The 57,671-nt window shown below is 54.6% G+C and carries 43 protein-coding genes (1 of these 43 running past the window's edge); 26 read left to right on the forward strand and 17 right to left on the reverse strand.

Annotation, left to right across the window (positions count from 1 at the left end; translation table 11 throughout):
- The 5 genes from ACN0VM_RS10620 to glgC form a co-directional block, all read right to left on the reverse strand.
- On the reverse strand, window positions 1–909 hold a 909-nt coding region (locus tag ACN0VM_RS10620), incomplete at its 3' end, for an alpha-D-glucose phosphate-specific phosphoglucomutase (protein ID WP_417450857.1).
- A 22-nt stretch (window positions 910–931) separates the two neighbouring features.
- Window positions 932–3,052, reverse strand: coding sequence for a 4-alpha-glucanotransferase (gene malQ / locus ACN0VM_RS10625; RefSeq protein WP_417450858.1), 2,121 nt, complete (start codon window positions 3,050–3,052; stop codon window positions 932–934).
- Window positions 3,042–5,135, reverse strand: coding sequence for a glycogen debranching protein GlgX (gene glgX, locus ACN0VM_RS10630; RefSeq protein ID WP_417450859.1), 2,094 nt, complete (start codon window positions 5,133–5,135; stop codon window positions 3,042–3,044). Before glgX ends, malQ begins: the two co-directional genes overlap by 11 nt.
- A gap of 10 nt (window positions 5,136–5,145) precedes the next feature.
- On the reverse strand, window positions 5,146–6,612 hold the full coding sequence (gene glgA, locus ACN0VM_RS10635) for a glycogen synthase GlgA (RefSeq protein WP_417450860.1): 1,467 nt from the start codon (window positions 6,610–6,612) through the stop codon (window positions 5,146–5,148).
- Window positions 6,612–7,877 carry a glucose-1-phosphate adenylyltransferase gene (gene glgC / locus ACN0VM_RS10640; protein ID WP_417450861.1) on the reverse strand — a complete coding sequence of 422 codons (1,266 nt, stop codon included), beginning with the start codon at window positions 7,875–7,877 and terminating at the stop codon, window positions 6,612–6,614. The genes glgA and glgC overlap by 1 nt, the downstream gene beginning before the upstream one ends.
- 233 nt (window positions 7,878–8,110) lie before the next feature.
- Between glgC and ACN0VM_RS10645 the strand changes: the two genes are divergently transcribed.
- Window positions 8,111–10,555 (forward strand): glycogen/starch/alpha-glucan phosphorylase, encoded by a 2,445-nt coding sequence (locus ACN0VM_RS10645; protein ID WP_417450862.1) that lies wholly within the window; start codon window positions 8,111–8,113, stop codon window positions 10,553–10,555.
- Entirely contained in the window at window positions 10,545–12,773 is a 2,229-nt protein-coding gene (gene glgB / locus ACN0VM_RS10650) for a 1,4-alpha-glucan branching protein GlgB (RefSeq protein WP_417450863.1), read from the forward strand. Before ACN0VM_RS10645 ends, glgB begins: the two co-directional genes overlap by 11 nt.
- Window positions 12,774–12,780: 7 nt before the next feature.
- Here the strand turns inward: glgB and ACN0VM_RS10655 are convergent, their stop codons facing one another.
- Together ACN0VM_RS10655 and ACN0VM_RS10660 are read right to left on the reverse strand one after the other, a co-directional pair.
- Window positions 12,781–15,153, reverse strand: a complete 2,373-nt coding sequence (locus tag ACN0VM_RS10655) for an ATP-binding protein (RefSeq protein ID WP_417450864.1) — start codon at window positions 15,151–15,153, stop codon at window positions 12,781–12,783.
- An 81-nt stretch (window positions 15,154–15,234) separates the two neighbouring features.
- Complete coding sequence (locus tag ACN0VM_RS10660; protein WP_417450865.1) at window positions 15,235–16,398, reverse strand: type III PLP-dependent enzyme; 1,164 nt, start codon at window positions 16,396–16,398, stop codon at window positions 15,235–15,237.
- Window positions 16,399–16,647: 249 nt separating this feature from the next.
- Between ACN0VM_RS10660 and ACN0VM_RS10665 the strand changes: the two genes are divergently transcribed.
- From ACN0VM_RS10665 to ACN0VM_RS10675, 3 genes are all read left to right on the forward strand, one after another.
- On the forward strand, window positions 16,648–17,274 hold the full coding sequence (locus ACN0VM_RS10665; RefSeq protein WP_417450866.1) for a glutathione S-transferase family protein: 627 nt from the start codon (window positions 16,648–16,650) through the stop codon (window positions 17,272–17,274).
- 87 nt (window positions 17,275–17,361) lie between these two features.
- The gene (locus tag ACN0VM_RS10670; protein ID WP_417450867.1) at window positions 17,362–17,733 is read left to right on the forward strand and encodes a hypothetical protein; all 372 of its coding nucleotides are present in this window, start codon (window positions 17,362–17,364) and stop codon (window positions 17,731–17,733) included.
- Between the two features lie 147 nt (window positions 17,734–17,880).
- Window positions 17,881–18,642 (forward strand): substrate-binding periplasmic protein, encoded by a 762-nt coding sequence (locus tag ACN0VM_RS10675; protein WP_417450868.1) that lies wholly within the window; start codon window positions 17,881–17,883, stop codon window positions 18,640–18,642.
- 6 nt (window positions 18,643–18,648) lie between these two features.
- On the opposite strand, the gene rimO is transcribed toward ACN0VM_RS10675, so the two are convergent.
- Together rimO and ACN0VM_RS10685 are read right to left on the reverse strand one after the other, a co-directional pair.
- Window positions 18,649–20,007, reverse strand: a complete 1,359-nt coding sequence (gene rimO, locus ACN0VM_RS10680) for a 30S ribosomal protein S12 methylthiotransferase RimO (protein ID WP_417450869.1) — start codon at window positions 20,005–20,007, stop codon at window positions 18,649–18,651.
- 132 nt (window positions 20,008–20,139) lie between these two features.
- Entirely contained in the window at window positions 20,140–21,225 is a 1,086-nt protein-coding gene (locus tag ACN0VM_RS10685; protein WP_417450870.1) for a DUF6607 family protein, read from the reverse strand.
- A 148-nt stretch (window positions 21,226–21,373) separates the two neighbouring features.
- Here ACN0VM_RS10685 and ACN0VM_RS10690 point away from each other — a divergent pair, with 148 nt between their 5' ends.
- Complete coding sequence (locus tag ACN0VM_RS10690; protein ID WP_417450871.1) at window positions 21,374–23,470, forward strand: TonB-dependent hemoglobin/transferrin/lactoferrin family receptor; 2,097 nt, start codon at window positions 21,374–21,376, stop codon at window positions 23,468–23,470.
- Between the two features lie 29 nt (window positions 23,471–23,499).
- Window positions 23,500–24,030 carry a cytochrome b gene (locus ACN0VM_RS10695; RefSeq protein WP_417450872.1) on the forward strand — a complete coding sequence of 177 codons (531 nt, stop codon included), beginning with the start codon at window positions 23,500–23,502 and terminating at the stop codon, window positions 24,028–24,030.
- A 134-nt stretch (window positions 24,031–24,164) separates the two neighbouring features.
- Here ACN0VM_RS10695 and ACN0VM_RS10700 read toward each other — a convergent pair whose 3' ends face one another.
- From ACN0VM_RS10700 to dapF, 4 genes are all read right to left on the reverse strand, one after another.
- Window positions 24,165–25,799: an adenylosuccinate synthetase gene (locus ACN0VM_RS10700; RefSeq protein ID WP_417450873.1), complete on the reverse strand. Its 1,635-nt coding sequence runs from the start codon at window positions 25,797–25,799 to the stop codon at window positions 24,165–24,167.
- 859 nt (window positions 25,800–26,658) lie between these two features.
- A complete protein-coding gene (gene ftsY / locus ACN0VM_RS10705; protein WP_417450874.1) occupies window positions 26,659–27,762 on the reverse strand; it encodes a signal recognition particle-docking protein FtsY in 1,104 nt (367 codons plus the stop codon).
- A gap of 17 nt (window positions 27,763–27,779) precedes the next feature.
- Window positions 27,780–29,072: a tRNA (N(6)-L-threonylcarbamoyladenosine(37)-C(2))-methylthiotransferase MtaB gene (gene mtaB, locus ACN0VM_RS10710; protein ID WP_417450875.1), complete on the reverse strand. Its 1,293-nt coding sequence runs from the start codon at window positions 29,070–29,072 to the stop codon at window positions 27,780–27,782.
- On the reverse strand, window positions 29,069–29,890 hold the full coding sequence (gene dapF / locus ACN0VM_RS10715) for a diaminopimelate epimerase (protein ID WP_417450876.1): 822 nt from the start codon (window positions 29,888–29,890) through the stop codon (window positions 29,069–29,071). Before dapF ends, mtaB begins: the two co-directional genes overlap by 4 nt.
- 134 nt (window positions 29,891–30,024) lie before the next feature.
- Between dapF and ACN0VM_RS10720 the strand changes: the two genes are divergently transcribed.
- Both ACN0VM_RS10720 and ACN0VM_RS10725 read left to right on the forward strand, forming a co-directional pair.
- Entirely contained in the window at window positions 30,025–30,987 is a 963-nt protein-coding gene (locus ACN0VM_RS10720; protein WP_417450877.1) for a hypothetical protein, read from the forward strand.
- A gap of 78 nt (window positions 30,988–31,065) precedes the next feature.
- On the forward strand, window positions 31,066–31,887 hold the full coding sequence (locus tag ACN0VM_RS10725) for an isocitrate lyase/PEP mutase family protein (protein ID WP_417450878.1): 822 nt from the start codon (window positions 31,066–31,068) through the stop codon (window positions 31,885–31,887).
- Window positions 31,888–31,944: 57 nt separating this feature from the next.
- Here ACN0VM_RS10725 and ACN0VM_RS10730 read toward each other — a convergent pair whose 3' ends face one another.
- Entirely contained in the window at window positions 31,945–33,426 is a 1,482-nt protein-coding gene (locus tag ACN0VM_RS10730; protein WP_417450879.1) for an SLC13 family permease, read from the reverse strand.
- A gap of 196 nt (window positions 33,427–33,622) precedes the next feature.
- Here ACN0VM_RS10730 and ACN0VM_RS10735 point away from each other — a divergent pair, with 196 nt between their 5' ends.
- The 11 genes from ACN0VM_RS10735 to ACN0VM_RS10785 all read left to right on the forward strand — a co-directional run bounded on the left by ACN0VM_RS10735 (window position 33,623) and on the right by ACN0VM_RS10785 (window position 45,793).
- Window positions 33,623–35,434 carry a DUF885 domain-containing protein gene (locus ACN0VM_RS10735; protein WP_417450880.1) on the forward strand — a complete coding sequence of 604 codons (1,812 nt, stop codon included), beginning with the start codon at window positions 33,623–33,625 and terminating at the stop codon, window positions 35,432–35,434.
- A gap of 224 nt (window positions 35,435–35,658) precedes the next feature.
- Complete coding sequence (locus ACN0VM_RS10740) at window positions 35,659–37,440, forward strand: ATP-binding protein (protein WP_417450881.1); 1,782 nt, start codon at window positions 35,659–35,661, stop codon at window positions 37,438–37,440.
- 211 nt (window positions 37,441–37,651) lie between these two features.
- A complete protein-coding gene (gene ffh / locus ACN0VM_RS10745) occupies window positions 37,652–39,034 on the forward strand; it encodes a signal recognition particle protein (RefSeq protein ID WP_417450882.1) in 1,383 nt (460 codons plus the stop codon).
- A gap of 94 nt (window positions 39,035–39,128) precedes the next feature.
- Window positions 39,129–39,563, forward strand: coding sequence for a 30S ribosomal protein S16 (rpsP, locus tag ACN0VM_RS10750; protein WP_417450883.1), 435 nt, complete (start codon window positions 39,129–39,131; stop codon window positions 39,561–39,563).
- Between the two features lie 57 nt (window positions 39,564–39,620).
- Window positions 39,621–40,235, forward strand: coding sequence for a ribosome maturation factor RimM (gene rimM / locus ACN0VM_RS10755; protein ID WP_417450884.1), 615 nt, complete (start codon window positions 39,621–39,623; stop codon window positions 40,233–40,235).
- Window positions 40,232–40,951, forward strand: a complete 720-nt coding sequence (trmD, locus tag ACN0VM_RS10760; protein WP_417450885.1) for a tRNA (guanosine(37)-N1)-methyltransferase TrmD — start codon at window positions 40,232–40,234, stop codon at window positions 40,949–40,951. Before rimM ends, trmD begins: the two co-directional genes overlap by 4 nt.
- Window positions 40,952–40,955: 4 nt before the next feature.
- Window positions 40,956–41,336 carry a 50S ribosomal protein L19 gene (rplS, locus tag ACN0VM_RS10765; protein WP_417450886.1) on the forward strand — a complete coding sequence of 127 codons (381 nt, stop codon included), beginning with the start codon at window positions 40,956–40,958 and terminating at the stop codon, window positions 41,334–41,336.
- A 191-nt stretch (window positions 41,337–41,527) separates the two neighbouring features.
- The gene (gene leuC / locus ACN0VM_RS10770; protein WP_417450914.1) at window positions 41,528–42,934 is read left to right on the forward strand and encodes a 3-isopropylmalate dehydratase large subunit; all 1,407 of its coding nucleotides are present in this window, start codon (window positions 41,528–41,530) and stop codon (window positions 42,932–42,934) included.
- Between the two features lie 15 nt (window positions 42,935–42,949).
- On the forward strand, window positions 42,950–43,555 hold the full coding sequence (gene leuD, locus ACN0VM_RS10775; RefSeq protein ID WP_417450887.1) for a 3-isopropylmalate dehydratase small subunit: 606 nt from the start codon (window positions 42,950–42,952) through the stop codon (window positions 43,553–43,555).
- A 34-nt stretch (window positions 43,556–43,589) separates the two neighbouring features.
- Window positions 43,590–44,681, forward strand: coding sequence for a 3-isopropylmalate dehydrogenase (leuB, locus tag ACN0VM_RS10780; protein ID WP_417450888.1), 1,092 nt, complete (start codon window positions 43,590–43,592; stop codon window positions 44,679–44,681).
- Window positions 44,682–44,773: 92 nt separating this feature from the next.
- Window positions 44,774–45,793 carry an aspartate-semialdehyde dehydrogenase gene (locus ACN0VM_RS10785; protein ID WP_417450889.1) on the forward strand — a complete coding sequence of 340 codons (1,020 nt, stop codon included), beginning with the start codon at window positions 44,774–44,776 and terminating at the stop codon, window positions 45,791–45,793.
- Between the two features lie 37 nt (window positions 45,794–45,830).
- Here the strand turns inward: ACN0VM_RS10785 and ACN0VM_RS10790 are convergent, their stop codons facing one another.
- Entirely contained in the window at window positions 45,831–47,081 is a 1,251-nt protein-coding gene (locus ACN0VM_RS10790) for a sensor histidine kinase (RefSeq protein ID WP_417450890.1), read from the reverse strand.
- 234 nt (window positions 47,082–47,315) lie between these two features.
- Between ACN0VM_RS10790 and ACN0VM_RS10795 the strand changes: the two genes are divergently transcribed.
- Window positions 47,316–49,142: a M2 family metallopeptidase gene (locus ACN0VM_RS10795; protein WP_417450891.1), complete on the forward strand. Its 1,827-nt coding sequence runs from the start codon at window positions 47,316–47,318 to the stop codon at window positions 49,140–49,142.
- Between the two features lie 58 nt (window positions 49,143–49,200).
- Window positions 49,201–50,076 (forward strand): HpcH/HpaI aldolase/citrate lyase family protein, encoded by an 876-nt coding sequence (locus ACN0VM_RS10800; protein ID WP_417450892.1) that lies wholly within the window; start codon window positions 49,201–49,203, stop codon window positions 50,074–50,076.
- Between the two features lies 1 nt (window position 50,077).
- Here the strand turns inward: ACN0VM_RS10800 and ACN0VM_RS10805 are convergent, their stop codons facing one another.
- Both ACN0VM_RS10805 and ACN0VM_RS10810 read right to left on the reverse strand, forming a co-directional pair.
- Window positions 50,078–52,051: an alpha/beta hydrolase family protein gene (locus ACN0VM_RS10805; RefSeq protein WP_417450893.1), complete on the reverse strand. Its 1,974-nt coding sequence runs from the start codon at window positions 52,049–52,051 to the stop codon at window positions 50,078–50,080.
- A gap of 81 nt (window positions 52,052–52,132) precedes the next feature.
- On the reverse strand, window positions 52,133–54,076 hold the full coding sequence (locus ACN0VM_RS10810) for an alpha/beta hydrolase family protein (RefSeq protein ID WP_417450894.1): 1,944 nt from the start codon (window positions 54,074–54,076) through the stop codon (window positions 52,133–52,135).
- 437 nt (window positions 54,077–54,513) lie between these two features.
- Here ACN0VM_RS10810 and sdhC point away from each other — a divergent pair, with 437 nt between their 5' ends.
- The 4 genes in view from sdhC to ACN0VM_RS10830 are tightly spaced (at most 15 nt apart) and all read left to right on the forward strand, a layout consistent with a single transcriptional unit that may run on beyond the window.
- On the forward strand, window positions 54,514–54,909 hold the full coding sequence (sdhC, locus tag ACN0VM_RS10815) for a succinate dehydrogenase, cytochrome b556 subunit (RefSeq protein ID WP_417450895.1): 396 nt from the start codon (window positions 54,514–54,516) through the stop codon (window positions 54,907–54,909).
- A gap of 3 nt (window positions 54,910–54,912) precedes the next feature.
- Window positions 54,913–55,296 carry a succinate dehydrogenase, hydrophobic membrane anchor protein gene (sdhD, locus tag ACN0VM_RS10820; RefSeq protein ID WP_417450896.1) on the forward strand — a complete coding sequence of 128 codons (384 nt, stop codon included), beginning with the start codon at window positions 54,913–54,915 and terminating at the stop codon, window positions 55,294–55,296.
- 3 nt (window positions 55,297–55,299) lie between these two features.
- Window positions 55,300–57,087 carry a succinate dehydrogenase flavoprotein subunit gene (sdhA, locus tag ACN0VM_RS10825; protein WP_417450897.1) on the forward strand — a complete coding sequence of 596 codons (1,788 nt, stop codon included), beginning with the start codon at window positions 55,300–55,302 and terminating at the stop codon, window positions 57,085–57,087.
- A 15-nt stretch (window positions 57,088–57,102) separates the two neighbouring features.
- On the forward strand, window positions 57,103–57,671 hold the 5' portion of the coding sequence (locus tag ACN0VM_RS10830; RefSeq protein WP_417450898.1) for a succinate dehydrogenase iron-sulfur subunit. Its footprint extends 208 nt past the window's final position; only the first 569 of its 777 coding nucleotides appear in the window; it begins with the start codon at window positions 57,103–57,105; the stop codon falls past the right edge of the window.

The following is a 57,671-nucleotide window of genomic DNA, read 5'->3' on the forward strand; positions in this document are numbered from 1 at the left end:
GGCTGCCAACACCGCCAGGCTGTCACTTGGGGCAACGTAAATGCCGCGACCAAGGATGATGTTACGGTCACCGTCTCCGTCTGAGGCTGCACCCATATCAGGGGCGTCGTCACCGAACATAACGTCAAACAAGGCACGGGCATGTACGGGGTTTGGATCGGGGTGGTGGCCACCAAAATCTTCCAGTGGTTCGGCGTTTATAACTGTGCCTTTCGGCGCGCCCAGCTTCCGCTCAAGGATATCTCTTGCATAGGGGCCGGTGATGGCATGCATGGCGTCGAAGCGCAGCCGAAACCCGCTTTTGAACAGTTTTTTGATTTTCTTGAAATTGAACAGTCGTTTCATCAGGCGGCGATATTCTTTCACCGGGTCAACAATCTGGACTGTCATGCCGCCCAACTGGCATTCACCCAGTTCGTCAAGCGCCACGTCGTCAGCTTCTACGATGCTGTAGCTCTCGATCGTTTCGCTGCTGGCGAAGATGGCATCCGTCATGCTTTCAGGCGCGGGGCCACCGTTGCTGCTGTTATATTTGATGCCAAAGTCTTCGTCCGGTCCGCCCGGGTTATGACTGGCGGACAGGATGATGCCACCTTTGGCCTCAAGTTTTCGAATAAGGCAGGAAGCCGCCGGTGTGCTGAGGAGCCCGCTCTGGCCGACGACAACACGTGCTACACCATTTGCAGCCGCCATTTTCAAAATGATCTGTATGGCTTGTTTGTTGTAGAAGCGACCATCACCACCAAGCACCAGTGTCGCGGCTTTCATGCCGCCGACACCGTCGAAGATGCACTGCACAAAATTTTCCAGATAACGGCGTTGCTGGAATTGCTTAACTTTCTTGCGCAGGCCCGAGGTGCCGGGCTTCTGTCCGGGAAACGGCGTCGTGGCTATTGTTCTTGTCGTCATGATGTTCCCTCTGTCTAAGCCTTTATATCTGCGGTCTTTCCGATCGGATAGCCGTCAGGATACGGGAGGCAAGCTCGCCTTTGAATATGCTCTCTACAGGTGAAGGAAGTTTACGGCGCCAATTGGGCTCTTCTGTGGTGGTGCCGGGGACGTTTGCTTGGTCGCGCAGGCCCAATAAGTCCTCTACCTGAACAGTGATGACAGCGGCTTCTGTGCGGGCCAAATAGGCGTGGACCGCAACCGAAAGGTCGTCAGAGAGCTGGGCTGGTGCCGCGTTCGGGGATACCCCGTTGGGCAACAGGTTCTCCGCCTCAAGCCGCTTTAACATCAGCCACCGGTCGTGCAGGCGGGCGTCTTTATCACGCTTGATCCTGTCGCCATCGGTGCCAATACCCAGGGCTTCCCGCCAGCGAAAGTCTTCCTCTTCCCAATAACCCTTGAGGGTTGGGAAGTCATGATTGTTAATCGATGCTAGTTTAGCCTTTTCGAAATGAGCGGGTGCTTTGAAGGCTTCACCTTCACGTTCGAAATAGAGAACGGCGCAGCCGAGCAAGCCCCATTCTGCAAGGCGTTCGCGAAATCCTTCGGGGACTGTGCCGAGGTCTTCGCCGACCACGACGCAGTTGTTTCTGATGCTTTCCAGCGCAATGACGCCCAACATATCTTCGCGAGGGTAAACGACATAATTGCCATTTGTCTCACTTTCAAGCGGGCACCAGAAGGCCCGGTTTAAGCCCAATATGTGGTCAATGCGGACAAGGCCGGCAGGGCGCATGATCTCACGCAGTGTTCTGCGAAATATGCGGAACCCTGACCGGCTCAGGTTGGTCGGGTCAAGCGGCGCAAGATGCCATTTTTGGCCGTCGGGGTTGGCTGGGTCTCCCGGCGCGCCGAGGCTTATACCGTGAACGACCGCATCTGGTTCGCCCCAAGCCTCTGCACCGCCGGGCACCATGCCAACCGCGAGATCGAGATATAAGCCAACCGCCATGCCGGCCGCGCGTGACCGTTGTTGCGCGGCATTCAGTTGCTCATGTGCGACCCACTGCAGATAACAATAATAATTGATGCGCCCGCTATATTTTTTGCGTGCAGCGACGCTTGCCACACTGTCCGGCGATTGCAGTTCAGCCGGCCAGCCTGACCAGCCCTCCATGTCCGGTGTTGCGTTTTGCTGTACCTCTGCCAGAACATCGAAAAGCGCATGCCGCTGCAGGGCATTTCCTTTTTCAGTGACGAACGCCTGAAATGCAGTGTGACGCTCGGGCGGCGCACTTTCGTTAAATAGCGTGTAAGCAAGCTCGAACGCTGTGGTTTTGAGCGCGTAAATAGCTGGATAATCGACCAGTTCCGCCGCTCGTACATTCTGAAAAATCTCGCCGTTCATCAAAGTGGCGAGTTGTTCCCGACCCTCGCGTGAAGTGTGGAATTCCGGAATCCGGTCAGGTGCAATATGCATGATATTGAGAAATTCGCGGCTGGAAGGCGAGTATGGGCTGTATATTTCGGGCACGGTGGGGAAAAGCGCGTGTACCGGGTTGATGCCGACGAAATCTGCACCTTGTGCCGCCGCGCCTTCCGCGAAAACAGCAAGATCTTCGAAGTCCCCAATGCCCCAATTTCGCGCGGATGTCAGGCCATAAAGTGGCGCCGTAACCCCCCAGATCTTGTCTTGTGCGGTCGTGTTGGACAGGCCCAGTGCGCGTTGGGGTGTCACGATCAGGTGGCTGGTTTCATTTTTTTCCTGTGTTTGCAATTCAAGCACATGATAGCCGAGCGGAATATCGGGCCCTAGTTCAAGGGTGGTTTCTTCTCCGTCGATTCGACCGTTCCGGTGTGTGCCGTCCTCAAGGGTGAGCTTCCATTCAAGGTGTGCTGGAACACCTGACTGCAAATGAAGCTGAAGCGAGGGCTGACGCTTAACCACAATAGACCGGGGGAGTAGCCTGTGCCGTTCATTTTCGATTTCCTGCAGTGCCGAGTGTAGGTCTTCATTGCTGCTGGCAGGGATGTGCATTGCTTCCAATTGGGCGCGTTTGGTTTCGTCGCTTGCTTTTATATAGGTGCCGCTGAGGTCATGGTAACCATCAAGTATGCCGCGAGCTGTACATAGTTTGTCTAGCAGTATGGTATCAATCGCCATGGCTGGTTACGCTCCGCACGGTTGTGAAAAGCGTTACGCTATCCGGTGCGATGTCATATGCAGGGCCCCTGCACACCTCGACGGTGAATTCAGCGTCCCGCAGCGCTGTATCGAGAACTTTGCGCCAGCCCGGCATGTCAGGCAGATGGAAAGAAAGTGCAGCCGTTGAGGTGTTCAGTACAATCAAGACTACTTCTGAAGTGTCGTCGGGCGCTATCATCAGACCAAGCGCCTGCAGATCCGCAGACTGCCAATCCGAAGGGGAGAGTTCTCTGCCGTTTGGTAATAGCCAGGAGACGTCTTTCAGGTCGCCACCATCAATAGGGTCGCCATGCATGAAGCAACCTTGTCGTAGTGCCGAATGTTTTTGTCTCAGGGCAATCAGTTGGCGGGAGAAGTCGTACAGGCTCTTATCTGCGCCGTCCCAGTTCAGCCAGGTGATCTCATTGTCCTGGCAGTAGGCATTGTTGTTGCCTTTCTGAGTGTGGCCGATTTCGTCACCGGCCAGCAACATGGGAGTGCCTTGCGACAACAGAAGTGTGGCCATCAGGTTCCGTACGCGCCGGGCGCGACTTCGCTGTATGGCAAGATCGCCGGTTGGCCCTTCAATACCGCAGTTGTCACTCAGATTGTGGTTATGACCGTCGCGATTACCTTCCTGATTGGCCTCATTATGTTTGTGGCTATAGCTTGCGACATCCCGCATCGTGAAGCCGTCATGGCTGGTGACGAAATTGACTGAACTGGTCGGTTTCCGCCCGCCATGATCGAATAGATTTGCTGACCCCAAAAGGCACCCTGCCAGATCGGGCGCCGTATGAGGGTCTGACCGCCAGAAGGCTCTCGTTGCGTCCCTGAATTGGTCATTCCACTCAAGCCAACCCGGCGGGAATGACCCGAGTTGATACCCATCGGGGCCTATATCCCAAGGTTCGGCGATCAGCTTCACGCCTGATAGAACAGGGTCCTGCGCGATTGCGCTCAGAAAAGCACCCTGCCGTTGAAAGCCGTCATCCGTGCGGGCAACCGTCGTGGCGAGGTCGAATCTGAAGCCGTCCACATGCATTTCGGTGACCCAGTAACGCAAGGAATCCATGACCATTTGCAAGACGCGTGGGTGCGCAACATTCAGAGTGTTCCCGCACCCGGTGTCGTTGACATAGTGACGTGGGCTATCGGCCTCAAGGCGGTAATAGCTTTTATTGTCAATGCCGCGCCATGACAGTGTAGGGCCCAGTTCCCAGCTTTCAGCCGTGTGATTGTAAACCACATCAAGGATCACTTCGATCCCGGCGCTATGGAGCGCCTTGACCATTCGCTGAAAGGAATGCACGCCAGCGGGGCCAAGGTAGGATGGTTCTGGGATGAAATACGCAACCGGATTGTAGCCCCAATAGTTGGTTAGTCCGAGCTCAACCAGCCGGGGTTCCGAAACGAAGGCCTGCACTGGCAAAAGTTCCACAGAAGTGACGCCAAGCCGGGCCAGGTGATCCAGCATTTTGGGGGAGGACAGGCCTTCAAATGTCCCGCGTTTTTTGACCGGTACGGTTTTGTTGCGTTTGCTTACGCCTTTGATATGGGCCTCATAAAGGATCGTCCGATCAGCGGGTATGTCCGGGCTTGCATCACTGCCCCAGCGAAAGTTTGGTGATGTGACCACGCATTTCGGCATGAAAGGCGCGCTGTCGCTTTCCGAAAAGCTGAGGTCCTTTTCTTCGGAATCAGGGTCAAAGCCATATAGCGCCTTATCAAAGATAAACTCGCCCGTCAGACGCTTGGCATAGGGGTCCAGCAGAAGTTTATTGGCGTTGAAACGGTGGCCTTCCTGAGGGGCGTAAGGGCCGTGGACACGGTATCCATATAACTGCCCCTGCGAGACACCAGCAACAAAACCATGCCACACGCCATCAGTGTGTGCCGGGAGAGCGAGGCGCGCAAGTTCGTGACTGCCGTCATCGGAAAACAGGCAAAGATCAACACCGGTAGCGTTATCTGAAAAGAGCGCAAAGTTTGTGCCCTCCTTCTGCGGTGTTGCGCCCAGTGGTTTGGCGGTACCCGGCGACGGAGCAGCAAAAGGTGTCATTGTTGGCTCCCTAATCCGCTTGACTTAGAAGGGCGGAGTATATGTTGCTATACTCCTGTGCGGGCTGGGCCCAGCTGACGTCTTGTTTCATTGCCCGCCGCCTGAGTGCCGCGAAAACTTGTCTGTCTTGGTATAAGGCGAAGAAACGGTCTATTGCCCCGATGAGCGCGTCGAATGTGACGGGGGAGAACTGTATGCCATTGCCAGCCTTCGCCATTAAGGCGGCTTCATTCGTATCTACGATCGTGTCCGCCAGGCCGCCGACCCGCGCGACAATCGGAATGGTGCCGTAGCGAAGCGCGCACAATTGTGTGAGGCCGCAGGGCTCAAAGCGCGACGGCACAAAGATGGCATCGGCGCCGGCCTGCAAGCGGTGTGCGAGGGGCTCATCATAGCCAATGCGTAGACCAATCTGGCCGGGAAAAGCCTTGGCTGCAGCTGTCAGGCTGCGTTCAAGGTCAGCGTCCCCGGACCCGAGAACAGCGAGTTGTCCACCGTTTCCGACAATGTGGGGGATGGCGCCGACCAAAAGGTCCAGGCCTTTTTGCTCTGTCAGCCTGCTTACAACACAAAAGAGCGGCGCGTCATCTGTTGGTTCAAGGCCGTATTCCTGCTGTAGCGCGGCTTTGTTTGCGCTTTTGTTTGCAATGGCACTTGCGGAATAGGGCTTGGCCAGGGCGGGGTCATTCTGCGGGTCCCAAATGTTGGTATCAATGCCGTTTCGAATGCCCGATATTTTGTTGCTGCGGCTTTTAAGCAGCCCACCCAGCCCCATGCCGGCATCGTCAGTTTGTATTTCACGGGCATACGTCGGGCTGACAGTAGTGATCCTGTCGCTGTAGATAACCCCGGCTTTCAGAAAGGATACCTGATCCCAATACTCCAGACCTTCTTGCGAAAACATATCAGAGGGCAAGCCCAGGTGTGCGAATGTCGCCTTAGGGAAAAGCCCTTGAAAAGCGAGGTTGTGGATGGTGAACACACTTTGGACCTTACTGTACGGCTTTGTGCTGAGGTAGGCGGCGCACAGACCTGCTTGCCAGTCATGGGCATGCACAATATCTGCACGCCAACCGTTCAGAAGGTCGCCATTGGCCAGGTCTGCGGCGACGTTTGCCAGTGCTGCAAACCGAAGGAAGTTATCCGGCCGGTCCTTGCCGTCCGCTCCTTGATAGGGATTGCCTGCCACGCCGAAAAGGTGCCGGGCTTCCAGAATGACGAGATTGAGGCCTGTGTCTGACCTCGCGCTATAGAGCGTACCTTGCCCACCAAAAAGAGCCTTGATTTTTGCGATCTGTTTGATGTCGCGGGCAGCTTCCATGACTGCGGGAAAACCGGGAATCATCACATGGACGTTATGCCCCGACACCTCGAGTGCCAGCGGTAGAGCGCCAATAACATCTGCAAGGCCACCCGTTTTAATAAGGGGGAAACATTCCGATGCGACGAACAAAACGTGGGGCGATGGTATTGCCATCAATCAAGCTCCAGGTCGTCGATCATCTTTTGGGTTATGAGGCAAACCCCTTTTTCCGTCCGGCGAAAGCGCAGTGCGTCCTCTTCCGGGTCTTCCCCGACAATCAGACCACGGGGTATTTCCACACCGCGGTCTATAATCACATTTGACAGGCGCGCACCGCGGTTAATGTTGACGTAGGGCAAGGCCACCACACGGTTCAGCCGACTGTATGAATGCGCGTGAACTCCGGTAAACAGAAGCGAGCTTTCAATATGACTGCCGGAAACAATGCAACCACCCGCGACGAGCGAACTGATAGAAGCGCCTCTTCGGCCTTCCTGATCGTGGATGAATTTGGCGGGCGGTGTGATTTCCGCATACGTCCAGATCGGCCATTCCCGGTCATACAGGTTTAGCCCGGGCTCAATTGTTGCTAGGTCGAGGTTAGCTTCCCAATAACTGTCCACGGTTCCCACATCGCGCCAATATGCCTCGCCGCCTGGAACGCTGCGAATGCAGGATTTGGTGAAGCGGTGCGCAAAGACTTTTGCGTTTTCAACGAGATAGGGAATAATGTCTTGGCCGAAATCTCGGGAGGAATTGGGGTCAGCGGCGTCGCGGCGAAGCTGGTCAAAGAGAAATTCGGTCTCAAAAACATAAATGCCCATTGAAGCCAGGCATGCTGTCGGTTTGCCGGGGATGGTGGGTGGCTGCTCGGGCTTTTCAAGAAAGGCGGTGACATAATCTTCGTCATCCACGTTCATAACGCCAAAGCCTTTTGCCTCCTCGGGGGTGACCTCAAGGCAGCCGATTGTAACATTTGCGCCTGAGTTCACATGCTCCTCAAGCATCATCTCATAGTCCATTTTGTAGACATGGTCACCGGCCAGGATAACCATGAACTTGGGGGCATATGATTCTATGATATCGATATTCTGATACACCGCATCGGCGGTACCTTCATACCACTGGGTCTCGGAAACGCGCTGGCTGGCGGGCAATATATCGAAGCTTTCGTTGCGTTCTGCACGGTAGAAGTTCCAGCCGCGCTGCAGGTGCTTGATAAGGCTGTGGGCCTTATACTGAGTGGCAACACCTATACGCCGGATGCCCGAATTCATGGCGTTGGAAAGGGCAAAGTCGATGATCCGGCTCTTGCCGCCGAAGTATACCGCTGGTTTCGCCCTTTTGTCGGTTAATTCCTTCAGTCGGCTACCTCGACCACCAGCGAGAACATAAGCCATTGTATGGCGCGCAAAAGGTGCTGATACTGTTGTTTTCAAGACATGTCCCCCGAATTCGGTTGTGGCGAGGTAGTTCTGTGCTTGTAATACTCTTGCAAAACAGCGATCGCTTGCGCAATAAAAGAATCGGATGAAGTAAAAAATGTTTCAATTTTTGTTTCACACGAAACTTACGGGCTTCTGTAAACCGGATGTCACAAATTGGTTCTTAGTCTCTTGTAAAATACCTCTGACAGGTTGTTTTTCCTCTACTCCGACAAGGCTAAAGTAATATGACAAACCCTGAAAATACCATGCCCTCCTCGCCCGCGACATCAGTTCCGCTTGGCGTTTCTGTTCAGCGTCATCTCGTTTATTCAGTCGGCAAAGACCAGTCGCATGCTGTCGCCCGCGACTGGTGCGTTGCTTTGTCCCTGGCTATTCGGGACAGAATGGTCGACGGGTGGATGGATACGACCCGCCGCATATATAAAACCAAGCAGAAACGGGTCTACTACCTGTCGATGGAATTCATGATTGGACGATTGCTAGAAGATGCAATTGCAAACATGGGCTTAACCGAAGAGGCGCGCGCGTTTTTCGACGGAGTAGGTTTCAGGTTAAATGACATCCTGACTTCGGAACCGGATCCGGCGCTCGGAAACGGTGGCTTGGGGCGGCTGGCTGCATGTTTCATGGACTCAATGGCCACTGTCGGTGTAGCCGGCATTGGCTACGGCATCCGTTATGAGCATGGTATTTTCCGACAAAGCTTTCAGGACGGCTGGCAGTTTGAGGAGCCGGAGGACTGGTTGGTATTCGGCAATGCTTGGGAATTCCAACGTCCGGAGGTTGAATATTCGGTCGAGTTCGGTGGCTCGGTTCAGCGCGAAAGCAGCGGCAAGATGGCGTGGACACCGTCCGAACGCATCCTTGCCGGTGCCTTCGATACACCCATTGCCGGTTGGGGCGGTAAACAAGTCAATACCTTGAGGCTGTGGTCAGCCCGATCTGCGGAAGTATTAAACCTGCATCAATTCAACCAGGGGCATTTCATGGCCGCTTCGCAGCAACAGGTACTGGCGGAGTCGATCACCAAAGTTCTTTATCCGGGCGACCACACGGCGGAAGGGCGGGAGCTTCGGCTCAAGCAGGAGGTTTTCTTCACATCTGCCAGCCTGCAGGACATATTGCGGCGTTTTCTGCTCGACAATGACGATTTCAGCGACCTGCCCCAGCATGTAGCCGTGCAAATGAACGATACCCATCCGGCCATCGCTGTGCCTGAGTTAGTGCGCTTACTGGTAGATAAACACGGGCTGGAGTTTGTTAAGTCATTCGAGATAGCAAGAGCTACACTTCATTATACCAACCATACGCTGTTGCCTGAAGCGCTGGAAAAGTGGCCATTGGAACTGTTCGAAAGATGCCTGCCCAGGCATCTGCAGATTATTCGCGAAATAGACAATCTATTCACTGCGGAGGTTGGCGCAAAGTTTGAGGGCAAGAATCTTGAGCCGATGAAAGTGATTGACCCCCATCATGGAGGGTCGGTGCGAATGGGGAATCTGGCGTTTATTGGTTCAAGTCATGTGAACGGTGTTTCCGCGCTACATACAGAACTGATGAAGCAGACGGTCTTCAAGGACCTGCATGAAATCTACCCGGACCGCATTTTAAACCAGACGAACGGCATCACGCCACGACGTTGGCTTCTGGAATGTAATCCTTTGCTGGCGAATCTGGTTACCGAAACCATCGGGGATGAGTGGATCGAGAACCTAGAACATATATCCAAACTTACGCCTTATGCGGATGACAAGGCGTTTCGGGAAAAGTTTTCGCAAGTGAAGGCGGAAAATAAAATTCGCCTCGCAGCCTTCATCGAAAAGCAGACCGGGATCAAGGTCAATCCGACAGCGCTGTTTGACGTGCAAATCAAGCGCATCCATGAATATAAACGACAACTGCTAAACGCACTTGAGACCATGGCGCTTTATCAGGCGATGAAAGATAACCCACAGGCCGACTGGCAGCCGCGCGTGAAAATTTTTGCAGGCAAGGCAGCGCCCAGCTACACGCTGGCAAAACTGATCATCAAACTGATCAATGATGTTGCTGAAAAAATAAACAACGACCCGGACATTGGTGACCTGCTTAAAGTGGTATTCTTGCCGAACTATAATGTGTCGGTAGCCGAAGAGCTAATCCCGGGTGCCGATTTATCCGAGCAGATATCGACGGCAGGGTTCGAAGCGTCAGGAACGGGCAATATGAAATTTGCCTTAAACGGTGCGCTTACCATCGGGACATTGGATGGCGCCAATGTTGAGATCAAGGAGCATGTTGGCGCAGACAATATCTTCATTTTCGGTATGGAGGCAGATGAGGTAGCACGCAGACAGCAGGAAGGTTGCCAGCCGTGGATTACTGTCGCGGAGACGCCGCGTTTGCAGGAAGTGGTCAAGCTTATTTCCTCCGGCTTCTACTCTCAAGGGGATATGGAGCGATTTGCCGGTATCGTGGATAACATACTGGCGCATGATTATTTTCAGGTAACACCTGACTTCAATGCTTACTGGGATACACAGCGAGAGGTTGATGCGGAGTTCAAGGACACCGAGAACTGGCACCGCAAAGCGATACTGAATACGGCCAACATGGGCTGGTTTTCAGCGGACCGTACCATTCGTGGCTATGCAAAAGAGATATGGAAAGCGCTGCCGGATGAGAAGTGAGGCCGTGGCGCTTGCCAGTCAGGATACCCTGCCTGCCAGTGAGCTCGCTGCCCTTGTCACCGGGCAGCACGCCGACCCGTTCTCTCTCTTGGGTCGGCATCCCTTCGGCAAATCGACAATTATCCGCACATTTATCCCCGGTGCGGAAAGCGTAGACGTCTATACCCGCAAGGGAAAAACACCGCTGTGCAGCTTGAGGCGCGTTCATGATGCCGGTCTGTTCGAAGGACCTCTGCCCGCCTCCAAGGCTCGGTCAGGCTATCGGTTGCATGTCAGCGCAGGTACGGCAAGCTGGTTCCATGACGACCCCTATCAGTATGGCTCAACCATAGGGGACCTGGACCTGCATCTACTATCGGAAGGCACGCACGAGCGGGTATACACCTGTTTGGGCGCACACATCTGTCATCACGAAGGCGTTGCGGGGACACGTTTTGCGGTGTGGGCACCGGCAGCTTCAAGGGTTGCCTTGGTCGGTGATTTCAACCACTGGAATAGCGCCCAGTATGTTATGCGGTCGCGCGGAGCAAGTGGCGTATGGGAGCTTTTTCTGCCGGGTGTTGGCGACGGGGCACATTATAAATTCTGCATATTTGATGCGCAGGGGCGGCAAACGCCGTTGAAAGCCGATCCATTTGCTTTTGGAACGGAGTATCGGCCTAACACGGCCTCTGTGGTCCGCGCATTGCAGGCCTACCCCTGGACTGATGCAGGCTGGATATCTATCCGCCATAAGCGGCAGCACCGTGCTTCGGCGATTTCAATTTATGAAGTTCACTTGGCATCATGGATGCGAACCTGGGATAGCGATGCACCATATCTGAGCTATGGGGAGCTGGCCGAAAAACTGATCCCCTATGTGAAGGGCCTCGGCTTCACCCACATTGAATTGCTGCCCGTGACCGAATACCCGTTTGATGGTTCCTGGGGGTATCAACCGGTTGGACTGTATTCCCCAACCCGGCGTTTCGGCACACCCTCAGAATTCAAGGCGTTCATTAACGCCTGCCATGAAGCTGAGGTCGGTGTGCTGCTCGATTGGGTGCCGGGGCATTTCCCGGCCGACGATCATGGGCTGGTGAAATTTGATGGTACGCATTTGTTTGAGCATGAAGACCCGCGTAAGGGGTTTCATCCTGACTGGAACACCCTGATTTTCAACTTTGGTCGGCGCGAAGTTGCCAACTATCTGATCTCAAACGCTCATTTCTGGCTTGAGGAATATCACCTCGATGGGCTTCGTGTCGATGCAGTGGCTTCAATGCTCTACCTTGACTACAGCCGGAAGGATGGTGAATGGCTACCCAATGAGCACGGCGGTAACGAGAATTATGATGCAGTAGCAATGCTCCGTGCCATGAATGAACGTGTATATAGCCTCAATGAAGGTATTATTACGGTAGCGGAAGAATCAACCTCCTACCCGAAAGTATCGGCACCAACCTATGACGGCGGACTGGGTTTTGGCTTCAAATGGAACATGGGCTGGATGAATGATACGCTGGATTATATGTCGCGCGAGCCGGTTCACCGCCGCCATCACCATCACCAGTTGACCTTCGGTATACAGTATGCGTTTTCGGAGAACTATGTCTTGCCGCTGAGCCATGATGAGGTGGTGCACGGTAAAGGTTCGCTCATCGAACGTATGCCAGGTGACAGGTGGCAAAAGTTTGCCAACCTGCGTGCCTATTTCGGCTTCATGTGGACACATCCCGGCAAAAAATTACTGTTTATGGGCGGCGAGTTCGCGCAAGAACGAGAATGGGATGCCGACAGCGAACTTGACTGGCACCTGTTGGCGAACCCCGATCATAAAAATATCCAAGATCTTGTCCGCGACCTGAACAGGCTTTACCGGGAGACGCCAGCCTTGTACCAGAGGGACTGCGATAGGGAGGGTTTCCAGTGGGTTGATGGTGGGGCCTCTGCGGATAATGTCATCTCATTTCTACGATGGGGTGAAGCTGATACGAAGCCTTGTCTTGTGCTTTGTAATTTCTCACCCATGGTGCGCCATGGCTACCGTATTGGCATGCCTTATGGAGGTTTCTGGGCTGAGAAACTTAACACGGATTCCCATTTTTACGGCGGTTCGGATGTTGGAAACGGCGGAGGTGTGGAGGCAGAAGCGGTCCCCTGGCATATCCAGCCCTATTCGGCGATGGTGACTATACCGCCGCTTGCAACTGTTGTGTTGCAGTATTCGCCGCGATAGGTCCCCTTTATACCAGCCAGCGTGTTAGCGTGCTGTATAGCATCTCAGGTTTGAACGGCTTGGGAATATGATCGTTCATACCAGCTTTGAGGCAGTGTTCGCGGTCAGCCATAGATACATTCGCGGTCATGGCGATGATGGGCACACGTGCGCCTCCGTCAGTTTGCCGGAGCGCGCGGGTGACGGCCACACCATCCATACCAGGCATCTGCATATCCATGAGGATGGCGTCATAGCGAGATTGCATCCCCTTCTCGAGGGCTATCAGGCCATCTTCTGCGATGTCCACGATCACGCCAACTTCCGTCAGAAGCTTGATGGCGATTATTCGGTTGACTGGGTTGTCCTCCGCCAGAAGGATATGCGTGCCGGCCAGCACGGATGGCGGCGAGGCAGGTGGTGCCGGCGCTATTGCGGCTTCTCTATTCTTCGCCTCACGCGGCAGGTCAAGCAGGATGTTGAAACTAAAAACGCTCCCTTTGCCACTCAGGCTCTTGACGCTGATCTCGCCGTGCATGAGTTCAACGAGTTGTTTGCAGATGGCGAGCCCAAGGCCGGTTCCACCATAACGTCGGGTTATCGTCTCATCAACCTGGGAGAATGACTGGAACAGCCGGCTTTGTTCTTCGGGGCTCATGCCGATGCCGGTATCTGTAACCGTACAGGAGAAACGGGCCTTCCCTTCAACAGCGCTGGTGCATGATACTGCGATGGTGACTGCGCCCGCTTCGGTGAATTTGATTGCGTTGTTGCCGAGATTGATGAGCACTTGGCTCAGTCGTGTCGGATCACCGCATAACTGTTCCGGCAACTGCTCTTGCCCGGTCACAGTGAATGCCAAGCCTTTTTCAAGCGCCTTCGGTTCGACAATGGTTTTTACCACGTCGAGCACGGCGGCAGGACGGAAGGTCATGTGTTCAAGGTCAAGCTTACCTGCTTCAATTTTCGAGAAGTCGAGGATATCATTGATCAGGGTGAGGAGGATGTCCCCGGACGCTTTGATATTATTGATATAACCGCGCTGTTTTTCGTTCAGGTTGGTGGTGGCGGTTAGTTCGCTGAGGCCGATCACAGCATTAAGCGGAGTCCGTATCTCGTGGCTCATTCGGGCGAGGAAGTCCGACTTGGCTTCGTTTGCAGCTCTGGCCTGTTCGCTGGCTCTCTGGGCGGCGTCGCGCTCAGCGCGAATTTGTACAATTCGGTCGGCAATGCCAATCGAAAGGATAACAGTTTCAAGCGCCATGCCGATCGGCATGAAAAATTCAACAAAAGCGCTGTGTGGGATGACGTCCAGGCCGCGCAAGACACGGACGCCAACACCGATGATAGGAAGCAACCAGCCCGCTGCGTAAAAAATCGCGGACCGACTACCACGCGGGATGGCGACGACCAGCGAGACCAGGATAACTGAGATACCGCCCAGTGCCAGTAGGTTGAAGATGAGGTCAATCGTATCGGCATGCCAGCCGCGGGTCGATACATAAAACACGGACCATAAGCCGAAAGGTAGTGCGGCGATTTTGATAAATTGGTGCCACCATGGCGGGAAGACACTTTTCTCGATGAATGCCTGGAGGAACAATAACCCTGTAAGTCCGTTAAGGCCCAACGCTAGAATGGTGATGTTCATCTGTTGCCCGATGGTCAGTATTCCGGGCAGAAAATGTGCAAAAGCGCCGTAAGCCACTGCTGTATAGACAAAGATCGAGGCGACGAAGAGGCAATACTGCAAGTGGAAGTCAAAGCGTAAGGTGGCGGCGAGGGAAATGTTATAGAGCAACATCGCCAAAAGCGCGCCGATGATCAGGCTAATGATCAGATGCCCGGTGACCTCGCGCTTGTTCCAGTCTTCCGCTTTCACAAAATTCAGCTGCCGAAACAGTTTTATCGACGAAGGATTTTCCAGCCCCACATAGATATGCTCCACAGCTGAGCCCCGGGCAGGTGCGTCAAAGGTAACAAAATTTCCTACCGACCAATAACGGTCAAAGTCATAAGGTCCAAGATTGTAGCTAACATATGTGCCATCGGCATAACGGAACTGAATTGCCGCGCCCTCAAGCCAGTGCCGAAAAAGAACCAGGCTGTATTCTGTTCCCGTTTCGGGGCTGAGTGGGGCAGCATCAATGGACAGCCAGACGGTATTCCGTGAGGGTTCAGCCAATCCGTCACACTTTTCCTGTGCGACCGATTGGCCCATTTTCGGGTATTCATCAAGTGTGTCGGTATAAAAATAGCACGCGGTGTGCAGCAGATTGACGGGTGCCTTAATGATTGGAAACGGGAATGCGGAGATAAAAACCGCTATGCCAAGCAGGGCCGGCATGACAAACAGCCATGCCGGTGAAATTCTGCCACTGATATCTGTCGACTGCCCCATCGAACCCCAACCTGTTATGCCACCTCTTTACACTATGAGGTGAAATGTGCAACGGGCAAGGAGGCCGCGGCTGGTTTTCGGTTATAAATAGTATGCTTTAAGCGGAGGAAAGCCGTTAAATTCTATCGCGCTGTAACTCGTTGTATAGGCTCCGGTGGAGAACCAATATAGACGATCCCCAATCGCAAGATTCAGCGGTAGCGGCACCTTTGTGTCCTCGTACATGATGTCGGCACTGTCACATGTTGGGCCTGCCAAGATACAATGTTCCATCTCACCACTTTTTTCGGTGTAGATCGGATATTTGATGGCCTCCTCCATTGTTTCGATCAATCCGGAGAATTTACCAACGTCTGTAAAGACCCAGCGGTGTAGAGACATGCGCGCCTTGCGTGAAATCAGGACCACCTCACTGACCAAAATGCCAGCATTGGCGACGAGTGACCGCCCGGGCTCGAGAATGATCTCCGGCATGTCATCGCCGAAGTCTTCCTGCAGGAAACGGGTGATCTCACTGGCATAGGTTTTCAGGTCATGTGCTCTGTTCACATAGTTCCCGGGAAACCCGCCACCCATGTTGATCATTTTGAGCACGATATTATCCTCGTCCCGCAGCCGCTCAAAGATGTTAGTAACCTTGGCGATTGCGGCATCCCATGCGCCAATATCGCGCTGCTGTGAGCCAACATGGAATGAGATGCCATACGGCTCTAGGCCGAGATCACGGGCCAACACCATCAAATCCATCGCCATGTCGTTTTGGCAACCAAACTTGCGCGAGAGCGGCCAGTCGGCGGTATGCGTCCCCTCAGTCAGAACGCGGGCATACACGCGTGACCCCGGCGCTGCTTTGGCGATGTTGCGAAGGTCGTCTTCTGAATCAGTTGCGAAAAGCCGGACACCCTTGTCATAGAAATAACGGATGTCGCGGGACTTCTTGATGGTATTGCCATAGCTGATGCGTTCAGGCGACACACCCAGTTCCAGCACTCGATCAAGCTCATAGATGGATGCAATATCGAAGTTTGCGCCTTTGTCCCGCAGAAGGCCGATAACTTCGGGCGCGGGATTGGCCTTTACGGCATAAAAGATTTTCGCGATGGGAAAAGCATCGCTCAGTTCTTCATAGGCAGCATCTATGATCTTGGTGTCCACCACCAGGAATGGTGTTTCCTTGGTGTCAGCAAAAGTTTTGATGCGGTCGAAGGTTTCCTGTGGATAAAAATCTTCAATAGCGATGGTCATTGCGGATAAGGTCCCTCATGCAGCCAGACTGGCTAGAAAATAGTGTTTTACGGTGTCAGCAAGAGACAATCTAACATGCGTGGAAGTGTAACCCAATGGATTTTCAGGGTCGCCGCTGCGCCGACTGCGTGGCGGTCAAACTAGCGGCTTGCAGAATGCGCGAGATGGCCTAGATACTATCTCTAAGCAATAATTCTGCTGTTTATAAGCAATAATTCTGCTGTTTAACGGTCCCAAGAAGGCATATTCATGATCAAAATCCATCACCTTAACCACTCTCGCTCACAACGTATTTTATGGTTGCTTGAAGAAATGGCGCTTGATTATGAAATCATTTCCTATGAGCGCAATGCTGAGACCCGCTTGGCACCGGATACGTTGAAAGCAATACATCCGCTGGGGAAATCACCTGTATTGGAAGATGCGGGTGTCAAAATCGCCGAGTCAGCGGCAATCGTTGACTATCTGATCCGAACATATGGCAAAGGCGACTTTGGACCTTCTATTGGCGATGCGAACTACGAGGCATACGCGGAATGGCTGCATTATGCCGAAGGGTCAGCCATATTGCCCTTCATGCTCGGTCTCTATGTTGGGCGACTGGGTGCCGCCGGAGCACCGCTTGGCCCAAGGATTAAAAGCGAGGTGGCTAATCACCTTGGCTACGTGGCTCAGTCTCTGGGTGACAGATCCTTTCTTGTCGGCGACGGCTTGACCGGTGCCGATGTCATGATGGTATTTGTGCTTGAAGCGGCAAAGGTTAGCGGCGCGCTCGCGCATTTTCCTGGTCTGGAGAAGTACCTTGATCGCATGCAGGCCAGGCCTGCCTATAAGCGGGCAGTTGAGCGTGGCGGGCCATATCAATTGGGCTCATAGAGTGGGGGCTGCTGCGGCACTAAGTCCCATAGCCTGTGGCTCGGATGCGACGTAGTCTTGCGTTAAACCCGCAAGTGAGGCTACGTCATGAATGTTTATTTCAGCTCCGCCGCAGTTGTCACTGCCGTAACCTGTTTTATCCACTGCTGGTTCGGTGGAAAATACATTGCAGAGCCTTTGCTTAGGGCGCGGGATTTGCACACCGTGCCCAAATATACCAACTATTATTGCTGGCACATGGTTAGTATCGTCTTGGCTGCCATGAGCGGAGCGTACTTTTGGGCGAGCGTAAAGCCAGACGCGGTTGAACTTGCCGTTGTCTCATTTGGCTTGTCGGCAGCCTTTTGTATATGGAACGTCGTCCTTATTGTGTGGAAAAAGCAGCGGTTTCAGGAGCTGCCGCAATGGTCCCTTTTTGCGGCGGGAGCCATGCTTGGTGGTATAGGCCTTGCCCTTTAGGCTGCCCGTTATTTTTTGGCGATGGGGATTAAAAAAAACCTTTTAAGTGATACTGCACTATTTTGTTAACCTGTTCGCTGCAGGATTGGGGTGGGGCGTCAATCTATACGAAAGCCGTGAATTACGCGCTTTGGAAATGTGTACAGTATGAAATACCGGTTCGCACAACTGACGATACTTTTTAGTTTTTTACTTTTAACTTCGCCGACGTCTTCTGCTGAAGTCACCGTCTATACGGAAGACTATCCCCCCTATAATTATGTTGGTGATGATGGCACTATCGAGGGTATCGCCACCGCGAAAGTGAGGCAGGTCCTGGACGCGGCGGGGCTTGATTACGAAATCAGGATGGTTCCCTGGAGCAGGGCAGTGTTGTATGCAGGTCGTCAAGATAACGCACTCATATATACGATCACCCGCACGCCGCTACGGGAGGAGCAATACGACTGGCTGGTTCCCGTCGCTACATCAAATTTCTACCTTTATGCCCGGGCAGATGACCCGCGCCCTGTAACGCCTGACGCTTTACGGTCCGGCATGTTTAGCGCCGCCTGCGTAACGGGAGATTTGACGTGTGACCTGTTGGCGACAACCGGTATTCCGGAGGAGAGAATAGTATATATATCCGATAGCAACACCGGTGACTTTCGCCTGGTTGTTGCAGGTCGGGCCGATCTCTATATCAGTGAGCTGGCCGCTAATTCGCGCTTAAGGCATGCCGGTGGATTCGACCTCGATGTCACGAAGCCTACGCTCCGTCTTGGCGGCAAGACGGGGTTCTATCTTGCCAGTGGCAAGCATGTATCTCCAGAGCTCAGAAGTCGGATACGGAGAAGTTATAACCGGCTGCAAGCTCAGGGGCGTTATCATCTGGCGGCACCGCTGCAAACCGACGAATTGGGACAATAGACAGCGTTACCAGTCCCAGTCGTCGTTCTCGTGGTCGCCCGCCACAACATGGCCATGCAGGTCATAGTCGTCGCTTCCGGTGATCAGTGCCATGACCATATCGCCCTCACCAAGTCCCGACGCCCCACCCAAGTGCACTTGCCCGTCAATCTCCGGTGCGTCGGCGTAGGTGCGACCGGTTGCGCCGGTCTCGGTTACCCCATCGATCAGCACAGCCATTTCCAGCCCAACCCGTTCTTTGAGTTTTTCTGCGGAAATTTCCTGTTGTACGGCCATGAAGCGTTCCCAGCGTTCCTGCTTCAGTTCTTCTGCAACCGGGTTTGCCAGCGCGTTGGCCGCGGCGCCCTCGACAGGTTCGTATTTGAAACAACCAACGCGGTCGAGGCGCGCTTCGCGCATCCAGTCGAGCAGGTATTCAAAATCATTATCTGTTTCGCCGGGGAAGCCAACAATGAAGGTGGAGCGCAGCACAATTTCAGGCACGATCTTGCGCCAGTTTTCAATTCGTTCAAGTACTTTGGCTTCATTGGCTGGCCGACGCATGGCGCGCAGCACGCTCGGGCTGGCATGCTGGAACGGTATATCGAGATAAGGCAATATCTTGCCTTCCGCCATCAGCGGCATGACATCGTCGACATGAGGGTAGGGGTAGACATAATGCATGCGTACCCAGACGTCCAATTCTCCCAACTCGCGGGCGAGGTCCGTCATATGGGCGCGCACGTCGCGGTTTTTCCATTTTTCCGTCTGGTGCCGCAGGTCAAGGCCGTAAGCGGATGTATCCTGGCTGATGACCAGCAATTCCTGTGTGCCTGCTTCCACGAGCTTTTCCGCCTCGCGTAACACGGCACGAATGGGGCGGGAGACAAGATCACCGCGCAGGCTCGGGATAATGCAGAATTTACAGCGGTGGTTACAGCCCTCTGAGATTTTCAGGTAGCTGTAGTGTCGCGGCGTCAGCCGAAGGCCCGCTTCCGGCACAAGGTGTACATAAGGGTCGTGGGGCTGGGGCGCTGCCTTATGCACTTCGCCCACCACCTGTTCATACTGGTGCGGGCCGGTAACCGCCAACACACCGGGCACCACTTCCCGCACAGCGCCTTCATCAACACCCAGACAGCCGGTTACGATTACTTTGCCGTTTTCAGCCATGGCTTCCTTGATGGCAGAGAAGCTTTCTTCCTTTGCGCTGTCAATGAAGCCGCAGGTGTTTACCACCACCACATCCGCGCCCTGGTATTCGGGCGATATCTCATAGCCTTCGGACCGAAGCTTGGTGAGGATACGCTCGCTATCCACCAGTGCTTTGGGGCAACCGAGGGAGACAAAGCCGACTTTGGACGTTTGGTTGGTGTGTGTGCTCATGGGCGCGGCTTATACAGCCGACAAAGCCAAAACACCAGCGAGAAAAGCATGTTCCCCTGCCGTGCCCTGACATAGAAAAAGGGAGCCTCATGCTGGCTCCCTTCTGCTCTTGCGGTTCACATTGAGGGGTATCTACCGGCTGTAAGCTTCCCCGTTGGCATTGTCTGCACCTTCATGCAGGCGTTCGCGAACCGACCCTGGGTTGGTGGTGACGTAGGAATGCAGTACTGCAATTGCTTCGTCTGCGGCTTCCCGGCCAGACTTGTTACCTTCTTCGACATCTGTGGCAATGCCGAGAATCTGCATGTAAAGCTCTTCCGGTTCGCCCTGAATGGTCAGCCCGAACCTGGTGTTGGCGGCAAAGATATCATTCCACTCATCACGGATGGCTTTCCAGTAATCCTTCGTCTTGGCCCAATATTCGCTGCCGATTTCGGTTTTGAAGCCATCGAATTTTTCGTAAGTATTTACGCCAATCTCATGCACCAGCAGTTCGGGCTGGTCACCGCCAAGCACAAGCTTGGCATTGTCCTGTTCATGGACCCAGCCGGTGGGCGTGATGGCATGGCGGTTAACGGCGGCAATGGCATGGTAGTCATCGCGCTTGGTGGCGTCGCGTCGCGGCAGTGGACGCCAACTTTTGGGTGAAGTCCAGACAGCCGTGCCGTCCGAATGGTCCCACGCGGCGATTGCGGCATACCGCGGTGCATCATCAACCTGATAAACGATCTGCGCCCATTTTCCCGCACGCTCGCTCGTGCTTACCTGTCTTTTGACCCAAGTATTTGCACCGATGAAATCCATAATCTCAGCCGGTTCAAACTGCCAGTCCTGCCGCCAATGCTTGATCGGCATAAAGGGGACTTTCTCGCCGTCACCCACGACGAGAATATGTTGAAGGCTGATGAACTCGCCCGTGTCCTCGATCACCCGCACCATTTCGTGCGCGCCGGTCACATAACGTTCCTTAAGCGCATAATCTGACTTGAAGGAGACGGTCTCCTGAAAGTCGAACCTGACCTTATAGTCGCCGGTCATGGCGAGGATAGCCTTACGGTCAGCTTCAAACTTTTCTGCAGTGATTTGAGGCGCAGCTTCGGTCTGCGCGGCCACCATGGGCGCGCTGTTTTGGTTGGTCGTGTTGCACGCAGCCAGCATGACAGCGGCGCATAGCGCGGCTCCAGCCTTGATGCCCGATTTGATCAGTGTCGTTTTCATTGTCTTTCCTAACTCAGCGTCACTGCAATTAATAATAATGATTCTGACTTGCAATACGAAAAGGCATTGCTTATGAACGCTGATAACGATTCTGAGAATCATTTGCAACGATAATATATGCACCATATGTAGTGCGCAAGGAAACGCCATGATCGGGAAGCAACATACCATGCGACTTTCACGCTCCACTCTTACTATCCTCCTCTTGGGGGTCTCCAGCGCCGCCATGCAACCGGCATTGGCCGCAGCGCCGGCGGATATTACCGAGATCACTGTTAGCGCGACCAAGAACCCGGTTGAGGCTTTCTCAACCCCGTCTTCCGTCAGCGTTGTATCCCGCGATGAAATTGATGACTTGATGGCGTCTAACATTTCTGACGTCTTTGCGTCGGTACCGGGGCTGATTTTCGACGGTGGACCGCGCCGCAACGGCCAGACACCCGCCATTCGTGGCATGGCAGGTGAGGGTGTTGTGGTGCTGTTCGACGGTGTGCGCCAAAGCTTCCTCTCCGGCCATGACGGTCGCTTCTTTATCGAACCCGACCTTCTGAAGTCCGCCGAGGTTGTTCGGGGTGCGGGCTCGTCGCTATATGGCTCGGGTGCTGTGGGCGGGGTTATCTCGCTCAACACGGTTGATGCTGCCGACCTTCTCAAAGACGGTAGCAATGCTGGCTATAGGCTTAGCGGCGGCTATCAGGACGTGAACGAGGAATGGTTGTACGGTGCCACCGTCTTTGGCCGCAGCGCTGACGGTAAATTTGATGCAGTTGCCAGCCTCAGTTTCCGCGACTCGGGCGATATTGCCCTTGGTAACGATACGAGCCTGCAAGCCGATGACAGCATTGCTTCAGGTATCGTCAAGGCCAGCTATCAGGTGACCGACGCGCTAAAACTTTCCGGTAGTTGGCTTGGCTACCGCAACGACGCGGTTGAACCCAACAACGGCCTTGGCAACAATACCGGTGACCTGATGGACAAGAATATCGTCAGCGATACATTTCGCGCCGGGCTTGATTTCAATCCTGAGACCAATCTCATTAACTTTGCCCTTGTTGGGTACGTCAACAAAGCCAATGTCAAGGAAAGCGACCTGGACACTGACCGGGTGATCAACCGTGACGTGGAAACGGTTGGCGTCAGCTTTGACAACCGCAGCCGGTTCGAATTCAGCGAAAAAAGCAGCTTCACCTTGACCTATGGCGGCGAGTATTACCGTGATGAACAGGTCGGCAGCGACAATAACACCAGCGACGGTACCCGTGGCGGTGTACCGGACGCGACGGCTAAAACGCTTGGCCTTTTTGTTCAGGGCGAACTGGTGGCCGATACGCCAATCGGTGAGTTTATCCTTATTCCCGGCGTGCGCTACGACAAGTTCAAAAACTCTGCCGTTGGTGTCGATGTTGAGACGTCCGAGGGCAAAACATCGCCCAAATTTGCCGTGAGCTGGAGCCCGGTGGACGAGTTCATGATTTTCGGTAGTTATAGCGAGGCTTTCCGCGCGCCGTCCTATAATGAAATTTTTGCCGATGACCTGCACTTCACCATCCCGCTTGGCCCGGGCGTTGAAGCTCCGAACTTCTTTATCCCGAACCAGGACCTTCGTCCCGAGCATTCCAAAACATGGGAATTTGGTGCAGGCATTGATTTCACTGATATTCTAACCACAGGCGACCGGCTGACATTCAAGGGGGCCTATTTCAACTCCGACGTCACTGATCTCATTGACCTTGAGGTGAACTTCGAATTCTCGGCGCCGTGTTTTGTGCCGGGTATGCCGGGCACATGTAATGCTGGTACCAGCCGCAATATCAATACCGGCAGTGCAGAGCTTAAAGGGTTTGAGCTTGAAGGTATGTATGACAGCGAATGGTTCCGCCTCATGGCATCGTATAGTGATGTAGACGGTAAGGATAAAGACACCGGCGACTATGTTGGTATCCTGTCGCCAAACCGGCTGTATATGTCGGCTGAGGCTAAGATGCCATCGCTTGACAGCCGCTTGGGCGCACGGGTGAATATCGCCAGCCGCTTCGATAAGGTGAACGCCCCGGCGGACGAGCGCCCCGGCTATGAGACGCTGGATCTGTTCCTTGTCTGGCAGCCTGATGAAGCGCTTGAGGGCTTGCGCATTGACCTTGGTGTTGACAATGTGTTCGACACGGAAGTGCAGACGGTGTTCGCGGGTGTGGTTGACCCGGGCCGCAACATGAAAGCACGTATCAGCTGGACAGGCTCCTTCTAGGCCGGTCCGGCTTACTGAAGGAGGCGAAGATGAAGAACACAACAGTCGCTTACGGCACGCCAGCCAAAATATTGCACTGGGTGCTGGCAGCACTGCTGATCGGACAATCGGTTTTGGGGCTCTATTTCGCGGATATGCCGCGCGGGGATGACAAAACCGAGCTTCTACGTCTTCATGCCTCCTTCGGTCTCCTGATCCTCGCCTTCATGTTTGTGCGCCTTGGTGTACGGGCGTCAGGTGCGCGGGTTGAGCCGGTGGCGGGTACGCCCGCTATGCTCAAAAAGGTGGCGCACGCAGCGCACCTTGCGCTCTATGCGCTCACCTTCCTCGTCATCGGCGCGGGTATCTTCACGCTCCTGACCGTGGGCTGGAATGTGGATTTCTTCGGCATGACAGTCATCCCGACATGGTTCGAGCGTGATATGGACCTCCACCACCTGTTTGAAGATATCCATGTCTACGGCTGGTATGTGCTCGCGGGGCTTGTCGGCTTGCACCTTGTCGGCGTGATCTACCATACCCACATCCTCAAGGATGGTACGCTCAAGCGCATGATGTAAAATGAAAAAGCCCCGGTTTTTTGGAGTTTGTTTTAGTCTTCCGAGCTCACCAACGCGGGGGCATCCGCTAAACTGTCTAATCCGCTCACCGCAGCATGTGCATAGGTTACGTCACTAAACATTATGTACCTTTTTCAGTTTGATAGTTTGATGCGCCAATGTCGCCGATCGATTAATGTCCTCAAGTCCATCGGACCCACCTCGTCATGAGGGTACCGAGTATTGATTAGGGAGACTGGGGCCTGGGCTACGCGTTGCAGCTCTTCGATGAATTTAATGGTGTCTTCCGTCAGTTGTTCGAATCTATGAGCTTCACGGTTCTTGACATGTTGATAATCGGCGAAGGTGAGAATGATATCTGTGGGGCCATTTAGTTCGCACGCTTTTCTAAATTGTTCCCAGTCAAACCACGCTACTCTCCTTTGCCTATGGGTTGTGGAGGTCTTTTCTTTTTCATTGAGATCCTCTGGGATGAGGGCCATGTTTGCAACAGTCTCAAATGTTGTCTCGTTTTTCAGAGTTCCCGAGGTTCCGCCTTTCGGGGATTCTACACGTATAGGTGTATATCTAACAACGAGAAGGCTTTTTCTCACTCGAGCCGGTGGTATGCCCGCTTCAGCCAAGCAGCCAGATATGTTTGTGTCACGAGATGTCACAAAAGGGTATTCACCGTGGAAAAGACTCAGCTCGCTACCTTGCGTCCCCTCCAGCAATACCCTCTCCCGTTTTAAAAAGGCCAGTTGAAGCCGCTCATGTGCCGATTTTATAAAGGGGTGTAGTTGATCGTATTTTGCGGCCAACATCGCGCCATCAACACAATTAAGGCGCCCCATAATACGGCGCGCAGCTGCGGCTCCCCCTCCTCGACCTGTTGAACCTATGCTATCTACCAATTTAGCTTCTTGGGCCCTATCATCTGGTGTAATTACCATCGCGCTTGGGTCAATAAATAGGCGGCTTGCATCGAGGCCGCAGTCCTGAATTTCTTTTAGCAGTTCAGGTATGAATATTGTTGCACCAGCACCTATTATTACGTCAGCTGTTGTGTCTCTGCATCCAGACGGAAGTGAGTGATAGGTATATTTACCCGATGCTCTAGCTGCGCTATGTCCCGCATTGGGTCCACCTACGCGCATAAGAACGTCATATTCCTGAGCTAGGTATGCTGCGACTTGGCCTTTGCCTTCGCTGCCGTATTGCCCACCTACGATGACATCGACGCCTCGATAGTCTGGAGAAGCGAAGTGCCCTAAGTAGGCGAGAACTCGCGTGTAGACATCTCCGACATCTGACCTTTCAGTGAAAATTCTAATGTCGGCATCGTTCTTTATATTCTCGATATCATCGGCTTCCCCTAGCAAGCTCATTTCTGCATGAGATAACTCTGCCGTTTTATTCGTGAGTTTCTTTCGGAATCTCGACTCTAATGCTCCCTGCCTAGCGTAAAGGTGAACGTGTGTGACTTCGAATTCATATTGTTTCCGAAAATGCCTAATCTGTTTGAAATTACGGAGGCAATCCACAACAATAGGCGTCTCTCGTTTCAATCTCCCATGAAGTTTTTTTACTTCATCAAGTACCCACCTGTGGCCAGAGACAATGTCGGCTAAGTCGCCGTTTTTTTTGAGGCCATCACGGTTCAGAGCTTTGGGTGTCCGTAAATGATCCGACGTTTTAAATACGTGAAAACCACAACGGCAGGCCAGCATTTTAGCCAGTTTACTTTTACCGTTACATGAGTGTCCACTCAAAAGCACCACTTGCCTCATAATACTCTCTCCTAATATTCGCAGAAGAAAATCGGGTGGTACTAGACACGGTCAAACTCCAACCCATCACCCTTCCAAAAGGGGTTGGCAACTGACTTTTTAAGAAAATTAGCTGTCGCCGTTCTATATTCATCGTTTGCTATGTAAGTTTCTGAACTTATTTCAATATTCAGAGGTCGATTTAATGCAAGGTGGACCCGGCGAACCACGTCATGGTCGTGGGTTGAAAAGCATCGAATAATTGTATCTGGGGGAAGAGCGAGCCCATCTCTTATCAGCACTTCAATCATCGTACCAAGATATCTATGCTTTTGTAATAACGCTATTTTCTCATGCAAGCTATGAGCAGTAGGCACAAGTAGCCCGTGGCGATACCATCCGTCCTCGTCGGATTCTGCAAACCCACCCATAGGGCTGCTTGGTAATCTGCGTGTCATGGCTATATTGTATCTGCACAATTCATATTGTGTGTCATGGGGGAGCGAAGATATTGGAATCCTAATTTCCAAATGTGGAAAGCCTTGTTTCAGCTTTGCCTTCAGTATGCGAGGCGTGTCCTTAAGCGTCAAATGTATGTAATTTTTAAATCCTCTACTGCAATCGGTTCTGCTAGATTTTGATCGGAAATGTGTAGCTGGGAAACCTTCATTGAGCAGGGCTTGTTTAGATTTTAGCCTCTGATCTCTAATAATGAAAGGTAGGTAATGAAGTGGGCTATAGTGCAGAAGATATTCGTATCCAGAATCTCTAAGACATTTCATCTGCAAGCCAATTATTAAGAATCTATTCTGCTCCGTGATCAGACGGTATACCGGTTAGCTTCAAAGTGCAACATATTTATGTCTTTGGTACACAAACGCTAGTTCTCCGAGCCCACAAGCGCGCGGGCGAAGTCGCGGGCGCTGAACGGCTGAAGGTCCTCTATGGCTTCACCGACGCCGATGGCATGCACGGGCAGGCCGAATTTTTCGGCGCACGCCACCAGCACGCCGCCGCGCGCTGAGCCGTCCAACTTGGTCATGACAATGCCGGTGATGTGCGCGAGGCGCTGGAACACTTCCACCTGATGCACCGCGTTCTGGCCGGTGGTGGCGTCGAGCACGATGACAGTGTCATGCGGTGCGCCATCGACCTTTTTGCCAATCACCCGGACCACCTTGGCTAGTTCGGCCATCAGTTCGTCACGGTTCTGCAGGCGGCCTGCGGTGTCGATCAGCAAGACGTCCACGCCTTCTTTTTGCGCGCGGTCAACGGCTTCATACGCAAGGGCCGCGGCATCCGCGCCAATTTCCTTGGTGACAACGGGTACACCGTTCCTATCGCCCCATACCTGAAGCTGTTCAACTGCTGCCGCGCGGAAAGTATCGCCTGCCGCCAGCATGACGGATTTGCCGTCATCCTTGAACTTTTTGGCCAGCTTGCCGATGGTCGTGGTCTTGCCTGCGCCGTTCACACCGGCCATCAGGATGATATGGGGCTTGTTGGCCTTGTCGAGGGTCAGCGGTTTAGCCACAGGGGCCAGCATGGCTTCGATCTCTGCGGCGAGGATATCACGCACTTCGTCGCCGCTGATTTCCTTGTCATAGCGGCCTTTGGCAAGGGCGGCAGTCAGCTTTGAAGCCACGTTCACGCCAAGATCGGCGGTGATCAGCAGGTCTTCGAGCTCTTCCAGCGTCTCGTCATCCAGCTTGGCCTGGGTAAATATGCCGGTAATGCCGCCCGAAAGCGCATTGGTAGATTTTTTGAGGCCATCCTTCAGGCGCTGGTACCAGCTCTTTTTTTCCTGAGGCTCAGGCGCTGGTTCTTGGCTTGGCACCGGCGCGTCCGCCATCACCGGTTCTGGGCTCGGCCTGGGCGTTGGTGCTTTGGTCTCTTCAGTCGGCGTTTCTGCCGCTGGGGCCTCGGCCACCTCTTCCTTTTTGCCGCGCAGCCGCTTGAACCAGCCTTTTTTTTCTTCTGCCATAAAAGCCCCTGAGGTTTTCAGTCTTGTTTGATGCCGGTCATGGCGTTCTCGTCGCGTGCGGTCAGGCGCACGGGCACAATGTCGCCTGGCTCTGCGCCGGTGTCTACCACAACGGGGATGAATTGTTCACTGTGGCCCATGGCCTCCCCGTCATGGCCCACACGCTCAATCAGCACGTTGGCGGTGCTGCCTTCTGCCGCCTTGAAAAGCGCAGCTACGCGGGCGTCGCCTGCAGCGCGAAGCTGGGCCGCGCGTTCTTTCCTCACCGCTTTTGGCACCTTGTTCGGGATGCGGGCGGCGGGGGTGCCTTCGCGCTCTGAATAGGGGAAGACATGCAGCCACGTCAGGTCGCATTCCTCCACCAGTTTCAGGCTGTTGGCGAACATCTCATCGGTTTCCGTCGGGAAGCCTGCGATAATGTCTGCGCCGAATACCATGTCCGGCCGCTCGGCGCGCACACGGGCGCAAAACTCGATGGCGTCCTCGCGCATGTGACGCCGCTTCATACGTTTGAGGATCATATTGTCCCCGGCCTGCAGGCTCAGGTGCAGGTGCGGCATCACGCGTGGTTCGTGGATGATGGCGTCGTACAGGGGCTCATCCACTTCGATACTGTCGATGGACGAGATGCGAAGGCGCGGCAGGTCCGGCACCAGCTTGAGGATTTTCTGCACAAGCGTGCCAAGCGTGGGCGTGCCCGGCAGGTCCTCGCCAAAGCTGGTGATATCCACACCCGTCAGCACCACTTCCTTGAAACCACGGTCAACCAGCCGTTTGATCTGATCCACCACTTCGCCCATGGCGACAGAGCGGCTGTTGCCGCGGCCATAGGGAATGATGCAGAAGGTGCAGCGGTGGTTGCAGCCGTTCTGGATTTGCACAAAGGCGCGGGCGCGTTCGCCAAAGCCGTCAATCAGGTGCCCCGCCGTTTCCTTGACGGAGAAGATGTCATTCACCTGCACGCGCGGCGCGTTCGAAAGGTCAAGCCCTGCGCGCTCAAGCCCGATAAAGTTTTTGGCTTCAAGCTTTTCCTGATTACCCAGCACAGTGGCGACTTCCGGCATTTTCGAGAATTGCAGCGGGTCGATCTGCGCGGCGCAGCCGGTGACGATGATGGGGGTGTCAGGGCGTTCGCGCTTCATGCGGCGGATGGATTGCCGCGCCTGCCGGGTGGCTTCCGCCGTCACGGCACAGGTGTTGACAATGATCACATCATCCAGCCCGGCATCCTCGGCATGGCGGCGCATCACCTCGCTTTCATAAGCGTTGAGGCGGCAGCCGAAAGTCACGATGTCGGGTTTTGCACTCACAGCGCAATTTCCCCTTCAAAGGCAAGCATGGCGGCGCCGGTCATCTGAACCGTGCCGTCCGCAAGCCATTCAATCTCAAGCGCGCCGCCATCAAGCTGAACGGTGGCCTTGCGGCCTGTCAGGCCCCGCCGCGCGGCAGCAACAAGCCCGGCACAGGCGCCAGACCCGCAAGCTTCGGTGATGCCTGCGCCGCGTTCCCATACTCGCTGGCGGATGATACCATCTTTTATCGTGGCGACAGAGACATTTACCCGTTCCGGGAACAGGGTATGATGTTCAATTTGTGGGCCGAGGGTTTTAAGGTCGACCGCTTCCGCATCATCCACAAAAAATACCACATGCGGGTTGCCCATGTTGACGCCAACCGGGTCGCTCAGGCTCCCGACCCTTAGGTCGATATGCAGTGTATCCATCTGATCAGAAAGGGGAATTTCATTCCACGCCATCCGTGCCGGACCCATGTTGACGCTGATGCCGCCGGGCGCATGGGCGGCTGTCAGCAGGCCCGCGTCGGTACGGATTGTAACGCTTTCCTGCCCGAGTTCATCGAGCATCAATTTGCCCACACAGCGGGTAGCATTGCCGCATGCACCCACGCGGCTACCGTCAGTATTCCAGATTTCCATAAAGATATCAGCGTCTTGGCTGTCGCGTATCACGATCAACTGGTCACATCCTACCCCGCGCCGGCGGTCAGCGATATTGCACACATCTGTGCAACTCAGCGCAAGCGGCTCTGTGCGTGCGTCGAAGATGACAAAGTCATTGCCCAGCCCCTGCATCTTCAGGAAGCGGCGTTTATGTTGGCTCGTGCTCATGGCGCTGCTTATATGGTGAGCCGGGGGGCAGAGTCTATGCTTTACTCGCACAAATCCCCCGTTTCTGGCGTTATTTTGAACAAGTTTTTCTCGCGCCGTAGACAAAGCGTGGCGGGAATGGGAATAAAGTGTTCATGAAAAAGCTGATTATTCATATGGGCGCGCATCGCTGCGCCTCCAGCGCAACGCAGGCAATGCTGCGCCGGAACCGTGCAGAAATTGAGCAGCAGATGTGCATGATCTTGCGCGATGAGCTCAAAGCTGAGGCGTATGGCGTGGCGATGAACCGCTTTTACCGTTACCGGTGGTGGCACCCGGCGCGCCGGGCCGAAGTTGCCTCCACGGCCCGCGCGATCAGGCAGGTGGAACAGAACACGATTCTTGTGAGTGAAGAGAACCTGATGGGTATCATGCCGGGCCATCAGGGGTATGGTTTTTTCCCCGACTTCCGGTATTTTACCCAAGCGCTGGCCATGCTTGACAAGGTCGCGGAGGTGCATCCCCGGCTGATCGTCAGGCGGCAGGACAAGCTCATCGAATCGATCTATGGTTTCCGGGTCGCGTTTGGCCTCAGGGATGAATTCAGCACTTTCCTGAAGCCGTTCATGGGCATGGACCTGTCATGGCTGCGCCTTGCCGATAACCTTGCCCATGCCGGTTTTGCGGAAACCGCAAAGATTGATGTGCTGGAAGGGTGGCCGCGGGACAATGCGACAGGTCATTTGCTGGAATTCCTGGAACTTGAGGGACTAGCGCTTGCGGGCGGTGGACTGCGCTCGGGCAACAGCCGTTTCGGCACAGACGCGCTGGAACTTCTCTTGGCAATGAACCGCTGTGCGCTTGGCCTTGATATGGGCTGGCGCCAGCAAGTGCTGTTCCCGGTGCTCAGGAGCCGCAGTGGGAACGGCGCCGCATTGGTGCAGGACCTTTTGCAAATGGACGATGATGAAGCCAGCGTGCTGCGGGCGGCGATGACCATGCCAATGCGTTTTACGTTTACCAAGGAGGAACGTCAGGGCCTGTTGGCGTTGCTTCATGACGATAACAAGCGTTTCCTTGGATCCCCGTTTGTGAATGCCCGAGCCGACATCTGGTAATGTTCTCTTTTTGTTCTTTATGTCCAACCCAAGCCGGGTTATACTCCGTGTACCAGATATTCAGCTCAGGGGGCAGTGATGGACATGGCGACAAAGGGTAAATTGTTTCGGGACATGCATTATGGGAATGACGCTTTTATCATTCCTAACCCCTATGATGCGGGGACTGCAAAACTGCTGGCGGCATGCGGCTTTCAGGCGCTTGCAACCACCAGCGCGGGCTACGCCTTTTCAGCGGGTGTGCCAGACAACAACATTAGCCGGGATGACATGATACGACATTCCGCAACGATTGTTGACGCCACAGACCTTCCCGTAAGCGCAGACCTTGAAAATGGTTTTTATGATGCACCCGAAGAAGTCGCCCGCACGATTGCCATGGCGGCGGAGGTTGGGCTCGTGGGCGGCTCGATCGAGGATTCTGTCAACAAGGGGCATCATAGCGGACAGTATGATATTGGTTTTGCGAAAGAGCGTATCGCGGCTGCCGTTGAGGCCGCGCGGGCTTTGCCTTATGCCTTCACATTAACGGCGCGGGCGGAAAATTTCCTCGTCGGTAAACCGGATATCGCGGACGTAGTGGCGCGCCTGCAGGCATATGAAGATGCTGGCGCAGACGTGCTTTATGCCCCGGGCCTTACCCGTGAAGCCGATGTCCGCACTGTGGTTGAAAACGTCTCGAAACCGGTCAATGTGGTGATGGGCCTTTCGGGCTTACAGTTCAGCCAGCAAGCGCTGTCGGCCATGGGTGTGAAGCGCATCAGCACTGGCAGTTCTCTCTCGCGTGTGGCGCTGGGCGCGTTCCTTCGGGCAAGCGAGGAGATGCGTGACCACGGTACCTTCGCATATGCCGAAGATGCCTTGCCTTTCGGCCGGATCAACGCGATGTTTGAAGCCTGAGCAACTCCGTTGTGCCTATCTGTTTAGAAGACCTGCCTGTTCAGAAGGCCTGTCCGATCAGAAGATCAGGGGCAGCAACAGGAAGCAGATTGTGGTCACGACAAACGTGCCAAGGATGTTGAGCCACAGGCCGGCCCGTACCATATCGGGCACATGAATATGGCCGGTGGAAAACACCACGGCGTTCGGTCCGGTTGCGACCGGTAACATGAAGGCACAGCTGGCTGCCATTGCCGTTGGGGCCGCAAGCATGATCGGGTCTATGTTGGCGGTTGTGGCAAGAGCGCCCAAAACCGGCACAAGAGCTGCTGTTGTGGCGGTGTTGCTGGTCAGCTCGGTCAGAAAAATGACCAACGCCACGATGGCAAGCATGATGACAAAAAGATGGGCTGTGGCAAGGCCGCTCATGGCCTCGCCCGCCCAGATAGCCAAGCCTGTTGCCTTAATGGCTGCGGCGAGGCTAAGACCACCGCCAAACAGCAAAATGACCCCCCATGGCAGGGTAACCGCTGTACCCCAGTTGAGAAGCGCCTCTCCCTTAAGGGGGCTTCCGGCAGGGACAAGAAACATGGCCAAACCCGCAGCAACGGCAATATGCATGTCCGACAGGTTGGCCATGAAAGGCAAAAGCGTTGTCAAGGGCTCGAATTCAACCAGAACCTGCCGGAAGGACCACATGAGAGCCATCGTTGCCATGATGACGGCGACACGTTTTTCCGGCGTGGTAATGGCGCCCATGGCGGTAAGCTCGGCCTGCACCACATCCTGACCCCCGCGCACCATGTCGGCCCGGAAAGGGAAGCAGATTTTTGTAAGGACAAGCCACGCAAGCGGGACCATGACGGCAACAACCGGAATAGCAAAAGCCATCCATTCCAGGAACAGAATCTCCCGGCCGGTTTCCTGCATGATGAAACCCTTCACAAACAGGTTGGGCGGGGTACCGATGTAGGTGCCCAGGCCACCGATGGATGCGGACCATGCGCAGCCGATCAGCAGCGCGATCGTGAAGCGGTGGCCTGTTGCCTTTTCCCGCAGAATGGTGTCGGCAACGGTGATTGCGATAGGGATAATCATCAATGTGGTGGCGGTATTTGATATCCACATCGACAAGATCGCGCTGGCAGCCATGAAGCCACCAATCAGCGCCGCCGGGTGATCGCCAACGCGGGACAGGATCAGCAGTGCAATACGCCTGTGCAGGTTCCAGCGTTGCATCCCCATCGCGGCGAGAAATCCGCCCAGGAGCAGAAAGATTACAGGTTCAGCGTATGGCCATGACGCTTCCTTGGAGGTTGTAATGCCAAGTACAGGCAAAAGCACAAGAGGAAGCAGGCTGGTAGCAGGTACAGGGATCGCTTCAGTCGCCCACCAGCACGCCATCAGCGCGGCAACCGCGACTGTGCTCCAGGCCGCATCATTCAAGCCATCGGGAGTGGGCGAAAACAAGAGCGCAAAAAACACAATGGGTCCGGCAATCAGGCCGATCGTCTGGTATAGTGCCCGTCCGCCTTCGTGGTCTGGCGTTACACCTGACATATGATTTCCTCCCCCTCAGGTCTGGCCCGCACTCCCCGCAGGCTGACCCTTGGATAGCGAACATCGGCGATGCTGTGAAGGGAAACTTCGTGTCGGGTATGTCAAAGGCGCACAAAACAGGTTTCAGCTGCAACATTCGCTTGTGCACAAGGCAGGCTTTTGTATGCTGCCAGACAAAGATAAGGGGGAGGCTGTTATGTCCATCAGAAAAATTGTCGGGCTTGCATTTTTGTTGCTCGTGATCGTTGGCGGGGTTTGGCTGGCAAAGCTGGTTTGGTTCAAGCCGTTTAGCATTGACCATTTCCAGACCCGCGTTGTGGTTGAGGAAGGTTTCCGGAGCCCGCAGACCTTGTCGAGCCTGCGCATGCTTGAGCCTTATGGCATTACCGCGCACAACGGGAAGCTGGATGATTTGACTGTCGAGGCCAGCCTCGACAGTCTTTCGCGCACCAAGGAGAACTATGAAACCTTGATGTCCTACGCGGATGAAGACCTGACGGAAGAACAGCGCTTTAACAAGCGGCTGATGGCCTACGCAATGGAACGCGACATCAGGAACGAGCGGTTCATGTTTCATGATTATCCGCTGACGCAGCTATACGGCTGGCACAACAATATCGCAAGTTTCATCACCGGCACTCATTCTGTGACGGATGTCGAGGAGGCAGAATATTATAACCAGCGGCTTCGCATGCTGCGGCACCAGTTTGATCAATATATGGAGCAGCTCGAGAAACGGGAAAAGCTAGGTATTGTTCCGCCGAAATTTGTCCTGCAGAAGGTGGAAAACCAACTGCGGCCATTTATGACGGACGACCCGAAAGACAACGCCTTCTATGCGGCAATGAAAGCAAAACTCGATAAGCTCGAAGATGTGAGCGAAGAAGAGAAAAGCAACATTCTCGCCGAAACTGAAGCGGCGATCCGTGAGGTGGTCTTTCCTGTCTGGCGGGATCTTCTGGCGTACACGGTTAAGCTTCAGGGCATTGCCACGGACGACGCCGGTGTGTGGAAGCTGCCGGACGGTGCGGCCTATTACCAGACACAACTTGAGCACCATACCACAACGACCATGACGGCTGATGAGATCCATGCGCTGGGCCTTTCGGAAGTGGCGCGTATTCAGGGCGAAATGCTGTCGTTATTTGAGGCCGAGGGTTATGACACCGGCATTCCCTTTGCAGAACTGATCAACGCCTTCACTGCAGAGGATCGGCACTATTACGCGGATACAGATGAAGGACGCGCGCAAATCCTTGAGGACTACACTGCGCTGACGCGTGAGATTGAGGCTGGGGTGGCAGGCATGTTCAATCGGACGCCCAATGCACCGGTTGAGGTCGTCCGTGTTCCTGTCTTTATTGAACAAGGCGCGCCAGGCGGTTATTACGAACCACCAGCATTTGACGGCAGTCGTCCCGGGCGTTTTTACGCGAACCTTTATGATATCAAGGGAACGCCCAAGTTTGGTATGCGCGCGCTGACCTATCATGAAGCGGTGCCGGGTCATCACTATCAGATTGCGTTGCAGCTTGAGCAGGAGGGCTTGCCGCTTTTCCGCAAGTTTTCCGGCTATGGGGCCTATGTTGAAGGATGGGCGCTTTATGCGGAACGTGTGGCCATGGAAATGGGTTTCCAGAAAACCAACGCAGATAAAATTGGTGCTTTGCAGTCAGAGCTGTTTCGTGCCGTGCGCCTGGTCGTGGATACGGGCATGCACGCCAAGCGGTGGACGCGGGATGAGGCTGTTCAATATATGGCTGACAACACTGGAATGGCGATGACCGACGTTGTCACCGAGATCGAACGCTATATCGTTTGGCCCGGGCAGGCTTGTGGATACAAAATTGGCCAGCTCACTATCCTGCGTCTGCGCGACAAAGCCAGACAGGCTCTTGGCGATAATTTCGACATACGGGAGTTTCATGACGTGGTCCTTATGGGCGGCTCGGTACCCTTGACAATCCTGGAAGAGCAGATCGACGCTTATATCGCTGAAAACAGCTGAAAACAGGGCGAAACCGCGAAACGCACATGATCGGGAGAGAGGCTGGATATCCGGCCTCTCTTTTTTAATATGTGGGGATTATTTCTTTCGTTTGGCTATTTGTTGGCTGACCGAGAGCAAATTTTCTTCTACGCTATAGTTAGGTGGGGCGATAGCCGGGAAGACGAAATCTGAGCATACATCAATATCAAGCAGGGAGTGATACATCAATCGAGCCGGCGGAAATGCGTTTGCTTATCCGCAAGGCGATTGATGCCATCTATCTGCAACAGCTACCGATCATTGCACTGTTCATTGGCGGGTATTATGCGTTCCTGACCGTAATGCATTACTTTTTCCTGCCCCCTGAAATCAAGCACCAGTTGCTGGCGTTAGCTGCGGTTACCGCTGGCGTCAGTTTGCTGACCTATTTTTTTGTGCGGCAAGGAAAAGTGTCAGCAGCGGCTTCCCACGCGGTGTTTGTGCCCATCGGGTTGCTGGGCGTTGCCAATGTTTACGGCCATGTCGCGTTGGCTCAAGACATGTTGCAGATGACCAACGCTGTCCTGGCCCTACTGGTGTTCAGCTTTATCACGTTGCGCCCTTTGGTGTTCTATTCACTTACGGCACTGTCCGTCGCACTATACATACAGTGCCTGATCTCGCTGGGTGGTGAAGCCCTGGCTCATTTTGCCTTTATGCTGGTGCCGGGCCTCCTGCTGGGCTTGCTTTGCTTCGGGCAACGCTACCGCACGCTTGCGCACGTGGAGCGTCTGCGCATTCTGGACAAAGCAAAAACCCATCAACTTGAGACGCTGAACGAGGCCGCCAATCTCAAGATGGCGGAAGCCGAACAGGCGGCAGAGGAAGCACGCAGGGCCAATGAAGCCAAAGGCGTCTTTCTTGCGAACACCAGCCATGAGTTGCGCACCCCGCTGACCGGGGTATTGGGCACGATGAACCTGCTTGAGCATACCAGCCTGAATGAAGAGCAGCGGGAATTGGTCTCGGCGGCGCAGGTCAGTGCCAAAACATTGCTCGCGCTTATCAATGATATTCTGGATCTCGCCAAGCTTGATGAAGGAAAGCTCTCCCTCAGCCCGCAGGCATTCGACGTCCATGAATTGGTCGGGCATATTACCGACCTGCTTCGGTCTTCGGCTGAGGAAAAGGGCATCAAACTCAGTTGCTTAATGGATGAGACGGAGAAGTACCGACTGGTCGGAGATTCTATCCGCATCGGTCAGATCTTGCTGAACCTTGTCGGCAATGCGATCAAGTTCACTGAAAAGGGGAGCGTTGATGTAAGTGTCCGGGTCGATATTCAGGACAGTAACCTTTACCGTCTTACCTTGTTGGTTGAGGACACCGGTGTCGGTTTTGACAAGGAAAAGGGGGCACGCCTCTTTCAGCGTTTCGAACAGGTGGATGGCTCAGCGCGCAGGCGGCAGGGTGGCGCGGGGCTGGGTCTGGCTATATCCCGCGAGTTGGCATTACTTATGGATGGCACCATAGATGCCGACAGTATACCGGACGTGGGGTCGCGGTTTCGCTTTTCCGTCGTCCTGCCCAGGGCCGAAGGTAAATACGACCCTACACCGCCTACGGTCGATTTCAGTGACGTATTGAAAGCGCTGGGATTGAAGGTGTTGGTGGCTGAAGATAACAAGATCAACCAGATGCTGATCGAGAAACTGCTTGTGCGCTATGGGTGGGATATCACCATTGTCCACAATGGCGAGGAGGCCGTAAATCGTATTCTGGATGACGCATATGACCTTGTGCTGATGGATGTGCGCATGCCGGTCAAGGACGGTGTCACCGCAGTGCGGGAGGTTCGCGCCCAAGGCGGCTCCTTGCTCGACCTCCCTATTATCGCATTGACAGCCAATACCATGGCGGAAGACATTGAAAGCTATAAGGTGGCGGGTATGAACAGTGTGGTTGGCAAGCCGATCCAGATCCATGAACTGGAAGCTGCCGTGCTGGAACTCTTCGCTCACCGGCTTGAGGATAGCATTGAATAGCGCGATTAACCGCCGTTTTACTTGACAGTCGGGCCGCTTCTCCCTACATAAGCGACGCTTCCCCAAGGGAAAGACAGACATAACATGCGTCTCCAATGGTTCGCCCTGAGATGCCCACCAGTCAGCGAGTTTCGCCCACTGGTGCCATTATGGTTTGGCTAAGCCTTTGGAGAATTTGGAACTTTGAACAAGACACAAGGCGATTTTGCTTATGTTTGACAGCTTGTCTGATCGGCTCAGTGGTATTCTCGATGGCTTGAAGCGCCGCGGTGCGCTCAAGGAATCGGATGTCACCGAAGCGCTGCGCGAAGTGCGCATCGCGCTGCTTGAGGCCGATGTTGCGCTGCCGGTTGTCAAAGATTTCATCGCAAAAGTGAAAACCAAGGCCGTTGGCCAGGATGTCTTGAAGTCGGTGACGCCGGGCCAGCAGGTCATCAAGGTCGTCAACGACGAACTGGTTGCAATGCTGGGTGCTGAAAGCACCGGGCTGAACCTGATTGGTGTGCCGCCGGTTGTTGTCATGATGGTCGGCTTGCAGGGCTCCGGTAAAACCACGACAACCGCCAAGATCGCCAAGCGCCTTAATGAGAAGGACCGCAAGAAGGTCCTGATGGCGTCGCTTGATGTGCGCCGCCCGGCAGCGCAAGAGCAGCTTAAGATTCTTGGTGAACAGATCGGCGTGAAAACCTTGCCGATTGTCGCGGGTCAGATGCCTGTGGACATCGCACGCCGCGCGCTTGACGCTGCGAAGCTGCAGGGCTTTGACGTTGTCATGCTTGATACCGCAGGCCGTCTGCATGTCGACCAGGCGCTGATGGCCGAGGTTGTGGCCGTGCGCAACGCAACGATGCCGACCGAGACGCTGCTGGTGGCGGACAGCCTGACAGGGCAGGACGCCGTTAACGTGGCAAAAGAATTTGATGCGCAGGTCGGGATCACCGGCGTGGCGTTGACCCGTATGGACGGTGACGGCCGTGGTGGTGCCGCGCTTTCCATGCGTGCCGTGACTGGCAAGCCGATCAAGCTTGCGGGTACGGGCGAGAAAATGGACGCGCTTGAGGATTTCCATCCCGAGCGGGTCGCGAGCCGTATCCTTGGCATGGGTGACGTTGTCAGCCTGGTTGAGAAAGCGGCAGAGACGATTGAAAAAGAAGACGCTGAAAAAATGGCCAAGAAAATGGCCAAAGGCGAATTCGACCTTGATGACCTGCGCACGCAGTTGCAGCAGATGTCCAAGATGGGCGGCATGAAGGGTGTGCTGGGTATGCTGCCGGGTATGGGCAAGCTCAAGGGTGCCATGAATGCTGGCGTTGACGACAAGGTCTTCAAGCGTCAGGAAGCGATCATTTCATCAATGACGTCGCAGGAACGTAAAAAACCACAGGTGCTGAATGCATCACGCAAGAAGCGTGTTGCCGCCGGTTCGGGTACCAGCGTGCCTGAGGTGAACAAGCTTCTCAAGATGCATATGCAGATGGCGAAGATGATGAAAAAGATGTCCCGTATGGGCAAGAAGGGCGGCATGCCCGGAATGCCAGGTATGGGAGGAATGCCGGGTGGCTTGCCGCCGGGCTTCGACAAGTTGTTCTCGTGAGCGGTTAGCCAACCTCTCACCGGAATTGTTTTGAAAACTTGAGAATACGTCCGTCAGCGCCTGCGAGGCACCGGACATCTGAAAGGAAAATAAAATGGCTGTTGCAATTCGTCTCGCCCGTGGTGGCGCCAAGAAACGTCCTTACTACCGCATCGTTGTTGCGGACACCCGCGCACGCCGCGACGGTAAGTTCATCGAAAAAATCGGTCACTACAATCCGATGCTCGCGAAAGACGATGAAAACCGCGTAAGCTTTGATGCTGACCGTGTGAAACATTGGCTTGGTGAAGGCGCGAAGCCTTCGGACCGTGTGGCTCGTTTCCTCGAGGCGGCTGGTGTTCTGGAAGCTAAAACCCGCAACAACCCTAACAAGGGTAAGCCGGGCCAGAAAGCTCTCGACCTGATCGAAGAGAAAAAAGCGAAAGCTGAAGCTGCTGCTGAAGCTGCCAAGGAAGCTGAAGAAGCGGCAAAAGCTGCGGCAGCGGCTCCGGCTGAAGAAGCACCAGCTGAAGAAGCTGCTGCTGAATAATCACAGACTTCAGTGTTGCCCGGCGTCAGTGCCGGGCAATCTTAAGGTGATGCCAAAATGGCTAACGGGTCTTCAGAACGGCGCCAGCGCGGTGTCGAAGATGGCTGGATTTGCGTGGGTGCTCTTGCGGGCGCCCATGGCGTTCGAGGTGACGTGCGCTTGCGGTCCTTCACTGATGATCCCGAGGCCATTTTTGCGTTTACGTCTTTGCACAAGGGAGCGAACGGACCTGTGATCAAACTCAAGCGGTTGCGCGAAGACAAGGAAGGTTTTATCGCCCGCCTTGACAGCGTGAAAAACCGCGAGGATGCACAGGCGCTCAAGGGCACGGGGCTCTATGTTGCCCGCGACGTCTTTGCCGCAGAGGACGAGGACGAGTTTTACCTCGCGGACCTTATTGGCCTTGATGCCAAAGATGAAAGTGGCGCCCGTGTCGGTTTTGTGCGGGCAGTCGAGAATTTCGGTGCGGAAGATCTTGTTGAAGTGGTGCTGGACAAAGCCCTGCCGGGGCTTGGCCGTTTTGCTTTCATTCCTTTCCGCAAGGCCTTTGTCCCGGTTGTGGATATCAAGGGCGGCTCCCTGACAATTGCGTTTGACCATTGGGTCTCAATCCATGTTAGCGAACGGGACGAAGATGATGCTTCCGGCGCTTCAGATGAGGCTGCCACGTGAACCCGCTTTTTACAGCACAGGTGCTGACCTTGTTCCCGGAAATGTTTCCTGGATGCCTCGGTGGGTCGCTTGCGGGCAAGGGGCTTGAAGAAGGCCGTTGGACGCTGAAAACGCTGGACATTCGAGATTTTTCGAGCGATAAGCACCGCTCAGTTGACGACACCCCCGCGGGTGGCGGCCCCGGAATGGTGCTTAAAGCAGATATTTTGGGCAAGGCAATTGATGCCGCGCGCGTGGATGCCAAGCCGGAATGGCCCCTTGTTTATATGAGCCCGCGTGGTAAGCGCTTTGATCAGGCGGAGGCTCACAGGTGGCAGGACGCAGGTGGTGTGACCATTCTGTGTGGTCGGTTTGAAGGTGTTGACGAACGTGTGCTTGAAGCACGCGGTGTTGAAGAGATAAGCGTGGGTGATTTTGTGCTCTCAGGTGGAGAGCCGGCAGCCCTCGTTATGTTGGACGCGGTTGTGCGCCTGCTGCCCGGTATTATGGGCGCGGCTGCCACGCTCAACGAGGAGAGTTTTGAGAGTGGGCTCCTGGAGTACCCTCAATACACCAGACCTCAGGTCTGGGAAGATCGGGAAATTCCCGAGGTGCTCACAAGTGGGCATCATGGCCGTATCGCCCAGTGGCGACGCGAAAAAGCAGAAGAGTTAACCCGTATACGCCGGCCGGACCTCTGGTCGACCTATGTGCGGGGAAAAGAAAAAAAGGTATAGACCGATGAATATCATTCAAAAGCTCGAGCAAGAGAAAATTGCTGGTCTCACGGAAGGTAAAACCATTCCTGAGTTCGGCGCTGGTGACACGCTGCGTGTTGATGTGAAAGTGAAAGAGGGTGAGCGCGAGCGTATCCAGGCTTTCGAAGGCGTTTGCATTGCACGCGCCAACAAAGGCATCAGCTCCAACTTCACTGTTCGCAAAATCTCGTATGGTGAAGGTGTTGAGCGGGTATTCCCGCTTTATGGCCCAACCGTGGATGCGATCACCGTTGTTCGCCGTGGTAAAGTACGTCGCGCCAAGCTGTACTACCTCCGTGGCCGTCGCGGTAAGTCTGCCCGGATCGTCGAAAAGCGCGATTTCCGCAAAAACGACGCGAAATAAAATTACACACTTCGGCAAGAAGCTTTTTAATTCTTGCGTAATGCCGAGGGTGACTATAAAGAACGGGGGCGGGTCGCAGATCCTGCCCCCGTTTTTCTTTTTGGCTCAAGCTAAGGCCGTGCTCTTGCCTGAGCATGATAAAGAAAAACACTCTCACGCGCAGCGGCGCAAAGGTAAACAATGAAGCGGAGCTGAAAATGCCGAAGACGATGTACGATAAGATTTGGGAAGGTCATGTTGTCGAACAAAGAAGCGACAATGTTGCCCTACTATATATCGATCGTCATCTTGTGCATGAAGTGACTTCGCCGCAGGCATTTGACGGTTTGCGTGCGGCCGGCCGGCCTATTCGTCGCCGCGACAGCATTATCGCGGTGCCTGATCATAACGTGCCCACTAAGGACCGGGATAAACCAAACCCGGACCCGATGTCGCGCGCGCAGCTTGACGCGCTTGAGAGTAACGCAAAAGAATTTGACCTTGACTATATCCCGATGAATGACGTGCGCCAGGGTATTGTGCATGTGGTGGGGCCAGAGCAAGGTTTTACCCAGCCGGGCGTGACCCTGGTGTGTGGTGACAGTCACACCTCAACCCACGGTGCTTTTGGCGCTCTGGCGTTTGGTATTGGCACCAGCGAGGTTGAGCATGTGCTAGCGACCCAGACGCTGATTTTGAAAAAAGGCAAGAACATGCGGGTGACGGTCACCGGCGAGTTGCCTGTGGGCTGTTCTGCAAAAGATGTGGCGCTTGCGATTATCGGCGAAATCGGTACCGCTGGTGGCACTGGTCATGTGATCGAATACGCAGGACCGGTCATCGAAGCGCTGACCATGGAAGGGCGCATGACGCTCTGCAACATGTCTATTGAGGCAGGGGCGCGTGCCGGGCTTGTTGCGCCCGATGACAAGACGTTTGATTATCTGCGCGGCAGGCCCTATGCGCCCAAAGCCGGGCAATGGGACGCGGCTGTGTCCTACTGGAAATCGCTGCGCTCGGATGAGGGCGCGAAATTTGACCGCGAGGTTGTGATTGACGGTAGTCAGATTGTGCCACAGGTAACGTGGGGCACCAGCCCCGAGGATGTCGCGCCTGTGACCGGCAGTGTGCCGATGGTCGCGAGTTTCAAGGACCGCACCAAACAGGAAGGTGTCGTCAAGGCGCTTGACTATATGGGGCTTAAGGAAGGCACACCCATCACGGACATCAAGGTGGACCGGGTGTTTGTCGGCTCCTGCACCAATAGCCGGATTGAAGACCTTCGCGAGGCCGCTGCGGTGATCAAAGGCCGCAAGGTTGCGGATCATGTGATAGAGGCGATGATTGTGCCGGGCTCGGGATTGGTGAAAGAACAGGCTGAGCAGGAAGGCCTCGACAAGCTTTTCACCGACGCGGGCTTTCAGTGGCGCGAACCGGGGTGTTCCATGTGTCTTGCCATGAACCCAGATAAAGCCGGCGCGGGTGAGCATGTAGCTTCGACCAGCAACCGCAACTTCGTCAGCCGCCAAGGGCCGGGCGCACGGACGCATCTCGTCAGCCCCGCCATGGCGGCAGCTGCCGCGATTGCCGGGCATTTTGTTGACGTGCGCACCTTTTAAGCCGGGAGAGAGAGAATGGAAAAGTTCACGAAAATCAGTTCTATTGCCACGCCTTTCCCGCGTTCGAATGTCGACACGGACATCATCATTCCTGCGCGACACTTGAAGTCTATCAAGCGGACGGGCTTCGGCGAATTTGCTTTTGAAAGTGTGCGCTTCGACGCTGACGGTAATCGCATCAAAAACAATGTGTTCGACGGCGAGCGCTACAAGGGCGCCAAAATTCTGATTGCGGGGGACAACTTTGGCTGCGGTTCAAGCCGAGAGCATGCACCGTGGGCAATTGCGGACCTTGGTTACCGCTGCATCATTGCGCCATCGTTCGCCGATATCTTTGCCGGTAACTGCATCAAAAACGGTATCCTGACGGTGGAACTGCCGCAGGATGCCATTGACGCACTGGTGCTGGCGGCGGAAGCCGGGCATGTCATTGATGTTGACTTGGGGGCGCAAACAGTCACCTGCGGCAACGCGCATTATGAATTCGATTTCAACTCGGAACATAAAGACATGCTGATGAAGGGGCTGGACGAGATTGGCCAGACCTTGACGGCAAAAACTGCCATCTCCGGTTTTGAAGGCAAACAAAAGATCCAAACCCCTTGGCTTTATCGCGCATAAGCCAGCAGTTCAGACAGCATTCGAGGAATATTCCATGAGCACCTATAACATCATGTTGCTGCCGGGCGACGGCATCGGCCCCGAGATTATGACGGAAGTGAAGCGCGTTATGGCGTGGGTTGCGGACGCTTACGGCGTTACCTTCAATACTGACGAGGGTCTCGTGGGCGGTTGTGCCTATGACGCGGAAGGCACGCCGCTGTCTGACGCAACACTTGCCAAAGCAAAGGCGTCTGACGCCATTTTGCTGGCGTGTGTCGGTGGTCCGAAATGGGACGGCAAAACAGCCTATGACAAGCGCCCGGAGGCTGGTTTGTTACGCTTACGTAAGGAACTTGATCTGTTTGCCAACCTGCGCCCGGCCATGTGTTTCGATGCGCTGGCTGAGGCCTCAAGTCTGAAGCGTGACTATATCGCCGGGCTTGATATCCTCTTTGTGCGCGAACTGGCTGGTGGTGTGTATTTTGGCGAACCACGCGGCATTGAAGACCTGCCGGGCGGCGGACGCGTGGGCATCAACACCCAGCGCTATACCGATCAGGAGATCATCCGCATCGCGCGGGTGGGATTTGAGATGGCGCGCAAGCGGGGCGGCCTTGTGCACAGTGCTGAGAAAGCGAATGTAATGGAGGCCGGCCTGTTGTGGCGCGAGGAAGTTACCAAGCTGCATGCACAAGAATACGCCGATGTGAAGCTTGAACATATTCTTGCCGACAACTGTGCAATGCAACTGGTAAAGGCCCCCAAACAGTTTGACGTTATTTTGACGGACAACCTTTTTGGCGACATTTTATCTGACGCTGCCGCGATGCTTACTGGTTCGCTGGGCATGTTACCTTCCGCTTCACTTGGTGATGGAGGGCCGGGGCTCTATGAACCTGTGCATGGTTCTGCGCCAGATATCGCGGGCCAGGGCATTGCCAACCCGCTGGCAGCTATTCTGTCGTTTGCGATGGCGCTTCGTTACTCACTTGATATGGGTGATGCGGCTGACAAGGTCGAGGCTGCGGTATCTGGTGCACTGAATAGTGCGCGCACCGGTGACATCTGGGCCGATGGTTTCGTGAAGGTGGGCACATCCGGGATGGGCGACGCTGTTCTCGCCGCGCTCGCAACGCCGCAGTAAATCTAACGTCTGAGTTCATCTATTAGAGTTTGACCAAGCCTCTGGCGCCCCGCAAAAGGGGGCCTGAAAATGTAACCCCACAGGAGATTAAGATGGGTTTTCGTGTCGCTGTCGTTGGTGCGACCGGTAATGTCGGTCGTGAAATGCTGAATATCCTTGCCGAGCGTGATTTTCCGGCAACGGAGATTATTGCCGTCGCGTCGCGAAAATCGATTGGCCAGAAGGTAGGTTACGGTGAGAAGGAATTGAGCGTTGTCGCGCTTGATACCTTTGATTTCAAAGGTATCGACATTGCGCTGTTTGCTGCGGGTTCAGGTGTCTCCAAGGAGTTTGGCCCCAAGGCGGCTGCGGCTGGCGCCATGGTGATCGACAACTCGTCCTTCTTCCGCATGGACCCTGATGTGCCTTTGATCGTGCCTGAGGTGAACCCGCATCACCTGAAGAAGATCAAGAAAAACATCATCGCCAACCCGAACTGTTCAACCGCACAAATGCTGGTGGCGTTGAAGCCGCTTCATGACGTAGCAACGATCAAGCGTGTTGTTGTATCGACCTATCAGTCGGTGTCTGGAGCCGGTAACGAAGCCATGGATGAGCTTTTCTCCCAGACGCGGGCGATTTTTGTCAATGACCCGATCGTGAAAGAGAAATTCTCCAAGCAGATCGCGTTCAACGTGATCCCGCATATCGACGTGTTCATGGATGACGGCTCCACGAAAGAAGAGTGGAAGATGGTCGCCGAGACACACAAGATGCTTGACCCCGATATCAAGCTGACCGCTACTTGCGTGCGCGTGCCGGTTTTTGTGGGCCACGCAGAATCGATTAATATCGAGTTCAAGGATGAGATCACCGAAAAGCAGGCGCGTGCGCTACTGCGTGAAGCCCCCGGGTGCATGGTCGTCGATAAGCGCGAAGACGGTGGTTACATCACGCCGGTTGAGTGTGTGGGCGACTTCGCTACTTTCATCTCGCGTATCCGCAAGGACCCGACCGTCAAGAATGGCCTTAACATTTGGGTTGTGTCGGACAACCTGCGCAAGGGCGCGGCGCTGAACGCGGTGCAAATCGCGGAATCGCTGGTGAATCAGGGGATCTTGAAAGCGGGCTGACACCGGCGATAGAGAAGCTATAAGGGGAGGGGCGGCTTTATATAAAGTCGCTCTTTTCGTCTGAGACAGCCTGCTCGGGGAAGACAAGGTGGGCGCTGGTGCCTTTGCCTTTTTCACTTTCAATGACAAGCTTGCCATTTTGGCGCTGCATGAGAAGCATGGTGATAGGCAAGCCAAGCCCGGCACCTTCTTGATGCATGTCATAGGCGTGGGTGAAGGTGCCCAGTGGCTCGCATGCTGTCTTAACTTCTTCTTCCCCCATGCCTACGCCGGTGTCGATGACACTGAGTCTGGCGCTACCGTCTGCCATACGGTTTACCGAGATATCAATTGTGCCATGGCTCGTATATTTGACGGCGTTTGTCAGCAGGTTCATCAGCGCCTTTTTGGTGTGGCCTGCGTCACCGGTCACTGTCAGGGTTTCAGTTCGTGCCGCCGGTTTGACAACAAGATTTTTGCTTGCTGCCTGTTCCCTGATCAACCGGTGGCCTGTACGGGCGATATCAAGCAGATCAAACTGTTCCTGTTTGTCTGTTTCATCTGATATTTCGAGCATGGCGAGTGACATTATGTCGCCGATGAGCGCCAGTAAAGACTCGCCCGATGATGCGATCTGACCAGCGTGCGTGCGGAGCGTTTTTGTGTCGAGGTCGGCATCCCGGATCAACGATGCATATCCTATCATGGCACCCAATGGCGTGCGCAGTTCATGACCGATATTCGCCATGAACATTGACTTGGAATAGTTCAGCAGCAACGCTTGGCTGATGGTCTCCTTGAGCTTGTTCTCATGGACATAATGCAGCAGCTCGGACCGCGCACGACTGAAGAACTCTGGCATGACTCTGCAAAGCGGATCGCTTTCCTCGATGGGGGCTTTGCGCATGGCAACAATTACACCGCAGGTTTTTTTGTCGTCCTCACCGGGCAGTGAAACCCCAAAGAAAGAATCAATCTCATGTTCTTCAAGGTAGCTGTCCATGGGATAAGCTTGCCGAATGCCCGAAGCGTAAAAGCAGGTGCCTTTATTGACGGTTTCCCAATATGGTGAACCGGAGAGCGGAAACTGCTTTGCAGATTTGAACTCACCATTTTCATACAGTGCCAGTGATTTAGCAGTATCTTCATTCCCTCCCGGGAGGTGGCCTATATAGGCGATATCCGCGCCTAATTCTTCACACAGCGCTTTAGCCAATGCTTTGAAATAAGCAAAACCGACGTGCGTGGATACTTGAGCGACGATAGACCTGAATTGAGAGGTTTGACGCTCTTGCCTTGCAGCCGACATATTCTCTCCTGCATGCGTGACCAGTTGGCGAAATGTTCACCATCTGGCAGGTTCTAATTAAGCGTCTCCCTAAGCATCGACTATTACAGCACAAGATGGTTAACGAATCGTCAGTATGTGTCGCTGCAATCGAGTTGACTTCTCGCGGGCCATTTGCCAGACCTGTGGTTGGGAACTCCGCGTGTGCGCATGGGCGGCAAACGCGGAATAATAAGCAAAAGGGAAGGAACCCTCATGGCTGGATGGAAATCAGGACTGTCAGCAATCGCACTCATGACCGGCATGTCGTTGGCTCTTGTTGCATGTGGCAATAAATCGGTTGAAGAGGCCAAAGCGCCGACGGTGGAGGAAGCGCGAGCCTTCATGCAGGAAGCTGAGCAGATGCTTTTTGATGAAAGCGTCAGTCTCAGCCGCAAGGCATGGGTGCAGGCCAACTTCATCACCCATGACACCAACGCTATAGTGGCCGAGGCCGATGAGGCTTTCACCCTTCTGGGCGTGAAGCTGGCAAATGACACCAAGCGCTTCGCTGATATTGAACTACCTGCCGAGCTCCGCCGCAAGATGAATATTCTCAAGGGCGGGCTGACACTGCCAGCGCCGGATGACGCTGTAAAGACAGCGGAACTCGCCAAAATCAAGGCAAACCTTGACGCCACCTACGGTACCGGCAAGGTGGAGATGGGCGGCGAGACGCTGTCGCTTGGCGGTGTGTCTGACATCATCGCGTCCGACCGTACACCCGAGCGCCTGCTGGCAGCCTGGGATGGTTGGCACAAGATATCGAAGCCTATGAAAGCCGATTATGCCCGCATGGTTGATATCGCCAACGAGGGAGCACATGAGCTTGGTTACAAGGATGTGGGGGCCATGTGGCGGTCGGGTTACGATATGGACCCAGACGACTTTGCAACCATGGTTGATGGCCTGTGGGCCGATGTGAAGCCGCTTTACGACGCGCTACACTGTGAAGTTCGGTCCAAGCTGTCTGATTTCTATGGCGACCGCGTGGTGCCTGACAATGGCCCGATCCCGGCGCACCTTTTTGGCAACATGTGGGCGCAGGAATGGGGCAACATCAACGATATCGTCCAGCCGGGTGCGAGCTCGGACTCGAGCATTGATGTCACCGGTCTGCTGGTTGAGAAAGGCTATGACGCCAAGAAGATGGTCAAAACGGCGGAGGGTTTCTTCACCTCACTCGGTTTCGAGCCGCTGCCGGATACCTTCTGGGAACGCTCGCTGTTCACCAAACCGGCTGACCGTGAAGTCCAGTGCCACGCGTCCGCATGGGATATTGACAACAAGGATGACGTGCGTATCAAGATGTGCACCAAAGTCAATGCGGAAGACTTCGTGACTGTCCACCATGAGCTTGGACACAATTTCTACCAGCGTGCTTACAAGAATCAGGATCTGCTTTACCTGAACGGTGCCAACGATGGCTTCCACGAAGCTATTGGCGACATGGTTGCGCTGTCGATGACGCCGGACTACCTGAAGCAGATTGGCCTGATTGACGAAGTGCCCACAAGCAGCGACCCGATCCCGGCACTGATGCGTCAGGCACTTGATAAGGTTGCTTTCCTGCCGTTCGGCCTGATGGTTGACAAATGGCGCTGGCAGGTCTTCTCCGGCGAAGTAACGCCAGACCAGTATAACGACGCCTGGTGGAAACTGCGCGAGGAATACCAAGGCCTGAAGGCGCCGAACGAACGTCCGGCGGATGCGTTTGACCCCGGTGCCAAATACCACATTCCGGGCAACACGCCTTACATGCGTTATTTCCTTGCCCGCATCCTGCAATTCCAGTTTTACAAAGCTGCCTGTGATCAGTCTGGCTGGACCGGCCCGCTGCATGAATGTTCGATCTACGGCAACAAGGAAGTGGGCGCAAAGTTCAACGCCATGATGGAAATGGGTGCCTCCAAGCCTTGGCCTGAGGCACTTGAGGCCTTCACCGGCAGCCGCAAGATTAGCGGTGAGGCGCTCATCGCTTATTTTGCCCCGCTCAAGGAATGGCTGGACACACAAAACAAAGACCGCACCTGCGGTTGGTAAAATTCTGGATCGGCCTGTAAATATCTTGCAGGCCGATCTTCTTTCTCTGGAGTTGCTCATGCGGCCGTTCAGTCCCAAACGCAGTATGCTTTTCATGCCGGCGTCCAACGCGCGGGCGCTGGAGAAGGCCCGTGGCCTGACGTGTGATGGCGTGATATTTGACCTTGAGGATGCCGTCGCACCTGATGCCAAGGAAGCCGCGCGCACGCAGGTAGCCGATGCTTTGAAGGCGGGCGGCTATGGCAAGCGTTTACGCGTGGTGCGCATTAACGGGCTTGATACTCCGTGGTGGCGTGATGACCTGGCAGTGGCAGTATCTGGTAAACCGGACGCCATTCTGGTTCCCAAGGTTGAGCAGCCTGAGACGATGCAACGCCTTGAGGAAGAGATGGCGTGGCTTGGTGGCTGTGATGACACTACGCTTTGGTCGATGATTGAGACTCCGATGGCCTTCCTGCGCCTTGAGGCACTGGCTCAGGCGTCGGACCGACAAACCACATGGGTTATTGGCTCCAATGACCTTGTGAAGGACCTGCGTGCCGAACATACTAAAGACCGCATGCCGGTGATGATGGCGCTTTCGCAAGCGTTGCTGGTCGCGCGGGCGTATGGTCTTGCCATTCTGGATGGGGTTTACGGTAATTTCAGGGATGCAGACGGTTTTGCATCTGAATGCGGGCAGGCCCGCGAGATGGGCTTTGACGGCAAAACCCTCATTCACCCAAGTCAGATCGAAGCTGCGAATGCAACGTTTGCACCGTCAGCGGATGCGCTTGACCAAGCTCACCGCATGATCGCGGCGTTTGAAGAAGCAAAGGCTGCCGGCAAGGGTGTCGCGGTGCTGGATGGTCGGATGGTGGAAGAGCTGCATGTGCAGACAGCGCGCGAGCAATTGGCGATGGCCGAAGCCATCGCCTTTTTGGCAGAAAACTAACTTACTGACCAATATGGTCCGCGAGGAATCTTTCCAACTCGGTCAGCATGGTCAGGCGCGAGGCGGCAGTATCCATGTTATGGCCGCCATCCTCAATTTCCACATATCGGCTATCTTTACCGAGACCTGTCAGCCGTTTGTGCATGTTTTCAGACACCTCGTAGTCGATGCGGGCGTCGTCCTTTGATGACATTAGGAGCACAGGGGTACTGACGTCCTTGGCCCGGTGGTAGGGGGAAACATCAGTGTCTGAAACCCCTTCGCGGCCAATGGTTTTTATCCAGTCGCGGCCACCGATGACGCCGTATTTGTCCTCTGCTTTCATGCGGGGCAGGTCTGTCACACCATTGATGGACACCGCACATGTGTATAGGCCGGGCTCGTTGATGACCCCCATCAGCGAGGCATAGCCACCATAGGATGCGCCGACGATGCAGATGTTGTCTTTGTCAGCGATACCGGAGGTTACCGCCCAATGAGTGGCATCAGTGACATCATCCTGCATCAACCCGCCCCACTGGTTTTCACCGGCTTCTTCAAACGCTTTGCCATAACCGCTTGATCCCCGGAAGTTGGGTTGCAGCACCGCATAGCCCCGGCTGGCAAGGAACTGCGCCCACCAGTTCCAGTCTGCTGTATCACGCGCCTGAGGGCCACCATGGACCAACACGACTGTGGGCAGGTTATTGGCTGTCGTCGCTTGTTTAGGCAGTATCAGGTACGCGGGTATTTCGCTGCCGTCGCGCACAGGTATGGAGACAGGTTTCACTGGGCTGGACTGCGCAGGATCGATACCGTGCATGTAAGAGCCCAGAACCTTCATTTCCTTGGTCTTGAAGTTCAGCCAGTAATAGGCACCGGGGTCGGTCGGGCTGTCGGCGAATATCAGGTAGGTATGCGCGCCTTTTGCCTTGCTGTAGATAAAGTTACTGGTGTCAGGCAGGGCTTTGTTGATGGCCGCTTGCACTTTCTGCATTGTCTTGTCGAAGTACACGATTTGGGAAACTTCTCCGGTATAGAAATAACCCGCCGGTTTACCGGTTTCAGGATGCTCCAGAATGCCTCCGACATTGTATGTCTGATGCTCAAACACCGTTTCCACGATATCGCCGCTGCTCAGGCGTAATTTATACAGGCCATCGGTACCATATTGGCTGGGTCCTGAGACATAAACCACATTGGGATCTTCGCTGAAACCTTCAAAGTCATATGTGTCAGCCCAGTCGGTTTTGCGTAGTGCCAGCCATTTTCCGTTCGCATCCCTGAGTGTGGAGGTGCGGGTGCTGGTGCCAGCGATATAGCCGGCGCCGTAGCGAATTTCGCCGGTGTGGTCCGTATACCAGTGCTGCACACCGCGCTGGTCGGGCCGGACAATTTTGTAGTTACCGTTATCAACATTTATTTTCCGGACTTCGGCCGCGCCGTCATGGTCTGAATCAAGCGACAGCAAAATATGGTCGGGGTCATCGGCTAGCATGTCAGGAATTCGGTGCTGAAACTGTGCTGGCGGGTAATCGGTTTTCCCCGCAAGCGTCCCCTTTTTTGTCACTGTGTGGTTTTTGACAACCCAAGTTGGGTTGCCTCCGTCTCGATCAACGCCGATGAGGCGGGTCATGGAGTATTGGCCCGAAATGCCGCGCCATGATCCTGACATCTCATAAACGACCAGCACCCGCTTGTCGTTGGCCCAATAGAAGGTCACAATATCGGCTTTTTCCACCGGGGGAATCATAACCCGGTCGCTACCGTCGATATTTTCCAGCACCAGAACCTTGCGGCCCTCATGGTGGCTCACGTAGCCAATCTGCATGGCATTGGGTGACATTTTCACGCTGCGGAGGTTGGGCAATGACGCATAGACCTCAACGCTTGCGGGTTGGTTACTTGCCTTGACCGACTGGCCTGTCACAGCCACAAAAGTTATAAGCGCAGCGCGGGCGGCAAAATTGAAATATTTAAGAAATACAGTGCTCATGAAAAGGTCCTGTGAGTTTTTAATAACATTCGTTTGTCAGCAACATGGAAATGGGCGGGCTTATCTTTGGTGTCTTTGCTTTTATCGCTTCAATTTGTCTGCCAAAAAGACTTCAAGTGCAGTCAGCACCTCGACGCGCGACGGCTCCGTATCAAAATAATGGTCTGCGGTATCAAGGGGTGTGAAGGTCACGTCTTTATTCAAGCGTTTCATCGTTTTGTACATTTTTTCGCCGTGCTCATAGGGCACGACGGAATCGTCTTTGGCGTGAATGATCAGGGTAGGAATGGTGATGCGTTCAGCCTGATAAAGTGGGGAAACATCCTCTTTGCTATGGCCATCATGGCCAACTTCTTCCAGATACTCCCGCACCATCCAGCGGGTTATTTTAACGAGGTTTGTCACGCCGTTAATTGACACGGCGCACTGGTAGAGGTCCGGTTCCCTGATGGCGCCCATAAGCGCGGCATATCCGCCATACGACCCGCCGGCGATACAAATTTGGTCAGGGTCGGCGTATCCCTGTTCAATGGCCCACCTTGTGGCGTCGGTTACATCGTCCTGCATTTTGCCACCCCACTGCCCTTCACCCAGCTTTGCAAATACCGACCCGTACCCGCTTGAGCCCCGAAAGTTTGGCCGCAGCACGGCATATCCCCGGTTCGCCAGAAACTGGGACCAGTAATTATAGTGCAGGGTGTCACGCGAATGGGGCCCGCCGTGAGGCAAAACAACAAGGGGCAGTGCTTTTGCAGGTTTGCCGGACGGCAAGGTCAGGTAGGCGGGAATATTCAATCCGTCTCTGGCCCGAATGACATGCTTCTCTGTTGCGGCAAGCATTTCAGCGGGGATTGATATGGCGTTGGCGATGAGGTCGGCGGCACCGTTTTGTGTATCGAGAAGGTAATATTGATCGGCGCGGTCACTGACATGTCGGATCACATATAGGCCGTGTTCGCGGTTCCATGACAAAATTCGGTTGCTGCCGCCGGGTAACCATTCGTCAAGCTGTGATTTGAGCGCGGCTAGGCCCGGTTCAAAATAAACGCTATGAGTCAGGTCGTCTGTATAGGTGGCGCCAATCAGGTTTCCGGTTTCTGGATCAGTGACCACTTGGGACACATCGGCGTCGGCATGCGCAAAGACAACGTCTTTTACCTGACCGTTGAGCACATCCAACGTCACCAGCCTGCGCTTGCCGCCATTATAGGGTTCAAGGGCATAGGCGATGTGTGGGTCTTCGGTGAAGGCGACTGGCGTGATGTTAGCATTTTCATACCAGTCCTTGTTGTTAATCTCCCGGTGTTTGCCGGTGTCAGGGTCGATATACAGCAAGCGGAACTCTTTGAATGACGCGCCCCAACCCAAGCGGTATTCGTGGTTCTGGTCCGTTATCCAGTTCCATATGTGATCGTACCCTTTCGATAAGGTTACAAAATGCCCCGTGTGCACATTCACACGCCTGATTTCCGCGCGTCCATCAAAGTCGGAATCGATGGCAAGCAGGAAATGGTCCGGGTCATCCGGCAGCATGTCGACGATTTTATCCCGCAGTTGTGGCCGTTGCCGGATATACTGCGCGTAAGGGTGTGCGTCCCGCAGTTTCGGCTCTTTGGCCATGTCCACATAGCCGGGTTCGCGCACGTGTACGCTGAAAAGGGCAGTCCGCGCATAGGTGCCGCGAATTTCGTTGGTATAGCGGTATGAAATTACCAGCCGCTCATTGTTTACCCACTCGAACCAGATAATGTCCGTCTTTTCTACGGGCGGTATCGCCTGAGCCTTGCCACGTTCACCTAGGGGCATAATCACGAGATTCCGCTGACCGTCAATCGGCGCGAGATAGGCGATGTGGCTGCCGTCTGGTGACAGGGCCGGTTGCGCCATTTGTGGCAGGCGCGCAAAAGCCTCTGCCGGTATGAGGTCCGCAGCGAAACTGGCGGTGGGGGTAATAAACAACCCTGAAACACAGACAAATAGAAGAAAAAGTGACCAGCACATACGCTGGCACAGTATCGCGATCATACTCAAGGCCCCCAAAAGCATCGAAGTGCAGCATTGACACTATGTATCAGGTCGTAGCAAACACATTCAGGTGATGCAATGCTTGGTTGCGCGACTGCGTGGTGCGAAGGTTAGAAAATGCCGCAAGCGACTTAAAATATGGCAGTCTGGAACTTTCACACAAATTGTGTTTTGCCCCACAAGGCGACATCGGCTTTTCCCTTTTGAAGTATAACGGGATGCGTATCTCCGAGCGCTGATATTTGACTTGCAGCAGTGCGGTATTAGATCACTACGGCATGAAGGCATGGGCAAATTTCCCGAAATATCAAATCCTTTCTTGCGATTGGTACGTATGGAGAGCTAAAACAATGCCTGATTCTTTCTGCGGTGCAATATGGCGTGCCGCAGGGCCAAAATAGCAATTCTGCCATAAGATCAATGTCAGGGGATTTTTCATGGCTCAAGTGAAACGCCCACTCTCGCCCCACCTTCAGGTTTACCGTTGGGGATGGCATATGGCAGCGTCGATTTTCCACCGGGTTACCGGGTCGGCGCTGGCTGTGGGTTCCGTCCTGCTTACCTGGTGGTTTGTCGCCATGGCGACGGGGCACGAGTATTTCAACACTGTTCAGGGGTATGCCGGAAGCGTCATCGGCCGTATCGTGCTTTTCGGCATGACGCTGGCACTGATGCAGCACCTGCTGAGCGGCATCCGCCACTTGTTCATGGACATGGGTAAACTCTATGGGCTTAAGGTCAACACCTCGACGGCGCGGTTCACCTTCATCGGCTCGGTCATCCTGACGCTGATTGTCTGGTATGCGGCCTATAAAGTGATGGGGGTTCTTTAAGCCATGACTGATATGAAAACACCACTTGCAAAAGTGCGCGGGCTCGGTTCCGCAAAAGAGGGCACTCACCACTGGTGGCTGCAGCGCGTCACAGCGATTGCCAACATCCCGCTGGTTATCTTCATGGTGATCTCCTTTATCGGCAACGTTGGCAAAAGCCATGCTGAATGGGTGGCCTGGCTGAAGCAGCCAATGGCATCCGTTGCGGTGATCCTGTTTTTTGCCAACTTCGTTTATCACATGCGGCTTGGCTTGCAGGTGCTGGTAGAAGATTATGTGCACGATCACGGCACCAAGGTCGCCAGCATGCTGGTGATCACTTTCGCCTGTGTGCTAATCGCGGCACTCAGCATCTTTTCCGTTCTTCGTATAGCGTTTGGGGGATAAGTCATGACCAACGCCTATCCCATTACAGTACACACTTATGATGCCGTTGTTGTCGGCGCCGGCGGCTCCGGCCTGCGCGCCACCATGGGCCTTGCGGAAGCGGGCCTGAAGACAGCCTGCATCACCAAGGTATTTCCCACCCGGTCCCACACTGTGGCGGCGCAGGGTGGTATCGCGGCATCGCTTGGCAATATGGGGCCTGACACATGGCAGTGGCATATGTATGACACTGTTAAAGGCTCCGACTGGCTCGGTGACCAGGACGCCATTGAATATATGGTGCGTCAGGCACCGGCAGCTGTGTATGAGCTTGAGCACTATGGTGTGCCGTTTTCCCGTACCGAAGAAGGCAAGATCTACCAGCGTGCCTTCGGCGGCATGACCACCGAGTTTGGCGAGGGCCCGCCAGCCCAGCGTACCTGCGCTGCCGCTGACCGTACCGGCCATGCCATGCTGCACGGCCTTTATCAGCAGTCGCTCAAATACGACAGCGACTTCTACATTGAATATTTCGCCATCGACCTGATTATGGAAGGCGGCGAATGCCGCGGTGTTATTGCCATGAACATGGAAGATGGCTCATTGCACGCTTTCCGCTCACAGTCCGTGACGCTGGCGACCGGCGGTTATGGCCGGGCCTACTTCTCGGCCACTTCTGCCCACACCTGTACGGGTGACGGCGGCGGCATGGCGCTGCGTGCCGGCATTGGTCTGCAGGACCTTGAGTTTGTTCAGTTCCACCCAACCGGCATTTACGGTGCGGGTGTCTTGATCACTGAAGGCGCTCGCGGTGAGGGCGGTATCCTCATCAACAGCGAGGGTGAACGCTTCATGGAGCGATACGCACCTTCGGCCAAAGATCTTGCCAGCCGCGATGTGGTATCGCGTTCAATCTCGAACGAGATCAGGGAAGGCCGCGGTGTTGGCCCCAACAAGGACCATATGTTCCTGCACCTTGATCATCTTGACCCTGCGCTTTTGGCGGAACGCCTGCCGGGAATCTCTGAGTCTGCGAAAGTGTTCGCGGGTGTGGACGTGACCAAACAGCCGATCCCGATTATTCCAACAGTGCACTATAATATGGGCGGCATCCCGACCAACTATCATGGTGAGGTGATCAACCCGACGAAGGATAATCCTGACGCAACCGTGCCGGGTCTATTTGCTGTGGGTGAAGCAGCGTGTGTGTCGGTACACGGTGCAAACCGTCTTGGCTCCAACTCGTTGATCGACCTTGTCGTTTTTGGCCGTGCGACCGCGCACCGGATTGCCGAGATCACCAAGCCGGGGGCCACGCAGGCGCCGCTGCCAAAGGGTTATGACGAGATGGCCGTTGGTCGCCTTGATGCGGCCCGGTATGCGCATGGCTCCACTACCACAGCCGACATGCGGCTTGATATGCAAAAGGTCATGCAGAATAACTGTGCGGTATTCCGCACAGAAGAAGTGCTGGCCGAAGGCGTGAAAAAGATCGACGCGGTGGCGGCATCCTTTGATGACCTCAAAACGACGGATCGTTCGCTGGTCTGGAACAGTGATCTTATCGAGACGCTGGAGCTGCAGAACCTCATAGGACAGGCTGTGCTGACAATGCACGGTGCGGCGGCGCGGAAAGAAAGCCGTGGTGCGCACATGCATGAAGACTATCCGGACCGCGATGACGCCAACTGGATGAAACACACCGTTGGCTGGTTTGACGGTAAAAAAGTAACACTTGGCGAGCGCCCGGTGCATGATTACACGCTCTCGGAAGAGGTCGAGTATATCAAGCCCAAGGCTCGGGTATATTAAGGGAGGACGAAGACAATGGCTGAATTTTCACTTCCTAAAAATTCCCGTATCGGCAAGGGCAAAACTGTCAAGGCTGAAGGGGCATCCAACACCCGGGACTTCCATGTTTATCGCTGGAACCCGGATGATGGTGAAAACCCGCGCATGGACACCTTCGAGGTGGACATGGACAACTGTGGCCCCATGGTTCTTGATGCGCTGATCAAGATCAAGAACGAGATGGACAGCACGGTCACGTTCCGTCGGTCCTGTCGTGAGGGTGTGTGCGGCTCATGTGCCATGAATATCAACGGCAAAAACGGCCTCGCTTGCACAACCGCGATCGAAGACGCCAAGGGCGCTGTCTCCATCACGCCACTGCCGCATCAGGAAGTGGTGAAGGACCTTGTGCCGGACCTCAGTAACTTCTATGCGCAATATGCCTCGATCAAGCCATGGATGCAGACGCAATCCACCACGCCGGAGAATGAGCGCCTGCAGTCGCGCGAGGACCGCGAAAAGCTGGACGGCCTTTACGAGTGTATTCTGTGCGCCTGTTGTTCAACATCATGCCCAAGCTACTGGTGGAATGGTGACAAATACCT

The organism is Kordiimonas sp. (genome assembly GCF_048260245.1).
Classification (GTDB): domain Bacteria; phylum Pseudomonadota; class Alphaproteobacteria; order Sphingomonadales; family Kordiimonadaceae; genus Kordiimonas.

Coding starts and splice junctions, on each gene's coding strand:
- malQ (WP_417450858.1), bottom strand. CDS start 3,052: ATGGCGATTGATACCATACTGCTAGACAAACTATGTACAGCTCGCGGC.
- ACN0VM_RS10655 (WP_417450864.1), bottom strand. CDS start 15,153: ATGGGGCAGTCGACAGATATCAGTGGCAGAATTTCACCGGCATGGCTG.
- ACN0VM_RS10670 (WP_417450867.1), top strand. CDS start 17,362: ATGAATGTTTATTTCAGCTCCGCCGCAGTTGTCACTGCCGTAACCTGT.
- ffh (WP_417450882.1), top strand. CDS start 37,652: ATGTTTGACAGCTTGTCTGATCGGCTCAGTGGTATTCTCGATGGCTTG.
- glgB (WP_417450863.1), top strand. CDS start 10,545: ATGAGAAGTGAGGCCGTGGCGCTTGCCAGTCAGGATACCCTGCCTGCC.
- dapF (WP_417450876.1), bottom strand. CDS start 29,890: ATGAGCACGAGCCAACATAAACGCCGCTTCCTGAAGATGCAGGGGCTG.
- leuD (WP_417450887.1), top strand. CDS start 42,950: ATGGAAAAGTTCACGAAAATCAGTTCTATTGCCACGCCTTTCCCGCGT.
- ACN0VM_RS10685 (WP_417450870.1), bottom strand. CDS start 21,225: ATGAAAACGACACTGATCAAATCGGGCATCAAGGCTGGAGCCGCGCTA.
- ACN0VM_RS10660 (WP_417450865.1), bottom strand. CDS start 16,398: ATGACCATCGCTATTGAAGATTTTTATCCACAGGAAACCTTCGACCGC.
- ACN0VM_RS10735 (WP_417450880.1), top strand. CDS start 33,623: ATGTCCATCAGAAAAATTGTCGGGCTTGCATTTTTGTTGCTCGTGATC.
- ACN0VM_RS10645 (WP_417450862.1), top strand. CDS start 8,111: ATGACAAACCCTGAAAATACCATGCCCTCCTCGCCCGCGACATCAGTT.
- ACN0VM_RS10800 (WP_417450892.1), top strand. CDS start 49,201: ATGCGGCCGTTCAGTCCCAAACGCAGTATGCTTTTCATGCCGGCGTCC.
- ACN0VM_RS10725 (WP_417450878.1), top strand. CDS start 31,066: ATGGACATGGCGACAAAGGGTAAATTGTTTCGGGACATGCATTATGGG.
- rpsP (WP_417450883.1), top strand. CDS start 39,129: ATGGCTGTTGCAATTCGTCTCGCCCGTGGTGGCGCCAAGAAACGTCCT.
- sdhD (WP_417450896.1), top strand. CDS start 54,913: ATGACTGATATGAAAACACCACTTGCAAAAGTGCGCGGGCTCGGTTCC.
- ACN0VM_RS10740 (WP_417450881.1), top strand. CDS start 35,659: ATGCGTTTGCTTATCCGCAAGGCGATTGATGCCATCTATCTGCAACAG.
- ACN0VM_RS10790 (WP_417450890.1), bottom strand. CDS start 47,081: ATGTCGGCTGCAAGGCAAGAGCGTCAAACCTCTCAATTCAGGTCTATC.
- ACN0VM_RS10805 (WP_417450893.1), bottom strand. CDS start 52,051: ATGAGCACTGTATTTCTTAAATATTTCAATTTTGCCGCCCGCGCTGCG.
- ACN0VM_RS10795 (WP_417450891.1), top strand. CDS start 47,316: ATGGCTGGATGGAAATCAGGACTGTCAGCAATCGCACTCATGACCGGC.
- ACN0VM_RS10720 (WP_417450877.1), top strand. CDS start 30,025: ATGAAAAAGCTGATTATTCATATGGGCGCGCATCGCTGCGCCTCCAGC.
- ACN0VM_RS10700 (WP_417450873.1), bottom strand. CDS start 25,799: ATGAGGCAAGTGGTGCTTTTGAGTGGACACTCATGTAACGGTAAAAGT.
- ACN0VM_RS10730 (WP_417450879.1), bottom strand. CDS start 33,426: ATGTCAGGTGTAACGCCAGACCACGAAGGCGGACGGGCACTATACCAG.
- rplS (WP_417450886.1), top strand. CDS start 40,956: ATGAATATCATTCAAAAGCTCGAGCAAGAGAAAATTGCTGGTCTCACG.
- leuB (WP_417450888.1), top strand. CDS start 43,590: ATGAGCACCTATAACATCATGTTGCTGCCGGGCGACGGCATCGGCCCC.
- sdhA (WP_417450897.1), top strand. CDS start 55,300: ATGACCAACGCCTATCCCATTACAGTACACACTTATGATGCCGTTGTT.
- ACN0VM_RS10690 (WP_417450871.1), top strand. CDS start 21,374: ATGATCGGGAAGCAACATACCATGCGACTTTCACGCTCCACTCTTACT.
- glgX (WP_417450859.1), bottom strand. CDS start 5,135: ATGACACCTTTTGCTGCTCCGTCGCCGGGTACCGCCAAACCACTGGGC.
- ACN0VM_RS10675 (WP_417450868.1), top strand. CDS start 17,881: ATGAAATACCGGTTCGCACAACTGACGATACTTTTTAGTTTTTTACTT.
- ftsY (WP_417450874.1), bottom strand. CDS start 27,762: ATGGCAGAAGAAAAAAAAGGCTGGTTCAAGCGGCTGCGCGGCAAAAAG.
- glgA (WP_417450860.1), bottom strand. CDS start 6,612: ATGGCAATACCATCGCCCCACGTTTTGTTCGTCGCATCGGAATGTTTC.
- rimM (WP_417450884.1), top strand. CDS start 39,621: ATGGCTAACGGGTCTTCAGAACGGCGCCAGCGCGGTGTCGAAGATGGC.
- ACN0VM_RS10785 (WP_417450889.1), top strand. CDS start 44,774: ATGGGTTTTCGTGTCGCTGTCGTTGGTGCGACCGGTAATGTCGGTCGT.
- rimO (WP_417450869.1), bottom strand. CDS start 20,007: ATGAGCACACACACCAACCAAACGTCCAAAGTCGGCTTTGTCTCCCTC.
- ACN0VM_RS10695 (WP_417450872.1), top strand. CDS start 23,500: ATGAAGAACACAACAGTCGCTTACGGCACGCCAGCCAAAATATTGCAC.
- ACN0VM_RS10810 (WP_417450894.1), bottom strand. CDS start 54,076: ATGATCGCGATACTGTGCCAGCGTATGTGCTGGTCACTTTTTCTTCTA.
- ACN0VM_RS10665 (WP_417450866.1), top strand. CDS start 16,648: ATGATCAAAATCCATCACCTTAACCACTCTCGCTCACAACGTATTTTA.
- sdhC (WP_417450895.1), top strand. CDS start 54,514: ATGGCTCAAGTGAAACGCCCACTCTCGCCCCACCTTCAGGTTTACCGT.